The organism is Streptomyces sp. NPDC088747 (genome assembly GCF_044751025.1).
In the GTDB taxonomy this organism is placed as follows: Bacteria; Actinomycetota; Actinomycetes; order Streptomycetales; family Streptomycetaceae; genus Streptomyces.
The window spans coordinates 152706-209331 of the sequence record NZ_JBIVKZ010000014.1; the positions used below are offsets into that span (position 1 = coordinate 152706).

Consider the following 56626-nt stretch of genomic DNA (forward strand, 5'->3'; position numbering starts at 1 on the left):
CGGGGGGGGGGGGGGCGCGGGGGGGGGGGGGGGCCCGCCGGGGGGGGGGGGGGGGGGGGGGGGGGCGTGCCGGTACGTCCCGCCCGTCGCCGCCGGATCAGACGTCGGGCAAGAGGGGGCGGGTCCGGTGACGCGAACGTACGCGACGGGCATCTGGACGTACCGGCACGCCCCCTTCCGTGGTCTTGCGGCTGCGGGAGGGGGCGGGCTGGCGCGCCCTCTTCCGTGGTCTTGCGGCTGCGGGAGGGGCCCCGCCGCCTCGCTGGGGGAGGGGGCGGGGTGGCGCGTTCTCGGTCAGAGGGACTGGGCTGCCGGTTTGACCATTCCGCGGACTGTGCGGGACTTGACGAAGTCGCCCAGGGCGGTCATTTCCCATTCGCCGGAGAACTGCTTGATCAGCTTGGCCATGATGACGCCGGTCTGGGCCTCGGCGCTGGTGAGGTCGAAGCGGACCAGCTCCTCGCCGGTGGCGGCGTCCAGGAGGCGGCAGTAGGCCTTGGCCACCTCGGTGAACTTCTGGCCGGAGAAGGAGTTGACCGTGAAGACCAGGCCGGTGACCTCCTGGGGGAGACGGCCCAGGTCCACGACGATCACCTCGTCGTCGCCGCCGCCCTCACCGGTGAGGTTGTCGCCGGAGTGCTTGATCGCGCCGTTCACGATGGAGAGCTTGCCGAAGTAGCAGCTGTCGATGTGGTTGCGCTGCGGGCCGTACGCGATGACCGAGGCGTCCAGGTCGATGTCCTTGCCGCGGAACGCGGGCTCCCAGCCGAGGCCCATCTTGACCTGGGAGAGGAGCGGGCGGCCGCCCTTGACCAGGGAGACGGTCTGATTCTTCTGGAGGCTGACCCGGCCCTTGTCGAGGTTGATCTTGCCGGAGGCGGCGGGAGCGGGGGCCGCCGCCGGGGGAGCGGCCGGGGGCGGCGGGGTCGCCACCCGGGGCTGGGCGGCCGGGGTGGGCGGGGCCACGGGCTGGGGCGCGGCGGGGGCCGGTTCCTCCACCGAGACGCCGAAGTCCGTGGCGATGCCCGCCAGGCCGTTGGAGTAGCCCTGGCCGACCGCGCGGGCCTTCCACGCGCCGTTGCGGAGGTAGACCTCCACGATCACCAGGGCCGTCTCCGAGCCCAGCTGGGGCGGGGTGAACGACGCCAGTACGGAGTTGTCGTCGGCGTTGCGGATGGTGGCCGTGGGCTCGATGCCCTGGAAGGTCTGGCCCGCGGCGTCCGGGCTCGCGGTGACGACGATCTTCTCGATGCCCGGGGGGACCGCGGCCGTGTCGACCGTGATCGTGTCGGGGGTCGTGCCGCCGCCCGAGCGGTACGTCACTCCCGGGCCCGTGGGCTGGTTGAAGAAGATGAAGTCGTCGTCGGAGCGCACCTTGCCGTCGGCGGTGAGCAGCAGGCTCGACACGTCGAGCCGCACCGGGGCGGTGACGTCCACCGTCACGCGCGCGACGGGGAGAGGGATGTTCGAGCCTGGCGTCATAGCTGTCATGACTGGGGTAACGAGCGAGTGCGCTTTACCGTTCCCTTACCAAGCGGGCCGTTTGTGGCCGGGCGGAGGGGGATGTTCTCTCGCCCCCCTCCACCTCGGACGCCGTCGCGCTACGGCACCACCACGATCTTCCGTCCCACGCCCGAGGCGAACTGCTCCAGCGCCTGGGGATAGCTGGTCAGGGGCAGGCGGTCGCTGATGAAGACGTCGGGGTCCAGGACGCCTGTCGCGAAGAGCTCCGCCGCCCGTTCGAAGCTGTGCAGGACGGCCATGGAGCCGGTGATGGTGATCTCCTGGTTGTAGATGCGGTACGGGTCGATCGAGACCCGGGTCGCGTAGTCGGCCACTCCGAACTGGAGGAAGGTGCCCGCCTTGGCCACCCGGTCGAGCCCGTCCTGGATCGCGGCTGCGTTGCCGGTCGCGTCGATGACCAGGTCCCAGCCCTGGGGGCGGTCGAGCTCGTCGGCGTTCGTGGCCGAGGAGGAGACGCCGAGCTGCTGGGCCGTCGCCAGGCGCTGCGCGTTGAGGTCGACGACGTCCACGCTCGCCGCGCCCGTGCGCTTGGCCAGTTCCAGCATCATCAGGCCCATCGTTCCGGAGCCGTAGATGAGGACGTGGGCGCCGAGGCGGGAGTTCAGGACGTCGTAGCCGCGTACCGCGCAGGACAGGGGTTCGACCAGAGCCGCGTCCTGGGTGCGGACGTGCTCGGGGAGTTTCACGCAGTTGGCGACGGGGGCGACGGCGAACTGGGCGGCGCCGCCGGCCGTCGTGACGCCGATCGCGGCCCAGCGCTCGCAGAGGTTGTTGTGGCCCGTGCGGCAGTACCGGCATTCGTAGCAGTAGAGGGAGGGGTCCACGGCCACCCGGTCGCCGACCGAGATCTCGGTGACCTGGGTGCCGACGCCGACCACCTCGCCGGCGAACTCGTGCCCCGGCACGATCGGCAGCTTGGGGGCGAACTCGCCCTGGAGGATGTGCAGGTCGGTGCCGCAGAGGCCGCAGGCGGCGACCTCGACGACGACCTCGCGGGGGCCCGGCGTCGGGTCCGGGACCTCCGCCACCACGGCGCGGCCGACGGACTCGATGACTGCGGCCTTCATTTCACGGCTCCCAACGAAAGGCCCTGGACCAGCTTGTCCTGGGCGGCGAACCCCGCGGCGAGCACCGGCAGGGAGATGACGAGCGACGCGGCGCACACCTTCGCCAGGAACAGGCCCTGGCTGGTGATGAAGCCGGTCAGGAAGACGGGGGCCGTCTCGGCGACCACGCCGGTGAGGACCCGCGCGAAGAGGAGTTCGTTCCAGCTGAAGATGAAGCAGATCAGAGCCGTGGCGGCGATTCCGGGTGCGGAGATCGGGGCCACGATCCGGGTGAGGATCGTCGGCAGCTTCGCGCCGTCTATCTGGGCCGCCTCGATCACCGCGACCGGGACCTCGGCGAGGAAGGACTGCATCATCCACACCGCGATCGGCAGGTTCATGGAGGTGTAGAGGATGACCAGCAGCCAGATGTTGTCGAGCATCCCGGCGTTCTTGGCGAACAGGTAGATCGGGAGGAGACCCGCCACCACCGGGAGCATCTTGGTCGACAGGAAGAAGAACAGGACGTTCGTCCACTTCTTCACCGGGCGGATGGACAGCGCGTACGCCGCAGGGAAGGCCAGCAGCAGGACGAAGAGGGTGGAGACCAGCGACGCGGCGGTCGAGTTGATCAGCGCGGGCCAGGGGCTCGCGCCGCCGCCGGTGCCGAAGAACTCGCGGTAGCCGTCGAGGGTGAGGGCCGCTCCGAAGGACGGCGGGTTGGTCGCCGCGTCCGTCTCCGAGTGGAAGGACGTCAGGGCCATCCAGGCGATGGGGAGGAAGAAGACGATGCCCAGCAGCCAGGCGACCAGGCCGAGGCCCGCCCCCGGCTTACGGCGGGTGGGGTGTGTCTGGACGGTACGTACGGGTGTCTCTGTGGCGGCCATCAGCGGGACCCCTCCTCACGGAACAGGGACGAGACCACGCGCAGCGCGAAGGTCGCGATGATGATCGAGCCGATGACGACCAGGACGCCCGCGGCGGAGGCCAGGCCGTTCTCGTGGGCCTGGTAGAAGCTCTGGTAGACGGTGTAGGGCAGGTTCGCGGTGCCCAGGCCGCCCGAGGTGATCGTGAAGACGGCGTCGAAGTTCTGCACGATGTAGATCGAGCCGAGCAGGGCGCCGAGTTCGAGATAGCGGCGCAGGTGGGGGAGCGTGAGATAGCGGAAGACCTGCCAGCCGCTCGCGCCGTCCACCTTCGCGGCCTCGATCTGCTGGTGGTCGCGGCTCTGCAGTCCCGCGAGCAGGATCAGCATCATGAACGGGGTCCACTGCCAGACCAGGGACGCCTCGACGGCCAGCAGCGGGGTGTTGGAGATCCAGTCGGGTTCCGGGCCGCCGACGTAGTGCAGGAGGCCGTTGAAGAGGCCGTACTCCGGGTTGTAGAGCACGTGCTTCCACAGCAGGGCCGCGGCGACGGGGACCACCAGGAACGGTGCGATGAGCAGGGTGCGGACGATGCCCCTGCCGCGGAACTTGCGGTCCAGGAGCAGGGCGAGGAGCAGGCCGAGGACCAGGCTGACCACGACCACCGTCACGGTCAGCAGGATCGTCGTCCAGACCGACTTGCGCAGGTCGGCGTCGGTGAGGACGTCGGTGTAGTTGCCGAAACCGGTGAACGTGCGGGCGTCCGGGTAGAGGGAGTTCCAGTCGAAGAAGGAGATCACCAGCGTGGCCACGAAGGGCAGCTGGGTCACGACGACCATGAAGATCAGGGCCGGCAGGAGCGGGGCGCGGGTGGCCCAGGCGCGCAGCCGGTCGGAGGGTGGCCTTCGGGTGTCGGGTACCGAAGCGGTGGCCGGGGGTGCTGTTGTGGTGGCGGTCATCGTCCCTCGTACTCCTTCGAGATCTCTTCGGCGAGACTCTGGGACTTCTTCAGGGCCGACTCGACGGACTGGCGTCCGGCGATGGCCGCGCTGATCTCCTGGGAGACCCTGGTGCCGAGGTCGGTGAACTCGGGGATGCCGACGAACTGGATGCCGGGCGCGGGGCGCGGCTGGACTCCGGGGTCGGTCGGCTTGGCGCCCTCGATGGCGTCCTTCGTCATCTCCTGGAAGGCGCCGGCCTCCTTGAGGTAGTCGGCGTTCGTGTAGGTCGAGGCACGCTTGCCCGCCGGGACGTTGGACCAGCCGATCTCGTCACCGACCAGTTCCTCGTACTCCTTGCTGGACGCCCAGGAGACGAACTTCCAGGCCTTGTCCGGGTTCCGGGACGCGTCCTGGATGCCCCAGGCCCAGGTGTAGAGCCAGCCGGAGGAGTCGGTCTTCTCCACGGGGGCGGGCACATAGCCGATCTTGTCCTTGACCGGGGAGTCGGCTGCCTCCAGTGAGCCGGCGGCGGAGGTGGCGTCGTACCACATGGCCGTCTTGCCCTGGGTGAGGTTGTTGAGGCACTCGGCGAAGCCGGACTGGGCCGCGCCGGACTCGCCGTGCTCGCGGACCAGGTCGACGTAGAACTTGGTGGCCGCCTCCCACTCGGGGGAGTCGAGCCGCGCGTTCCAGTCCTTGTCGAACCAGGTGCCGCCGAAGGTGTTCACGACGGTGGTCAGGGGGGCCATGATCTCGCCCCAGCCGGGCAGGCCGCGCAGGCAGATGCCCTTCATGCCGTCCTCGGCGCCGTCGACCTGGGCGGCCAGCTCGCCCACCTGCTGCCAGGTGGGGTGCGGGGGCATCGTGAGGCCCTTCTCCGCGAACACGTCCTTGCGGTACATCAGGAAGGACGACTCGCCGTAGAACGGCTGCCCGTAGAGCTTGCCGTCGTCGGCCGTCAGGGACTGCCGCATCGGCTTGAGGATGTCCTCCTCGTCGTACGCGGAGTCGCCGCGCACGTAGGAGTCCATCTCGTGCAGCCAGCCGTTCTTGGCGTAGATCGGTATCTCGTAGTTGCTGAGGGTGGCGACGTCGTACTGGCCCGCCTGGTTGGCGAAGTCCTGGCTGATCTTGTCGCGGACGTCGTTCTCCGGCAGCACGGTGAAGTTCACCTTGATGCCGGTCTCCTTGGTGAAGTGGGCGGCGGTGAGCTTCTGCAACTCGACCATCTGCGGGTTGTTGACCATCAGTACATTGATGGAGTTCCCGCCGGAGCCCGCCCCGCCCGCTCCGGTCCAGCACCCGGAGAGCAGCGGGGTGAGCAGCGTCCCTGCGGCGGCCGCGGCGAGCAGTGCGCGCGGCCTCCGTCGGCTCGGGGTTCGCATGGATCACTCCTGGACTTAGACATACGGGGAGATAAGGGATGTGGGGAGGTGTGGGTGTGCCGTGGGGGATGAGTTGGGTTTTCGGACTCGGTGGGTTGGGTTCCTGGACTTGGGTGGGTCGGATTTTCAGACGCGGAGGACCTGGGGGCCCTGGAGTGAGTACCGGTGCGCCTCGGAGGCCGGCAGCAGGGTGCTGGTGACGATCGCCTCCAGGGAGCTGATGTCGGCGAACCGGCAGAAACTGACGGCGCCGAACTTGGTGTGCACGCCAGCGAAGACCGTGCGCCTGGAGGCCCGGATCGCCTGGGCCTTGACCTCGCTGACCGCCGGGTCGGGGGTGGTGAGGCCGTGTTCGCGGGAGATGCCGTTGGCGCCGATGAACGCCAGGTCGATGACGAAACCGGCGAGCATCTTCGTCGTCCAGTGGTCGACGGTCGCCAGGGTGCCGGGGCGGACCCGGCCGCCGAGCAGCAGGACGCTCGTGTTGTCGGCCTCGGCGAGCGCGCCCGCGGTGGCCAGGGAGGCGGTGACCACCGTCAGCTGGCGGTCCCTGGGCAGTGCCTCCGCGATGAGCTGCGGGGTGAACCCCTCGTCGACGAAGACCGTCTCGGCGTCCCCGAGGAGTTCGGCCGCCGCGGCCGCGATGCGGCGTTTCTCGGGCACCTGGCTCGTGGTACGGAAGGCGAGCGTGGTCTCGAACCCGGCGCTCTCCACGGGATAGGCGCCGCCGTGGGTGCGGCGCACCAGGCCGTGGTCCTCCAGGGTGCGCAGATCGCGCCGTACGGTCTCCTTCGCGACGCCCAGTTCGACGGCGAGCGCGGTGACGTCGACCGAACCCGCGCGGCGGGCGGCCCGGACGATCTCGCGCTGACGCTCCTCCGCCGTCATGGCTGCCATGGCCGTCACCCGCTCCCTTGCCCGGTGTACGAGACCGCTCCGGGTGTACGCGACGCCGCGCACTGCCCGTTCGGGCCCGGTCGGTTCTTGTAGGGAAGTTCTACAGCGGGTATCGGCCACTGACCAGGCTTGTTGCATGCCCGATGGTGCCCGGCTGGGCCCGTTTCGCGGTGCGGGTGCCCGCGTCGGACCTGGGGCGGAGCGGCTGGGGAGGTGGGATCGGGCAGGGGCTGTGCCCGAACACGGGAGCGGGCGGGCCCGTTCGGTGCCCGCCCGCCCTCATGTGCCGTGCCGTGATGCCGCCGCGGTCTCAGTACGGCCAGATCGGCGGGTGCGTGGTGAAGTGGCCGCCCAGGTGGGCGTGGTCCGGGTTGTCCGGGTCGAACTCGCCCTGTTCGGCGATGAGCTTCTCGGCGTACGGCTCGGAGTCGTCCCGCGGCTCGTAACCGAGGGCGCGGGCGGTCGAGAGGTCCCACCACAGGCGGGTGTTGGCGGAGGAGCCGTAGACGACGGTGTGCCCCACGTCCTCGGCGGTGAGGGCCGCGTGGAAGAGTCGGGCGCCGTCCTCGGGGCTCATCCAGACGGAGAGCATGCGCACGCTCGACGGCTCCGCGAAGCAGGAGCCGATGCGGACCGAGACGGTCTCCTGGCCGTGCTTGTCCCAGTAGAACTGCGCCAGGTCCTCGCCGAAGGACTTCGACAGGCCGTAGAAGGTGTCCGGGCGGCGCGGTGTGTCGACGGGGATGAGGGGGTCCTCGCCCTGGGGGCGCGGGGTGTAGCCCACCGCGTGGTTGGAGGAGGCGAAGACGATGCGCCGTACGCCTTCCTCACGGGCGGCCTCGTACAGGTTGTACGTTCCCTCGATGTTGGCCTTGAGGATCTTGTCGAAGGAGGCTTCCAGGGAGATGCCCGCGAGGTGGATGATCGCGTCGACGCCCCGAACCGCCTCGCGCAGCGCCGCCCGGTCGGCGAGGTCCGCGGTGATCGCGTCCGGCTCGCCCTCGACGGGCAGCAGATCGAGAAGGCGCAGCTCGTAGCCGTACTCCGGGAGCAGGCCCCGCATCAGGGTGCCGAGGCCGCCGGCGGCGCCGGTGAGCAGAACGGTTCGGGGAGCGGGCATCCTCGGGTCTCCTTGAATCGGCACCGTAGGTCATGCGCATGTGTGTACGGCATTCACATCCGTGGACACGCTAGGGATGGTCGACGGTTCTCGTCAAGTCTCGCGCGGAGGCGGGAAATCCGCCTCCGTGTTACGAGTGTGCGCGCTTGACCGGCCCCAAGGTCGCGGCTTAGCGTGGATGCGTTCAGAAATATGGACATGGATCAGAACCGTGCACCGAAAGACGGTCACTGGGAAACGTGCACCGCAAAATGTGCACCGCATAGGGAGAGTCCGTGACGTCAGCCCCCCTTGCCGCTCGGCTCAGCATCCCCAGCGGGCCGCTGTTCTTCCCCGTCACCGCGTACGGACCCGACGGCGCCGTCGATCTCGACGTCTACCGGGAGCACGTACGGCGCGGTGTCGAGGCCGGCGCCGCCGCCGTGTTCGCCTGCTGCGGCACCGGGGAGTTCCACGCGCTCACCCCCGAGGAGTTCGAGGCGTGCGTCGGCGCGGCGGTCGAGGCGGCGGACGGGCGCGTGCCGGTCGTCGCGGGCGCCGGGTACGGCACCGCGCTCGCCGTGCGGTTCGCCCGCCTCGCCGAGACGGCCGGCGCCGACGGGCTGCTCGCCATGCCGCCGTATCTCGTGGTGGCCGGGCAGGAGGGGCTGCTGCGGCACTACCGGGATTTCGCCTCCTCGACCGCGCTGCCGGTGATCGTCTACCAGCGCGACAACGCCGTGTTCACCCCGGAGACCGTGGTCGAACTGGCCCGCACCGAGGGGATCATCGGGTTCAAGGACGGGCTCGGCGACCTGGACCTGGTGCAGCGGATCGTGAGCGCGGTGCGCAGCGAGGTCCCGGGGGAGTTCCTCTACTTCAACGGGCTGCCGACGGCCGAACTGACCGGGCTCGCGTACCGCGGGGTGGGCATCACGCTGTACTCGTCCGCCGTGTTCTGCTTCGCCCCCGAGGTCGCGCTGGCCTTCCACAGGGCGCTCAACACCGGGGACGACGAGGTCGCGAACCGGCTGCTCGACGGCTTCTACCGGCCGTTCGTCGATCTCCGCGCGCTGGGGCGCGGGTACGCCGTTTCGCTCGTCAAGGCGGGGGTACGGCTGCGGGGGCTGGACGTGGGCGAGGTCCGGCCGCCGTTGCACGAGCCCGCCGAGGACCATGTGAAGCGGCTCGCGGAACTGATCGAGCGCGGCTACGCGCTGATCGAGGAGGACGTGTGACCGTGCCGCCGCGCAGCCCCGGGGAGGGCGAGTGAAGTCGTCAGCGTTCGTCTATCCCTGGGACGTCGTAGGGGACCCGGAGGCCGCCGGACGGATCGCCGCTCTCGGCGTACGGCAGGTGACGCTCGCCTCCGCCTACCACTCCACGCGCGCCCTGACCCCGCGCCACCCCCGGCACCGGATCGTCACCGCCTCGCACGCCTCGGTGCTCTATCCCGTGGGCGAGCGGTGGCAGGGGCGCACGCTGCGGCCGTACCCGGCGGGTGGCTGGGCGCCGGGCGACGCCTTCGGGGAGGCCGCCGACGCGCTCGCCGGGGCCGGGCTCGACGTGCACACCTGGGTGGTTCTCGCGCACAACTCCCGTATGGGGGAGGAGTTTCCGGACACCTCCGTGGTCAACGCCTACGGGGACCGCTATCCGTGGGCACCCTGCATCGCCCAGTCCGACACGCGTGCCTACCTGGTCGGCCTGGCCGTCGAGGCGGCGGTGCGGTCCGGGGCCGGCGGTACGGAACTGGAGTCCCTCGGCTGGTACGGGCTCGCGCACCTGCACGCCCACGACAAGACGGCGGGGGTGGGACTCGGGGAGGCCGGGCAGTACCTGATGTCGTTGTGCTTCTGCCCTTCGTGCCGGACGGGCTTCGGTCAACAGGGTCTCGATTCCGAGGAGTTGGCGGCCTCGGTCCGGCGGGCCCTGGAGCCCGTGTGGCGGGGCGAGGCTCCCGTCGGGGGCTGGGAGGCCGTGGAGAAACTGCTCGGCGGCGAGCTCGCGGCGGCCACCCGCGCCTGGCGGGACTCCGTCGCCCGTTCCCTCCAGGAGGAGGCCGTCGCCGCGGTGCGCTCGGCCGCACCCGAGGGGTTCCGGATCCTGCTGCACGCGGACCCGGTCTCCTACCACTGCGGTGCGAACGCCGGAGTGGACCCCGCGCACATCCTGTCCGTCGCGGACGGGGTGGTCGTCCCGTGCGCGGGCGGCCCGGGGCTGCTGACTCCCTTTACTGACAGGGGTGTTGCAGGAAGGGTGCTCGCGGCCAACTTCACCGTGGTGAGCGGAATGGGGGGTCGCCCGGCGGAGCTCGGCGAGGACGTGGCGCGGGCCGTCGAGCGGGGAGCCACCGAAGTGCGGCTCTACCACGCCGGGTTGGCCTCCGACGAGGACCTGTCGCTGGTGACTCAGGCACTCGCGCGGCTCGGCTGAGTCCGCAGCAGAGGCACGACCGTCGCCGGCCGTACGAGTCCGAGCACCGCCGACAGCAGCCGGTGGTCCAGGAGTTCGACCAGGCCCGCGCCTATCGCGAGGCCGACCGCGTTCGAGGCGAAGACCAGGGTGTTGGCGGTCCCCGTCACCGTGCCCAGCTGCGCGCCCGGGGTCTCGCGCTGGACCGCGGTGAGCGCCGCGGTCAGCACGCAGGGGAGGCCGGCGCCGATCGCGGCGGCCGAGGCGAGCGCCACCGTGTCGTGCGGGAGGGCGCGGGCGGCGACTGCCACGGCGCTGAGGGCGATGCCGTACCCCGCGAACTGCCGCTCGCCCAAGGGCTGTCCCGTAATCCCCGGTGGATCAGCGCGCGGCGTCAGATGCGTTGCATCGCAAGGCGGCGCATCGCAAGGCGGAGGGCCGTCCTCATGCTGGGCGTGTTCGGGCGATCCGACAATGCGGCGAGGTGCCGTAGCTGTCGTCGTGCGCCCGCCGGGGATTACGGGACAGCCCTCAGGCGGCGCAGGAGAGGGCCCGCGGCCACCCGGTCGCCGAAGCCGGAGACCACGACCGCGCTCAGATACAGCCCCGCGTTCCGGTCCCGCAGGACGCGGGTGATCGCCCATGTCCTCATGGCTCGTCATCGTGCGTCTGAGGACCTGGTCCCGGGAGCGGGCAGATGCCCTGCAGAGCACCGGCGGGTGGACGGCGCACGGTTCAGACGGTGAGGACGAGCTTGCCCCGCGGGTGGCCCTTCTCCAGGTGCCGGACCGCGTCGGCGGCCTCGGCGAGCGGGTACGTGCGGTCGATGGCGGGGGTGATCTTCCCTTCCTCCGCGAGGTTCTTGAGGGTGAGCAGGTCCTCTTGGCGGGGGAGGGAGACGAGGTTGCGGAAGTTCTGGCCGACGAAGGGCGAGCGCAGGGCGGCCCGGAGTTCGCGGCTCATCCCGCCGAGGAAGGCGCTCCCGCCCTCGCCGCCGACCATGACGAGGGTGCCGCGCGGTGCGAGGATCCGGCGCAGCAGCGGCAACGGGCGCAGGCCCGCGCAGTCGACGATGACGTCGTACCGGTGCGGGCCCGCGGTGATGTCCTCGTGCGTGTAGTCGAGGACGTGGGTGGCGCCCAGGGACCGTACGAGATCCGTGCCGGTGGGACCGCAGACGCCGGTCACCACGGCGCCGTACATCGCGGCCAGTTGGACGGCGAAGGACCCGACGCCGCCGGAGGCGCCGATCACGAGCACCTGGTCGCCGGGCGCCGGCCGGGACCTGCCGCTCAGTGCCTGGAGGGCGGTCATGCCGGAGACGGGAAGGGCGGCGGCCTGTTCGAAGGTGAGGGAAGGAGGCTTGAGGGCGAGCCTCTTGGCCTTGGCGCGCGCGAACTCGGCGAACGAGCCGTCGCAGTTGCCGAAGACCTCGTCGCCCGGCTTGAACGCGGTCACCTTCGCGCCGACCGACTCGACGCGGCCCGCGCCGTCCCAGCCCCGGACGGGATTCCTCGGCCTGCGCACCCCGAGGGCGACGCGGGCGACCAGCGGCCTGCCGGTCATGAGGTGCCAGACGCTCGGGTCGACCCCCGCGGCACGCACCTCGACCAGCACCTCGTCGTCACGGGGCGCGGGCCGGTCGATGTCGCGCAGTTCCAGCAGGTCGGCGGTCCCGTAGGCGTCCTGGACGATGGCTTTCACGGTGGTTCCCCTTCTCGCGGGCCTGTGGCATCGAGCATCCCGGCGGCTCGAACGCCTGACCAGCCTCCGTAGGGCCGTCCTGGAAGCGCGGGCGATGAGTTTTCGTACGTTCACCGGTCTACCCAGGGAGCGGATACGCGTACGAACTCTGAGGAGAAGCGGATGACCGACGGGATTCTCGACCTGGGGCCGCAGGCCCGGATCGTCGCGCGGCTCGGGGCGGGGGTGACCGACGGGCAGCTCGCGGACGCGACCCCCTGCCCGGAGCTGGCCGTGCGCAACCTGCTGGGCCACCTGATCGGGCTCGCCACCGCCTTCCGGGACGCCGCGCGCAAGGACCTGGGGCCCACCACGGACACCAGCCCGGACTCCGCCGTGCCCGACATCGGGCCCGGCTGGCGCGAGGCGCTGCCCGAGGTGATGGACGAGCTCGCCGAGGCCTGGCGTGATCCGGCCGCCTGGACCGGGGAGACCCGCGCGGGCGGCGTGTCCCTGCCGGGCGCCGTCGGGGGCGCCGTCGCCGTCGACGAACTGGTCGTACACGGCTGGGACCTGGCCCGCGCCACCGGGCAGGCGTACGAACCCGACCCCGCCGCCCTGCGGACCGCGCACGCGTTCCTGCTGGCCGCGGCCGAGGAGCCGAGCGGGGGCGAGGGCATCTTCGGGCCCGTGGTGCCGGTGCCCGACGAGGCGCCGCTCCTCGACCGGACGATCGGGCTCAGCGGGCGTGACCCCGGCTGGAAGCCGTAGCGCTCCGGCACCCGACGAGGTGGTGTGACAGGCCGTCGGTCTGTCACACCACCTTCTTTTGTGAGAAGCGTTGACGAAACACCGGGGCGCCCCTACTTTCAACGCGTCGTACTTCGTACGTCATATATGAGACGCGATATGTGAGATCCGAGAGATCCGAGAGGCGCGCATGACCTCTGTGCCCACGCCGATTCCGTCCCGCACGCAGTTCGTGCAGGAAGGCATCAAACACCGCATCCTCACCGGGCAGTTGACCCCGGGACAGGCCTTGGTCGAGACCGAACTCGCCGCACAGTTCGGGGTGTCGAAGACCCCCGTGCGCGAGGCGCTCAAGACCCTCGCCGGTACCGGGCTCGTCGTGATGAACCAGTACAAGGGCGTCACGGTGCGCATGGTGGACGCGGACATGGCGCGCGAGGTGTACGACGTACGGCTGCTGCTCGAACCGGAGGCGCTGCGCCGGGTCGTCCGCCGCAAGGCGTCGCTGGACGCGGCGCGCGACGCCCTGACCCGGGCCGACGAGGCCTCCGACACCGCCGAACGCTCCCTGGCCAACCGGGAGTTCCACCGCGAGCTGTACGTGCCCTGCGGCAATCCGCTGCTCGGCCGGATGCTCGACGAGGTGCGGGACCAGGCCGCGCTGGTCTCCGCCGTCGCCTGGGCCGCCAACCCCTCCTGGGAGCGCGAGGCCGGCGAGCACCGGGAGATCCTGCGGCTCGCCCTCGACGGCGACGCCGACGGCGCGGCCGGGGCGCTGCACGCGCACATCGCCTCGTTCGTACGCCGGGCCTTTCCGCAACCAGGCGACGAGGAAGGGGACTTGCGGCCGAGCCGGGACGGTCGAGGCATGACCGATCCCCAGGGCCCGAGCGAGGACGGACAGGCATGACAGTGACGTACGAGACCCAGCGGGCGGCGCTCGCCGAGGTCGTGGCGATTCCCGTGACCCCCTTCGCGCAGGACGGGACCATCGACCGCGACACCCACCGGGCCCTGCTGCGCCGACTGCTCGACGGAGGGATCAGGACCCTCACGCCCAACGGCAACACCGGCGAGTTCTACGCCCTCACACCTCAGGAGCGGCGGCTCGTCACGGAGTTGACCATCGAGGAGGCGGGTGACCGGGCCGTCGTCCTGGTCGGCGTCGGGCACGACGTGCCGACCGCCGTGGCCACCGCGCGGCACGCGCGTGACCTCGGGGCGCAGATGGTGATGGTCCATCAGCCCATCCACCCCTACGTGTCGGAGGGCGGCTGGGTCGACTACCACCGAGCGATCGCGGAGTCCGTGCCCGAACTGGGAGTCGTGCCCTACATCCGCAACGCGCTGCTCTCCGGCGAACGGCTCGCCGAACTCGCCGACGACTGCCCCAACGTCATCGGCGTCAAGTACGCGGTGCCGGACGCCGCGCGCTTCGCGGCCTTCGCGCGGGACGCGGGACTGGAACGGTTCGTGTGGGTCGCCGGTCTCGCCGAGCCGTACGCGCCCTCGTACTTCTCGGCGGGCGCCACCGGCTTCACCTCGGGGCTCGTGAACGTCGCCCCGTCCGTTTCGCTGAACATGATCGAAGCGCTTCGATCGGGCGACTACCCGGCCGCCATGAAGGTCTGGGAGCAGATCCGCCGCTTCGAGGAACTGCGCGCCGCCAACTCCTCCGCCAACAACGTGACCGTCGTCAAGGAGGCCCTGGCCTCGCTCGGCCTGTGCCGCCGTGACGTGCGCGCGCCGAGCAAGCCGCTGCCCGAGGGCGAGCGCGCGGAGGTCGCCGCGATCGCCGCGGGGTGGTCCATATGAAGAGCCCGGAGGAGCTCAGAAGCCACCAGTGGTACGGCACCGAGGGGCTGCGCTCCTTCAGCCACCGGGCCAGGACCCGCCAGCTCGGCTATCTGCCCGAGGAGCACCTGGGCAAGCCCGTCATCGCGATCCTCAACACCTGGTCCGACATCAACCCCTGCCATGTGCACCTGCGGGACCGTGCGCAGGCCGTCAAGCGCGGGGTGTGGCAGGCCGGCGGTTTCCCGCTGGAGTTCCCGGTCTCCACGCTCAGCGAGACCTTCCAGAAGCCGACCCCGATGCTCTACCGCAACCTCCTCGCGATGGAGACCGAGGAACTGCTGCGCTCCTACCCGGTGGACGGGGCCGTCCTGATGGGCGGCTGTGACAAGTCCACGCCCGCGCTCCTGATGGGCGCTGCCTCCGTCGACCTGCCGGCGGTCTTCGTGCCCGCCGGGCCGATGCTCCCGGGCCACTGGCGCGACGAGGTCCTCGGCTCCGGCACCGACATGTGGAAGTACTGGGACGACAAGCGCGCCGGTCTCATCGGGGACTGCGAGATGACCGAACTGGAGAGCGGGCTCGCCCGGTCGCCGGGGCACTGCATGACCATGGGGACGGCGTCCACCCTGACCGCCGCCGCGGAGGCGCTGGGGGTGACGGTGCCGGGCGCGTCCAGCGTCCCCGCCGTCGACTCCGGGCACGACCGGATGGCCGCCGCCTCGGGACTGCGGATCGTCGAACTCGTCCGCCAGGACCGGAAGTTGTCGCAGATCCTCACCGCGGACGCCTTCACGGACGCCGTGACGACGGTCCTCGGGCTCGGCGGTTCCACCAACGCCGTGATCCATCTGATCGCCATGGCCGGCCGCGCGGGCGTCACCCTCACCCTCGACGACTTCGACCGGATCGCGCGGACCGTGCCGGTACTGGCCAACGTCCGCCCCGGCGGCGGCCCTTACCTGATGGAGGACTTCCACTTCGCGGGCGGCCTCCCCGGGTTCCTGTCGCGGATCACCGATCTGCTGCACCTGGACCGGCCGACGGTCTCCCACGACAGCATGCGCGAACAGCTCTCCACCGCCCTCGTCCACAACGACGACGTCATCCGGACCAGGGAGGACCCCGTCGCCGACGAGGGCGGAGTGGCCGTACTGCGCGGCAACCTCTGCCCCGACGGCGCCGTCATCAAGCACATCGCCGCCGAGCCGCACCTGCTCAAGCACACCGGCCCCGCCGTCGTCTTCGACGACTACCGCACCATGCAGCGCACCATCAACGAACCGGAGCTGGGCATCACGGCGGACAGCGTGCTGGTGCTCCGCAACGCCGGGCCCAAGGGCGGCCCCGGCATGCCCGAGTACGGGATGCTGCCCATCCCCGACCACCTCCTCAAGCAGGGTGTCCGGGACATGGTGCGGATCTCCGACGCCCGGATGAGCGGCACGAGTTACGGCACCTGTGTGCTGCACGTGGCACCCGAGTCCTACGTCGGCGGACCGCTCGCCCTGGTGCGGACCGGCGACACGATCACCCTCGACGTCCAGGCGCGGTCGCTCCGGCTCAACGTGGACGACGAGGAGCTGGCGCGGCGCCGGGCGCGGTGGACGCCGCCGCCCGAGCGGTACGAGCGCGGCTACGGAGCGCTCTACAACGATCAGATCACCCAGGCGGACACCGGCTGCGACTTCGCGTTTCTGGCCCGGCCGGGCACGGTGCAGGACCCGTACGCAGGCTGAGGACATCCGGAACTCCACCTTCCTTGGTCGACCTGTCGAACGACGTACGTGAAGCGCTTCACCGTGAGGCCGCTTCCTCGCACAGGAACGGAGAACAGTCATGGCCCAAGCCGCAGCCGTGGCGAAACAGCCACCGGCGCCACCCGGGCGGCGCCGTGGCTCGGCGACGCCCCGCAGGCTCCCCTACCTGCTGATCGCCCCGGCGGGCCTGCTGATGCTGGGCTTCATCGCCTACCCGGTCATCAGCGTCTTCTACTACAGCCTGCAGAACTACAACCCCACCAAGTCGTGGCGCAACGGCTACGCGGGCTTCGACAACTTCGTGCACGCCTTCACCGACGACCCGCAGTTCTGGGACACGCTCACCTTCAGCGCCAAGTGGGTCGTCGTCGAGGTCGGACTGCAACTCCTCTTCGGTCTCGCCCTCGCGCTGATCGTCAACCAGACGTTCGTGGGCCGGGCCGTCGGCCGCGCGCTGGTGTTCTCGCCGTGGGCCGTCTCCGGCGTGCTGACCTCCGCGATCTGGGTGCTGCTCTACAACTCCCAGACCGGCATCACTCGTTACCTCGCGGACGCCGGCATCGGCACCTACGGCACGAGCTGGCTCTCGGACACCTCGACCGTCTTCCCGGCCGCGGTCGTCGCCGACCTGTGGCGCGGAGTCCCCTTCTTCGCGATCCTGATCCTCGCCGACCTCCAGTCCGTCTCCAAGGACCTCTACGAGGCCGCCGAGGTGGACGGCGCCAGCCGCTTCCGGCAGTTCCTGCACATCACGCTGCCGCACCTCAAGGACGCCATCGTGCTGTCCACGCTGCTGCGCGCGGTGTGGGAGTTCAACAACGTCGACCTGCTCTACACCCTGACCGGCGGCGGACCCGCGGGCGAGACGACCACCCTGCCGCTCTACATCGCCAACACCAGCGTCGACGCGCACAACTTCGGCTACGCGTCCGCCCTGACCACCGTCGCGTTCGTGATCCTGCTGTTCTGCTCGATCGTCTACCTGCGGCTGAGCAAGTTCGGAGGCGGAGACAAGTGATCACCAAGGAGGCCGTCGAGTTCGCGCCCGCCGTGACGCCCGTGACCGCCGAGCCGCAGCGTCCGCGCAAGCACCGCCGGGCCTGGGACGAGGTCCCGCGCTGGCAGATCTACCTCCCGCTCGGCATCTACCTGCTCTTCACCCTCATCCCCTTCTACTGGATCCTCCTCTTCGCCCTCCGCCCGCCCGGCTCGACCTCGCTCCTGCCGTGGCCCATGACCTTCGAGCACTTCGACAAGGTGTGGACCGAACGCGCCTTCGGGACCTACTTCCAGAACAGCATCCTGGTCGGCCTCGCCACGCTCGTGATGACCACCGTCGTCGCGCTCGCCGGCGGATACGCCCTGGCCCGCTTCGACTTCAGGATCAAGCGCGCCTTCATGCTGGCGCTGCTCTGCTCCCAGTTCGTCCCCGGCGCGCTGCTCCTGGTGCCCCTCTTCCAGATCTTCGCCGAGCTTCAGATGATCAACTCGCTGGGCAGCGTGATCATCGCCGAGACGGTCTTCCAGCTCCCGCTGTCGATGATCCTGATCAGCGGCTTCATCAGGAACGTGCCGTACTCCCTGGAGGAGGCCGCCTGGGTCGACGGCTGCAACCGCTTCAGCGCCTTCCGGGTCGTCGTACTGCCGCTGCTGCGGCCCGGGTTGATCGCCGTCGGCTCCTTCGCCTTCGTGCACTCCTGGAACCACTTCCTGTTCGCCCTGATGTTCCTCAGCAACCAGGACAAGCAGACCCTGCCCGTCGGCCTCAACACCCTGATGAGCTCCGACAGCGTCGACCTGGGCGCGCTCGCGGCGGGCGGCATCATCGCCGCCGTACCGGTCGTCATCGTCTTCGCGTTCATCCAGAAGTGGCTGATCACGGGCTTCAGCGCGGGGGCGGTGAAGGGATGAGCGCGCTCGGGGGACCGCTTCCGCTGCCGGTCGTGCTGGCCGGGGCCCGCGGTCACGGCCGACAGCACCTGGAGAACATCCGCCGGCTCCAGGACAAGGGGCTCGTGCGGCTGGCGGGGATCTGTGAGCTGACCCCGCTGACCCAGGAGGAGCTGGGCCGGGACCAACTCACCGAGCAGTCAACCGACTTCGGGGCGCTCCTGGAATCCACCGGCGCAGTGATCGCGGTGATCTGCACGCCCATCCCCACCCACACCGACCTGGCGCTGACGGCCGCCGAGAGGGGCGTACACCTGCTCCTGGAGAAGCCGCCCGCGCCGTCGTACGCCGAGTTCCGCAGGATGGCCGACGGGGTCGCCGCGGCCGGGGTCGTCTGCCAGATCGGCTTCCAGTCGCTCGGCTCGCACGCCGTGCCCGCGATCCGGGAGTTCCTCGACAAGGGCGCGCTCGGCCCGGTCCTCGGCGTCGGCGCCGCCGGGGCCTGGGCACGCGACGAGGCGTACTACCGCCGGGCGCCGTGGGCGGGCAGACGGCGGCTGAACGGCGCCGAGGTGATCGACGGGGTGCTGACGAACCCGCTCGCGCACGCCGTCGCCACCGCGCTCGCGCTGGACGGCGCCACCCGCGCCGAGGACGTCGAGCGCGTCGAGACCGAGCTGGCGCGGGCCAACGACATCGAGTCCGACGACACCTCGTGCGTGCGCGTCACCACCGGGACGGGTCCCGTCACCGTCGCCGCCACCCTCTGCGCCGAGCGCCCCGGCGAGCCGTACGTCCTGGTGCACGGCGGCAGCGGGCGGATCACCTTCTGGTACAAGCAGGACCGCGTGCTGGTGCAGCGGTCCGGGCGCGGCCCGCGGGAGATCGAGTACGGCAGGACGGATCTGCTGGAGAACCTCGTCGAGCACCTGACGGGCGGAGCCGAACTGCTGGTGCCGCCCGACTCGACGGGAGCGTTCATGAAGGTCGTCGAGGCGATCCGCCTGGCGCCCGACCCGGCCGCGCTCCCCAAGGGCGCCTGGGACCTGGTCCCCGGCGAGAACCGCCGGGTCGTCCACGGCATCGACGCCCTCGTGACCGCCGCCGCCGAGAACCTCGCCCTCTACTCCGAACTGGGCGCCCCCTGGGCGCACCCGAACGAGGTGAGCACGCGTTGAACACGTCGCACAGCAACGACTCGCTGGTCCTGCGGATAGGGGAGCGCCCGGTCGGCCGCTACGTCACCCGGCCCGAGCTGTCGCCCCGCCTCTCGCCGCGCCCGTATCTGCACCCCGTCACCACCCTGGCGGGCACGGCCGTCACCGAGCTCAGCCCCGCCGACCACCTCCATCACCTCGGCGTCGGTGTCGCCGTTCCCGACGTCGAGGGGCACAACTTCTGGGGCGGGCGCACCTACGTGAGCGGGCGCGGGCCCACCGAGCTCGACAACCACGGCGCCCAGCGGCACACGAGTTTCCAGCTGCGGGACCCCGACGGCTTCGTGGCGGAGCTGCGCTGGGTGGCGGCGGGCGGCGAGCTGCTGCGCGAACGGCGTACCGTCGCCGCCACCGAACTCACCGACACCGCCTGGGCGTTGGACTTCACCTTCTCGCTCACGAACACGACCTCCGACGCGCTGTCCTTCGGCAGCCCCGCCACCAACGGACGGCCGGGCGCGGCCTACGGCGGCTTCTTCTGGCGGGCCCGCAAGGAGGCCGACGCCCCGAACGTGTTCACCGCCGCCGCCGAGGGCGAGGACGCCGTGCACGGCAGCCGCGCCGACTGGCTGGCCCTCGCCGGCGCCACCTGGACCCTCGTCTTCGCCGGCGCCACCGAACAGACCCGCCGGGACCCGTGGTTCGTGCGCACCGCCGAATACCCGGGCGTCGGCTCCTCCCTCGCGCACGGCGAACGGCTGCCGATCGCGCCGGGGGAGACGGTCGTCCGGCGGGTCGTGACCGTGGTCGTCGACGGCCTCCTCGATCGTGGCGAGGCCGCAGCCCTCGTCCGGAAGGCGGTGAGCCCGTGATGGCGCTGGCCTCCTCGGACCTGGGCGACGGCACCTACCGCAATCCCGTCCTCGACGCCGACTGGTCCGACCCCGACCTGCTGCGGGTCGGCGACGACTTCTACCTCACCGCCTCCAGCTTCGGGCGCGCCCCGGGCCTGCCGCTGCTGCACTCCCGGGACCTGGTCAACTGGACGCTCGTCGGGCACGCCCTGCAACGCCTGGAACCCGCACGGGAGTTCAGGAAGCCGAGACACGACTGCGGAGTGTGGGCGCCGTCCCTGAGGCACCACGAGGACCGCTTCTGGATCTTCTGGGGCGATCCCGACCAGGGCATCTTCCAGGTCAACGCCCCCGAGATCAGGGGCCCTTGGACCCGGCCGCAGCTCGTGAAGCCAGGCAGGGGACTCATCGACGCCTGCCCGCTGTGGGACGCGGAGACCGGCGAGGCGTACCTCGTGCACGCCTGGGCCAGGTCCCGTTCCGGGATCAAGAACCGGCTCACCGGCCACCGGATGCGACCCGACGGCACGGGACTGCTCGACGACGGCAAGGTGATCGTCGACGCCGACCGGCTGCCCGGCTGGTTCACCCTCGAAGGGCCCAAGCTCTACCGCCACGACGGCTGGTTCTGGATCTTCGCCCCCGCCGGGGGAGTGGAGAGCGGCTGGCAGGGCGCGTTCCGCTCACGCGACTTCTTCGGGCCCTACGAGGAGCGGGTCGTCCTCGAACAGGGCGACACCGAGGTCAACGGCCCCCACCAGGGCGGCTGGGTGCGCACCCGGCAGGGCGAGGACTGGTTCGCGCACTTCCAGCAACGCGGCCCCTACGGCAGGGTCGTCCACCTCCAGCCGATGCGCTGGGGCACGGACGGCTGGCCCGTACTGGGCGACGACGGCGCCCCCGTCGCCTTGCACAGGAAGCCGGATCTGCCCGCCCAGGCGCCGTCCGCCCCCGCCGTCGACGACGACTTCCCCGGCGGCAGGTTCGGCCGTCAGTGGCAGTGGACCGCCAACCCGCAGGACGGCTGGGCCACCCAGCACTCCGGGGACGGACTGCGCCTCGCCTGCGTGCGGTCGGCCGACGCGGACGATCTGCGCAAGGTGGCGAACGTGCTCACCCAGCGGCTGCCCGGCAGCGCCGCCACCGTCGAGGTCCAACTGTCGCTCAGCGGCGAGGGCGTGGGAGCCAGGGCCGGACTCGCCGTGCTCGGGGACGCGTTCAGCTGGATCGGACTTGAGCGGCAGGAGGACGGATCGGTGCGGCTCGTGCACCGGTTCGCCGAGTCCGTGGCCACGGGGGCGTCTCCCGCGCTCTCGGCCCAGTGGGGGAGGGAGCGGGACGCGGCGCGTCCGGTCGAGGCACCCGACGGGCGGGCGCTGCTCCGGATCGAGATCGGCGCGGGGGCGCGCTGCCGCTTCTCCTACGACGTCGGCGGCGGCCGGCGGCCCTCGGGCCAGGTCTTCGCCGCCACCCCCTGGCGCTGGGTCGGCGCCCTGCTCGGCCTCTTCGCACTCGCGCCCGCAGGCGGCGGCCACGCCGGCGCGGCCACGTTCACGCGGTTCCGGATCTCCGCCCGCACCTGAAGTCACCTCACTCGTACGCCTGTTGGGAGCCGCAATGACGCACCTCCGTAGCAAGCGCTTGCCAGACCCCACAACCCCGTTGGATCCAGAAGAAGAGAGCCGATCAATGAAGATCATCACGAGAAGTGGCAGCCGAGGCGGGCGACGTGCGGCGGCGGCCGTCGCGGTGAGCGCCGTGCTCGCGCTGACCGCGACCGCCTGCGGCGACGACGGCAGCGGTGCCGGCGGCGACAAGGGCGACGAGGGCTCGGGCAAGGGCGAGATCACCTTCTGGGACAACAACACGGCCGTCCGCCGCGACATATGGATGGAGATCATCAAGGACTTCGAGAAGAAGTACCCCGACATCAAGGTCAACTACGTCGGGGTGCCCGCCGAGAGCGTCCAGTCCAAGTACGACACGTCCATCCAGGGCGGCGGACTGCCCGACGTCGGCGGTGTCGGCGCGGCCATGCTCGCCGGGATCGCGGCGCAGAACGCCCTCGACCCGCTCGACGCCCGGCTGGCGAAGAGCTCCCTCGACGGCAAGCTGAACGAGGGCATGGTCGAGTCGGTGACCGCCGCGGGCGGCCAGGAGAAGCTGTTCACGATCCCCACCTCGGCGAGCAACGGCGTCCTGTACTACCGCACCGACCTGTTCGAGGCGGCGGGCCTGGACGCGCCGACCACCTGGAGCAAGTTCTACGAGGCCGCGGAGAAGCTGACCGACCGGGACAAGAACGAGTTCGGCTACACCATCCGAGGCGGCGCGGGCTCCATCGCGCAGGCCCTGGACGCGATGTACGGCCAGACCGGGATCACCGAGTTCTGGAGCGGCGACAAGACCACGGTCAACGACCCCGAGAACGTGGCCGCGTTGGAGAAGTACGCCGCGCTCTACAAGAAGAACACCCCCGAGGCGGACGTCAACAACGACTTCACCAAGATGGTCGCCCAGTGGGACAGCGGCACGATCGGCATGCTGAACCACAACCTGGGCTCCTACCAGGACCATGTGAAGGCGCTGGGCACGGAGAAGTTCCGGGGGCTCGCCAACCCGACCACGGACGACGGCACGCGCGTCCAGGTCTCCAACCCCGTCGACGGACTCGCCCTGTTCAAGTCCAGCAAGAACAAGACGGCGGCCTGGAAATTCATCGAGTTCGCCGCCTCGCACGAGTCCAACAGCAAGTGGAACGAGTCGGCGGGCGCCATCCCGGCCAACACCGAGGCCGCGCAGGACCCGTGGATCAGCGAGGCCGAGCCGACCAAGCTAGCGGCCGAGGCGCTGAGCAGTGGCAGCACGAAGATCGTGCAGCTGCCGTACTACCTGCCGGACTGGAACACCATCTCCAAGGCCGACAACGAGCCGAACTTCCAGAAGGTGCTGCTCGGGAAGATGTCGGCGAAGGAGTTCCTGGACACGGTGGCCGAGCAGCTCAACACGGCGCAGGCCGAGTGGAAGCAGCAGCAGGGCTGAACTTCGTAAGGCCGTGGGTCGGTCCGTGGTCCGAACGGTTGTCTTCCGGCCGCGGACCGGCTGTGGCTGGTCGCGCAGTTCCCCGCGCCCCTTGAATCGCACCCCCTGTTGAAAGGCACAGCGTCGTGTCCCTCAGCCGCAGACAAATCACCACCGCAGCCCTTGCCGCCGTTCCCCTCACCGTCGCCCCGGAATCCCCCGCGTCGGCACGCCCGAACCGCCGCACCCTCTACATCGCCGGTGACTCCACCGCCGCCCAGAAGTACGCCGACGCCGCCCCCGAGACGGGCTGGGGCATGGCGCTCCCCTTCTTTCTCCGTGAGGGTCTCGCGGTCGCCAACCACGCGGTGAACGGCCGTAGTTCGAAGAGTTTCGTCGACGAGGGCCGCCTCGACGCGATCCTCGGGGTCATCGAGCCCGGCGACCTCCTCCTCGTCCAGTTCGGGCACAACGACGAGAAGAGCGCCGACCCCGTCCGGTACACCGAGCCGTGGACGACGTATCAGGACCACCTCCGTCTGTACCTGGACGGCGCGCGGGCCCGTGGCGCGCGTCCGGTGCTGGCCACCTCCGTGGAGCGCAGGAAGTTCGACGCGGACGGCAACGCCGTGCCGACCCACGGCGACTATCCGGCGTCGATGCGCGCGCTCGCCGCGGCGGAGCGGGTCGCGCTGCTCGACATCCAGGCCCTGTCGATCGCCCTGTGGCAGCGGCTCGGCGTCGAGGAGACGAAGAGGTACTTCAACTGGACCGCGACCGAGCAGGACAACACGCATTTCAATCCGCCCGGCGCGATTGCCGTGGCCCGGCTGGTCGCGGCCGGGCTGCTGCGCCACAGGGTGCTCGCGTCCCGCGACGTACGCCGCCTCGGGGAGGAGTTCCCCGAGGCGTGGATCACCTGGCCCGCCGTCTGAATCCCCAGTCGAACTGTTGGAAAGAGAGCCGCACAATGAACACCTATGTGTGTCATGCACGCGTCACTGCCTCGCTCGTGGGCTGCACCGCCCTGGTGCTGGCCCTCACCGGGACCACCGCGGCCCAGGCCCACACCCGCGACCCCGGCCGACAGACCCTCGCCGCCGGTGACGGATGGGCCTCGGAGGGCGCCGGCACCACCGGAGGTTCGGCCGCCACGGCCGACCGCGTGTACACCGTCGCCACCTGGGCGGAGTTCAGGGCCGCGCTGGCCGTGGCCGGTACGGCGCCGAGGATCATCAAGGTCAGGGGCACCGTCGACCCGGTCGCCGAGGGCTGCGCGGCCTTCCAGGCGCCGGGATACGACTTCGCCGCCTACCTGGAGAAGTACTCCCCGGAGAGCTGGGGCCTGGACACCGACCTCTCCGGAGAGCCCGCCGACAGCCCCGAGGGACTGCGCGCCGCCTCCGCCGCCAACCAGGACAAGGTCATCAAGGCGAACGTCCCCGCCAACACCACCATCATCGGCGTCGGCGAGAACGCCGGGATCAGGGGCGGCAGCCTCCAGATCAAGGGCGTCGACAACGTCATCGTCCGCAACTTGACCATCGAGGCCCCGCTCGACTGCTTCCCGCAGTGGGACCCGACCGACACCGCGACCGGCGCCTGGAACTCGGAGTACGACGCCGTCGCCGTCCACGGCTCCACCCACGTGTGGATCGACCACAACACCCTGACCGACGGCCGCTACCCCGACAGCACGCTGCCGACGTACTTCGGCGAGGTCTACCAGCAGCACGACGGTCTCCTCGACGTCGTGCGGGGCGCCAACTACGTGACGGCGTCGTGGAATTCCTTCCAGGACCACGACAAGACCCTGTTGATCGGCAACAGCGACAGCGCCGCCGCGGACGACGCGGGCAAGCTCAAGGTCACGCTGCACCACAACCTCTTCGACGGCATCGTGGAGCGTGCGCCGCGCGTCCGCTTCGGGCAGGTCGACGTCTACAACAACCACTTCGTGGTCGGCGAGGGCCAGTCCTACTCGTACTCCTTCGGCGTCGGCATCTCCTCGCAGCTGTACGCCGAGAAGAACGCCTTCTCGCTGCCGGACGGCATCAGCCCCGCCAAGACCCTGAAGAAATGGAGCGAGGCCCCGCTCACCGCTCAGAAGAACTACGTCAACGGCGCGCCCGTCGACCTGATCGCCGTGCACAACGCGGAGATCCCGGCCGAGACGCTCCAGTCCGGCGCGGGCTGGACACCCACCCTGCGCACCAAGGTCGACTCGCCGCGAGCCGTTCCCGGCATCGTCGACCACCGTGCGGGCGCCGGAGAGATCTGCTGACCGTGGCCGAACCCGGAACAGACAGAAGGTCGTTCATCGTCGCGAGCACCGGAGCCGCGCTGGCTCTCGGGCTCACGGCCACCACCGCCCGCGCCAAGGACCGCGCCCCCTTCGGGCGTTACGGTTCGCCGTCCGCACGCCTCGACGGGCAGACCCTGTACGTCCACCCCGGCGGCCTCGGCGACCACACCACCGTCCAGGCCGCCGTGACCGCCTCGACCGGAAGCGGCCGTACGCTCGTCATCGCGCCCGGCACCTACCGCGAGACCGTCGCCGTCGGCGCCGACCGCACGGAGATGACCTGGATCGGCGCCTGCGAGGACCCTCGCGCGGTCGTCATCGTGTACGACAACGCCAACGGCACCCCCAAGCCCGGCGGCGGCACCTACGGCACGACCGGCTCCGCGACCACGACCGTCCAGGCCGACGGCTTCACCGCCCGCCGGATCACCTTCGCCAACGACTGGCTGCGCGCCGACCACCCGGAGATCACCGGTACGCAGGCCGTCGCCATCAAGGTGCAGGGCGACCGCTCGGCCTTCCGGCACTGCCGGTTCCTCGGCCATCAGGACACGCTGTACGCCGACTCCATGGCGCTCGGCACGATCGCCCGCCAGTACTTCGCGCACTGCTATGTCGAGGGCGACGTGGACTTCGTCTTCGGCCGCGCCACCGCCGTGTACGAGGACTGTCATTTCCACACCCTGAACCGCACGGACCTGGCCGGCGCCCCGTACGGCTTCGTCTTCGCGCCGTCCACCGCCGTCACCAACCCGCGCGGCTACCTGGTCACCCGGAGCCGTGTCACCAGCGGGGCCCCGGACGGCTACTACAAGCTGGCCCGCCCCTGGGTGCCCAGCTCCGACACCACCGCCCGGCCCATGCTGACCGTCCGGGACTCCCGTCTCGGCGCCGGCCTCGACCCGGTGGCGCCCTACACCAACATGTCGGACACCTACCCGTGGCAGAGCCAGCGGTTCGCGGAGTACCGCAACACCGGCCCCGGCGCGGAGATCACCGTTCCGGAGAACCGTCCCCAACTCACCCGCGCACAGGCCGAGTCGCACACCCGGGCCACGTACCTCGGCGACTGGCGGCCGTGAACCCTCCCGGGTGAACCCCCGAATCGACGAAAGGACCCGCACTCCATGTCTCGTCGTACCGCTCTCTCCCTCGCCGCCGCCCTGGCGCTCGGCGCAGGCCTGGCCGCCCTCCCCAGCCAGGCCCAGGCCGCGACCGTCGTCGTGGACACCACCGCCGAGCTGACCAGCGCGATCTCCGGCGCGTCGGCCGGTACGGTCATCCAGGTGCGTGCCGGCACCTACTACCCCACGGCCACCCTCCAGTCGACGGCCAACGGCACCTCGCCGAACCCGGTCACGCTCCAGGCGTACGGTTCGGAGACGGTGAAGATCGACGGATCCTCGCTGCCCTCCGGTGCCTGGATCCTCAAGCTGACGGCGGACTACTGGAACGTCTCGAACATCACGTTCCAGAACTCGCCGGACAGCGCCGTCGTCTGCCAGTCCTGCACCGGCACGGTGTGGAGCAACATCAAGACCATCGACGGCGGCGACTCAGGGTTCACGCTCACCGGCGACGGCACCGTCGACAACACGGTCAGGAACATCGACTCCTACGGCCACTACGACGCCGCCACGCACGGCGAGAACGCGGACGGGGTGGCCGTGAAGTTCGGCTCCGGCAGCGGGAACCTGATCACCGGCGCCCGTCTCTACAACAACTCCGACGACGGCCTCGACTTCTGGTCCTTCTCGTCGCCCGTCACCGTCGAACACACCTGGGCCTTCGGCAACGGCAGGAACCGCTGGTCCGACTCGGCCTTCGCGGGCGACGGCAACGGCTACAAGCTGGGCGGCGACGGCGAGTCCGTCGCGCACGTCGTCAACAACTCCGCCGCCTGGGACAACGCGGGCAGCGGCTTCACCGAGAACTCCAACACCGGTGCGATCGTCATCAACCGCACCACCGCCTACGCCAACGCCAAGTACGGCTACTACTTCGCCACCGGCGCCGCCAGGCTCGGCAAGAACCTCGCCGTGGGCAACGGCGGCGCGGCCGTCTCCAAGGGTTCCTCGGTCGTCTCGGCCGGCAACAACTGGGACTCCGGCGTCTCCACCCCGGCCTTCGTCTCCACGAACGCGGCGACCACGTACAACGCCCGCCAGTCGGGCGGCGCGCTCCCCGCGACCACCTTCCTGACGACGGGCTCCACCACCATCGGGTCGACGATGAACTGAGCGCGAGCGCCGGACGCGAGGCTAAAGGTTGCCTATGGATCAGGTATCCATCAGGCAACGAGCCTCGCGTTCGGGCGGGTTACGCGCGTAGAAACCTGTCATGCATAAGCCACTGCGTATAGCGGCCGTCGCCGCCACCTGTGCCGTCGCCGGTGCCGCCCTGTACGGGACGGGTGCCGCCACCGCCGACCAGTCGACGGCGAACAGCACCAGGGAGCCCCACAACATCGGACTCCTGGTGGGGGAGATCGACACCTACTACGGCACCACGCTCGACAGCGACGGCGTCTACCAGGCGTCCGGGAGCAGCCCGTACGCCAAGGACCTGGCGCACATCGAGTCCGACGCGAAGAAGTACATCAGGAAGGCCGCGGAGAAGGCCGGGCACAAGCACAGCAGGCCCGCGGTCGTCTTCGACATCGACGACACGCTGCTGCTCTCCCTCGACTACGAGAAGAAGTCCAACTACACGTACAACTCGGCGACCTGGGCCGACTACGTGGCCAGGGCCGACCGCCCGGCCGTCTTCGGCACCCCCGAACTCGTCGCGTACGCCGAGTCCAAGGGCGTCGAGGTCTTCTACAACTCGGGTCTGAAGGAGTCGCAGCGCGCCTCCGCGGTCGCGAACCTGAAGAAGGTCGGCGTCGACGTCAACCTCGATGCCGGGCACATGTTCCTCAAGGACGCGGCCAACCCGCCGTCGTACCTGAGCGCCTGCGCCACCGCCGCGGCCTGGAACTGCACGACCGTGCAGTACAAGTCCGGCACGCGCAAGCACATCGAGTCCCTCGGGTACGACGTCGTCGCCAACTTCGGCGACCAGTACTCCGACCTCCAGGGCGGCTACGCCGACCGGACGTACAAGTTCCCGAACCCGACGTACTACGTCGGCTAGTTCGGCAACCCTTTGCCGGCCGGCGGCGACCAGAGGGCAGAAGCGGGCCGGGGCGGCCCCTCCGGCCCGCTTCGCACGCGCCGTTCCCGAGGAAGGGAACCCCGGGGCACCGAAGGGGTGAGCCCCCGCCGATCGTCATCGGCGGGGGCTCTTCTGACTGGCCGAGGGGGGCTCAGGCCAGCAGCTCATGGTGGTCACCGATAGAGACGCCGGAAACGAACATCCGGTTGTGTCACCGGCCCCAACCAGGCGGGAAACGCCGTGAGTTGGGACACGATCGATCCCTACGAACCGGCCTCGGTGCTGTCGTCGGCGCCGGCGTCGGTGCCGTCACCGACGCCGTCGCGGGACGCGAAGTCGCCCGTCACGTCCGACCGCCGGTCCTGGGTCCCCGCCTTCGCCGTGTAGCGGTCGTCCTTCGCGTCGCGGCCGCCCCGGTCGTGGTCGTACTGGCCCGCGAACACCCACTCGCCGGGCCAGACCGTGCGGCCCGGCCTGAGCACCCAGGTGTAGACGAGGAAGCCGTCCTTCTCCGCGACCGTCGTGGTGAAGTCGTCCTCGGGCGCCGAGCGCCACGCGCCCGCGCCGGTCACCCCGCCGGTCTGCGCGATCCTCAACTCGACCGTGAGCGAGGTGAGTCGCACGGTGTTCCGCAGGGTCACGTTGCTCTGCGCCCAGAACTCGTTGCTGTGCGGATCGACCGAGCCGTCGGACCACAGCGGCCCGTCCTCGGCGCCGGAGTCGGGTGAGAGCCCGGTGGGGGGTGAGGTATCCGCCGACGGCGTGCCCGGCGGGGACGAACTCGGCGTCTTGGGCGACCGCGACGAGTCCGGCGCGCCGCCGCTGGGGGTGGGAGCGGGCGGCAGCGGCGCCCGGCTCGTCGCCCGCGCCGAGACCTCCGGCGTCGGCGGGACCGCGACCGTCCCCTGCGGCGGGGCCTCGTCCCGCACCGCCGAGGCGACCGCGTAGCCGCCCACCGCGAGGACACCGGCGACCGCGGCCGTGGCGCCCGCCACCTTCACCCAGCCGAACACCGGCGGACGCGTCGCCCGCCGCGCGGACCGGGTCTCCTCGCCCGCCATCCCGCGCTCGACCCGGGCCAGGACGCGCGCGCGGTCGGGCTCGTGCGCCTCGGCCGCCGCACGCAGCCGGGCGGGCAGCTCGTCGTGCACGTCCCGCGCCCCCCTCATCGGTCCATTCCCCCGGCCCCGCCCGTCGGCAGCACTTCGGCGTGCACCCGCATCGGGGCCTCGTCGCTGCCCAGGAGCCGCTTCAACTCGGCCATGCCCTTCGACGTCTGGCTCTTCACCGTACCGACCGAGATGCCGAGGGCGAGCGCGGTGTCCTTCTCCGAGAGGTCGAAGGCGTGCCGCAGGACGACACAGGCCCGCTTGCGGAACGGCAGCCCGCGCAGGGCGCCCTGGACATCCACCATGCCGGGCACGTCGGGGTTCTCGGTCCTGTCCTCGCGCTGCGCCCAGAACAGGGTGATCCGCCGGCGCTCGCGCACCGCGCCGCGGATCCGGGTGCGGGCCAGGTTGGCGACCACCCCGCGCGCGTACGCCGCCGGATGGTCCGCCGCGCGCACCCGGTCCCAGCGGTGCCACAACGCGAGCAGCGCGTCGGCCGCGAGATCGTCGGCGGCGTCCGCCTCGCCGGTCAACAGGTAGGCCAGGCGCGACAGTTCGGCGTAGTGGCGCTCGAAGAAGGCGTGGAACTCCGCGGCGGCGGTGTCGTCGACGACAGTGCCCACGGGGACCTCTCCTCGCTCCGGCTCTCCGCGCCGTTGGAGACGCGTGCGTATACGGCCCCCAAGTGGCACCCGTACGCGAACGGTGTGCCCGTGGGACGAGACGCGTGAGCGTACCAGCCAGTCGTACAGGGCTTCGAACGGCGTATGGCGGGCCGAACTCGATTCCGTAACACGGGGAAAACCTGAACGCGGTTCAACACGGGAACAATCCAGCCATCATCCGCACACCCCAGCACGCAGGTAACGAGGAGTATCGCCATGTCCGATCAGCAGAAGGTGGCCGAGCGGCCCAGTGCCGCGCCGCCCCCGTCGAACGGCGTCGACCAGTTCTTCAAGATCACCGCCAGGGGCTCCACCTTCGGCCGTGAGATACGCGGCGGCTTCGCGACCTTCTTCACGATGGCCTACATCCTTGTACTGAATCCCATCATCCTGGGGAGCGCCAAGGACAAGTTCGGCCACCAGCTCGACGCCGTCCAACTGACCACCGCCACCGCCCTGGTGGCCGCGGTCATGACGATCATCATGGGCGTCGGCGGCAACCTCCCGCTCGCGCTCGCCGCGGGCCTCGGCCTCAACGCGGTCGTCGCCTTCCAGATCGCCCCGCTGATGAGCTGGGACGACGCGATGGGCCTGATCGTCCTCGAAGGCCTGCTGATCTGCGTACTGGTGGTGACCGGACTGCGGGAAGCCGTCATGCACGCGATACCCCAGCCGATGAAACAGGCGATCAGTGTCGGCATCGGCCTGTTCATCGCCTTCATCGGCTTCGTCGACGCCGGGTTCGCCACCCGTATCCCGGACATCGCCCAGACCACCGTGCCGGTGCAGCTCGGCGGCACGGGCACGCTCACCGGCTGGCCCGTCCTCGTCTTCTGTCTCGGCGTGCTGCTGACCATCGGACTGCTGGCGCGCAAGGTCAAGGGCGCGATCCTGATCAGCATCGTCACCATGACGGTCGTCGCGATCGTCATCGACTCCGTGGCGGACATCAAGAGCTGGGGCCTGACCACCCCGAAGGTCCCCGACGACATCGTGGCCTCACCGGACTTCGGACTGCTCGGCCACTTCAGCCTGTTCGGCGCCTTCGGGGAGACCGGCGCGATCACCGTCGTCCTGCTGGTCTTCACGCTGATCCTGTCCGACTTCTTCGACACCATGGGCACCGTCGTCGGCGTCAGCGCCGAGGCGGGGCTCCTCGACGAGGAGGGCAAGGTGCCCAACCTCGGGCGCGTGCTGCTCATCGACGGCGCCGCCGCGGTGGCGGGCGGCGCGGCCTCGGCGTCCTCCTCGACCTCGTACATCGAGTCGGCGGCGGGGGTCGGCGAGGGTTCCCGAACCGGCTTCTCGAACCTGGTCACGGGCGGCCTCTTCGCGCTCGCGCTCTTCCTGACCCCGCTGCTCACCATCGTGCCGCTGCAGGCCGCGGCGCCCGCGCTCGTCGCGGTCGGGTTCCTGATGATGACCCAGGTCAAGCACATCGACTGGGACAGGTACGAGATCGCGATCCCCGCGTTCCTGACCATCGCCGTGATGCCGTTCACCTACTCGATCACCAACGGCATCGGGGCGGGCTTCCTCGCCTACGTGCTGATCAAGGCGGTCCTCGGCAAGGCGAAGGAAGTCCACTGGCTGCTGTGGGGCGCGTCCGCGCTGTTCCTGGTGTACTTCGCGATCGACCCGATCGAGCAGCTGCTCAACGTGAAGTAGCGCGCGAGGCGACGGCGCGAGGCGACGCGAAGGGCCGCCCTCCAGGGAGGTGAGGGCGGCCCATCGCGTACAGGTGGCGGCGGCTCAGTCCTTCAGCGCCGCCTGCATCATGGACTTCGCCACCGGCGCCGCCAGGCCGTTGCCGCTGACCTCGGAGCGGGCCGCGTCGGACTGCTCGACCAGGACCGCGACGGCCACCGACTTGTCGCTGGAGTCGGACTTCGCGTACGACGTGAACCAGGCGTACGGCGTCTTGCTGTTGTTCTCGCCGTGCTGGGCCGTACCCGTCTTGCCGCCGACCGTCGCGCCGGAGATCCGCGCGTTCGTGCCCGTGCCCTCCTCGACGACCGTCTGCATCGCGGACCGGAGCTGCTCGGCGGTGGAGGAGCTGACGATCTCCTTCGTCTCCGTGCTGTCGTCGTAGTCCGTCAGGACACCGCCCCCGGAGTCGCTGGTCCGCGCCACCATGTGCGGGGAGACCAGCTTGCCGTCGTTGGCGATGGCGGCCGACACCATGGCCATCTGGAGCGGCGTCGCCGTCACGTCGAACTGGCCGATGCCGGTCAGCGCGGTCGACGACTTGTCCATGTCGGAGGGGTAGACGCTGGTGTACGCCCGTACCGGCACGTCCTGCGTCCTGTCGTTGAAGCCGAACTTCTCCGCCTGCGCCCGCAGCTTGTCCTGGCCCAGGTCGACGGCCATCTTCGCGAAGACGTTGTTGCAGGAGTACTGGAGCGCCACCCGGATCGAGGCGTTCTCGCAGGGCGCGGAGGCGCTCTCGTTCGCCAGGTCGGTGGTCGTGTCCGGCAGCCGGTACGGGTTCGGGCTGGCCGTCTTCGCGTCGACGTCCGCGTACAGCCCGTCCTCCAGGGCCGCCGCCGCGACGACCAGCTTGAACGTCGAGCCCGGCGGCAGCGGCTGGCGCAGCGCCCGGTTGGTCATCGGCTTGTCCGCGTCCTTGGTCAGCTCCGTCCAGGCGTCCGAGTCGCCGGCGGCGAGCCGCGAGGGATCGTACGTCGGGGTGGAGACGACCGCGAGGATCTTGCCGGTCGCCGGATCGATCGCGACGGCCGCGCCCTTCTTGTCGCCGAGCGCCTCGTACGCGGCCTTCTGCACGTCCGGGTCGATCGTCGTGACCACGTCACCCGGGTCGGCGCGCTTGTCGGTGATGGTGTCCAGCGGGGTCTTGAGCTGGGTGTCCGTGCCGTCGAGCAGGTCCTGGTAGATACCCTCCAGCTGCGTCGCTCCGTAGACCTGCGAGCTGTAGCCGGTGACCGCCGCGTACAGACTGCCGTCGGTGTACGTGCGCTTGTACTTGAGGTCGCTGCCCTTCGTCCGCGCGGAACCGGTGATCGCGTCTCCGGCCACGATGATGTTCCCGAGCGGGTTCGCGTACTGCTCTATCGCGTTCCGCCGGTTGTCCTTGTCGTCCGCGAGCGCCTGGCCTTCGTAGAACTGCACCCACGTCGCCCTGGCCAGCAGGGCGAGCACGAGCAGCAGCGTGAAGACGGCGGAGCGCCTGATCGTCTTGTTCATCCCGCTCAGAAGGACGAGCGGGCGGGAGGGAATCGTTCCCTTCCGCCCGCATTTCTCATACACCGTTCATGAAGCCCGCCGCCCCGGAGCGGGCCTTCGGGTCACAGCCTGCGCGTCGCCAGCGTCAGCCGGTCCCGGGCGTCGAACAGGGCGTCCTTGACCATCTGCTCGTGCGCCGGCGTCAGCCGCGCCACGGGCACCGAGCAGCTGATCGCGTCACGGGCGGGCGTGCGGTACGGGATGGCGACGCCGAAGCAGCGCAGGCCCAGCGTGTTCTCCTCGCGGTCCACCGCGAAGCCCTGCTCCCGGACCTGGCGCAGCTCCTCGATGAGCTTCTCCCGGTCGGTGATCGTGTGCTCGGTGAGCGCCGGGAGCGTCTCGGGGAGCAGCTTGCGGACCTGCTCGTCGGTGTGGGTGGCGAGCAGCGCCTTGCCCAGCGAGGTCGAGTGCGCGGGGAGCCGGCGGCCGACCCGGGTGAAGGGGCGCAGGTAGTGCTGCGACTGGCGGGTGGCGAGGTAGACGACGTTCGTGCCGTCCAGGCGGGCCAGGTGGATGGTCTCCGTCGTGTCGTCGGAGAGCCGGTCCAGGGTCGGGCGGGCCGCGGCGACCACCTCGTCGCCGTCGATGTACGAGGTGCCGACGAGCAAGGCTCGTACGCCGATGCCGTACCGCGTGCCCGTCGCGTCCGTCTCGACCCAGCCGAGCTCGACAAGCGTGCGGAGCAGCATGTAGAGACTGGACTTCGGGTAGCCGACGGCCTCCTGCACGGAGGCGAGGGAGTGCATACCGGGCCGGCCGGCGAAGTACTCCAGCAATTCCACGGTCCGCACCGCGGACTTGACCTGCGCCCCGCCGCCTGTCTCGACTGCCGACATCGCCCTTGACCCCTTCGTTCGACGGGAAATAGTCTCCAACAGCATATTCACCATCAGAGACAGCGTTCAGCATATCGAACACCCCTGGTGAGTGACACAGAACTGCGGCATCACATCTTGGAGGGACCCGCGGTGGCAGCAGCACCAGTCTGGAGTGTCGACCCCCGAACCGGGAAGCAGCGGGAGCAGGTCGCGGTGGAGGCCACGGCCCAGGAGGTGGACGAGGCCGTCCGCGCCGCGCACGCCGCGCGCCCGGCCCTCGCCGACCGCACCGTGCGCGCGGCCTTCCTGCGCACCGCCGCCGACCTGCTCGAAGGTTCCAAGGAGCAGCTCGTCGAGGCCGCCGACGCGGAGAGCGCGCTCGGCCCCGTCCGGCTCACCGGCGAACTCGCCCGCACCTGCTACCAGTTGCGGGCCTTCGCCACCGTCGTCGACGAGGGCGCCTTCCTCGACGTGGTGATCAACCACCCCGACGACACGGCGACCCCGCCCATCCCGGACCTGCGCCGCTACAAGGTGCCGCTGGGTGTCGTCGCCGTCTACTCCGCCTCGAACTTCCCGTTCGCCTTCTCCGTCGCCGGCGGCGACACCGCGAGCGCGCTGGCGGCCGGCTGCCCGGTCGTGGTCAAGGCGCACCCCGACCACCCGGGGCTCTCCGAGCTGGTCGCGTCCGTGCTGCGCCGGGCCGGCGCCCGGCACGACATCCCGGCGGGCGTCGTGGGCCTGGTCCACGGCTTCGAGGCGGGCGTCGAGCTGGTCAGGCACCCGCTGGTGTCGGCGGCCGGGTTCACCGGCTCGATCCGCGGCGGCCGTGCCCTCTTCGACGCGGCGGCGGCGCGACCCGTGCCGATCCCCTTCCACGGCGAGCTGGGCTCCCTCAACCCCGTCGTCGTCACCGAGGCCGCGGCGGCCGAGCGCGCCGAGGCGATCGGCGCCGGGCTCGCGGGCTCCATGACGCTGGGCGTCGGCCAGTTCTGTGTGAAGCCCGGCCTGGTCCTCGCCCCGGCGAGCGCGGCGGGCGACCGGTTCGTGAAGTCGCTCACGGACGCCGTCAGCGACACCGACGCGGGCGTCCTGCTCGACCACCGCATGCGCGACAACTTCATCGCCGGGGTCGCCGAGCGCGCGGGCCTCCCCGACGTGGAGGCCCCGGTGACCCCGGGCGCGGGCAGCGAGCACACGGTGAGCCCCGGCTTCCTGACCGTCCCGGCGCGGCGGCTGGCCAGTGCGGGCGAGCACGACCTGCTCCTGGAGGAGTGCTTCGGCCCGCTCACCGTGGTCGCCCGCTACGAGGACGACGCCGAGGCCACCGCGATCCTCTCCCGGCTCCCCGGCAACCTCACCGCGACCGTGCAGCTCTCCACCGAGGAGGCGGCCGGCGAAGGACGCGGCGCCGAGATCCTCGCCGAGCTGACCCCGCTCGCGGGCCGCGTCCTGGTCAACGGCTGGCCGACCGGTGTCGCCGTCGCCGCCGCCCAGCACCACGGCGGCCCCTACCCGGCGACGACGTCCACCTCGACGTCCGTCGGCGGCACGGCCATCGAGCGCTGGCTGCGACCGGTGGCGTACCAGAACGCGCCGGAGGCACTGCTGCCGCCGGAGCTGCGGGACGACAACCCGCTGGGGCTGCCGCGCCGCTACGACGGCGTGCTGGAGCGCTGAGCGGGAGCCGCCCGGGACATGCCAGGGGCGACCTGAGAGACTCGGCGGATGGACGTCGAACTCCCCGAACTCCCCTTCCGGCTCCGCACCTACGGGCCTGACGGCCACTGGTCGTACGAGGACGGGGTGCTCACCGGCTGGGCCGGCGCCCGGCAGGACCGCTTCGTGCCGCCCACCGGTGAGGCCCTGGACGCCGCCTCCGACGCGCCCCGGCTGCTGGGCGCGCCGGAGGGCGACTTCCAGCTGATCGCCAGGGTCACGGTCGGCTTCGCGGGCTCCTTCGACGCGGGTGTCCTCTACGTCCACGTGGGGGAGCGGGCCTGGGCGAAGCTCTGCCTGGAGTACTCCCCGGACGTCCCCACCGTCTGCACGGTGGTGACCCGGGGGCACTCCGACGACGCCAACTCCTTCACCGTCGACGGCAGTTCCGTCTGGCTCCGGGTCAGCCGCACCGGCCGCGCCTTCGCCTTCCACGCCTCCCGCGACGGCGTCCGCTGGACCTTCATCCGCCTCTTCACCCTCGGCGACGAGAAGGAGACCTCGGCCGCCCTCGTCGGCTTCATGACCCAGTCCCCGATGGGAGAGGGCTGCGTGGTGACGTACGACGGCATCGAGTACCGGCCCGACTGGCCGCGGGACTTGAGAGACGGAAGCTGATCTCGGGCGAGAAAACCTCGGCGGAACCACACCCCGCCCCGCCCCGTCTTCCCTCCCGTGATCAGAACCCACCGCCCCACCGGCCCCCTGCTGATCAGGACCGCCCTGCCCAGCGAGGCCCCGGCGATCTCCGAGCTGCACGCCCGCGCCCGAGCCACGTACTACCCGGCCGGCCTCCCGCAGGACGGCTTCGACTGGCCGGACCTCTGGCGCGGCGCCATCGAACGCCCGGACGCCCACGTCCTGTGCGCAGTCCGCGACACCCGCCTCGTCGGCATCGCCTCCTTCCGCACCGCCGAAGCCGCCCCAGCCGACACCGTCACCCTGTTCCAGTTCCACGTCGACCCCGGCCACTGGCGGACCGGCGTCGGCACGGACCTGCACGAGGCCTGCGTCGAACAGTGGCGGGCCGACGGCAAACGGACCGCCGACCTCGACGTCCACATCGACAACGAGCGCGCGCGGGCCTTCTACGCCCGCCAGGGCTGGGCCATGGACCGCGAGCCCGTGGCGGACGAGCACCACGTGACCCTGCGGTTCGCCGTGGAGGCCGTCACCGGGGAATGACCGGGGCCGCTTGAACGTTCACGTATCGAGCGGAGGACGTCTCCGTGTCCCTGCGACCTGGAGAGAGCCGAGACATGCGCGTCGAGATCTGGAGCGACATCGCCTGCCCCTGGTGCTACGTGGGCAAGGCCCGCTTCGAGAAGGCGCTCGACGCCTTCCCGCACCGTGACGGGGTCGAGGTGGTGCACCGTTCCTTCGAGCTCGACCCGAACCGCGCCAAGGGCGACATCCAGCCCGTGCTGACCATGCTCACCAAGAAGTACGGCATGAGCGAGGAGCAGGCCCGCGCCGGCGAGGAGAACCTGCGCACGCAGGCCGCCGCCGAGGGCCTGGAGTACCGCACCCGGGACCGCGACCACGGCAACACCTTCGACATGCACCGCCTCCTTCACTTCGCCAAGGCGCAGGGCAGGCAGGACGAGCTGATCGGCGCCCTCTACCGGGCGAACTTCGCCGAGGAGCGGTCCGTCTTCGGGGACGACGAGCGGCTCGTGGAACTGGCCGTCGCCGCCGGGCTCGACAAGGACGCGGCCCGCGAGGTGCTCGCCGACCCGGCCGCCTACGCCGACGAGGTCCGCGCCGACGAGCGCGAGGCCGCCGAGCTGGGTGCGAACGGCGTCCCCTTCTTCGTCCTGGACCGCAAGTACGGCGTCTCCGGCGCCCAGCCCGCCGAGGTCTTCGCCAAGGCACTCACCCAGGCCTGGGGCGAACGCCCGCCGCTGAAGCTGGTCCAGCCGGACCCCACCGGCGCCGAGGTCTGCGGACCGGACGGGTGCGCCGTACCGCAGAGCTGAGAAAGCGCAGCTCAGCGGGCATCCATAAGCGGACCTTGGCGGATCTGCGTAGAAATCGGCAATGGACGGGGAGTTCCCGGGGCCGCAGAGTGGTCACATGGAGACCTTCGAGACTCTCGTTCGTGCCGAGTTCGCCCCGAAGAACACCTACCTGAACACCGCGAGCACCGGGCTGCTCCCGGCCCGCGCGGTCGACGCCATGCGGGCCGGCGTCGAGTCCGTGGCGGCCGGGCAGCCACAGGACATGTTCGCGGACGTGGAGGCGGCCAGAGCCGCCTTCGCGCGACTGGCCGGCGTGCCGGACCGCCGGGTGGCGGCCGGTGCCTCGGTCGCCGTCTACACCGGCCTGATCGCCGCCTCGCTGCCCGCGGGCGCCGAAGTCCTCACCGCCGAGGCCGACTTCACCTCCGTCGTGAACCCGTTCCACATGCGCGGCGACCTCAAGGTGCGCACGGTGCCGCTGGCGCGGCTGGCCGAGTCGGTACGCCCCGGCACGGCGCTCGTCGCGGTCAGCGCCGCGCAGTCCGCCGACGGCCGGATCGCCGACCTGCCGGCCATCCGCACGGCCGCCCGCGAGCACGGCGCCCGTACGTACGTGGACGCCTCCCAGGCCGCGGGCTGGCTGCCGATCGACGCGGACGCCTACGACTACGTCTCCTCCGTCGCCTTCAAGTGGCTCGTGTGCCCGCGCGGGGTGGCCTTCCTGGTCGTTCCGGAGGACCTCGGCGGGCTCGTCCCGGTCTTCGCGGGCTGGGTCGCGGGGGAGCACCCCTGGGACAGCTGCTACGGCCCCGTCGAGGAACTCGCCCACTCCGCGCGCCGGTTCGACGAGAGCCCCAGCCTCTTCTCCTACGCGGGCGCCCGGCACTCCCTGGAGCTGATCGAGCAACTGGGCGTCGACACCGTACGCGCCCATGACCTCGCCCTCGCCGACCGTTTCCGCACCGGCCTGCAAGGACTGGGCCACGAACCCGTCCCCGCCCCCGGTTCGGCGATCGTCTCGGTGCCCGGACTCGGCGACAGGCAGCCCGCGTTGAGCCGCGCCGGCGTGGAGGTCTCCGACCGGGCCGGGAACCTGCGCGCCGCCTTCCACCTTTACAACACACCCGCCGACGTCGACCGGCTGCTGGACGTCCTTTCCGGCTGAGCCCGTCGTGCCGACTGGCGCGGGGTGCGCCAGGACGCTAGGAAGGGCACCACGAGGTGGTGGTGCAGGTGGAACCGACGCTCGTGGACGCCGAGTTGCAGCGGCGGCTGGTGTACGGGGACGAGTCCGCGCTCGGCGAGGTGTACGCCGCGTACGGCGGACTCGTGCGACGGGTGGCCGTCCGGGTCACCCGCAGCCCGGCAGCGGCCGAGGACGTCGCACAAGAGGTCTTCGCACAACTGTGGAGCAGGCCGTACGCCTTCGACGCGCGCCGCGGCTCGCTGCGCAGCTGGCTGTCCATGCTCGCCCACCGGCGGGCCGTGGACTGGGTGCGCGGCGAGGCCAGGCACCGCAAGGACGCCCGTGCCGACGACACCGCGCTGCACGCCATCCCCGACGCCGCGCCCGGCCCCGACGAGACGGTCGTCGACCGCGAGCGCGCGCTGCTCCTGCACAGCGCCCTCGCCCAACTCCCCGGACCCCAGCGCGAGGTGATCCACCTCGCCTACTTCGCAGGCCGCACCTATCGCCAGGCCGCGCTGGAACTCGGCATTCCGGAGGGCACCGCCAAGACCCGGCTCCGCTCGGCCCTGCGCAAACTCGCGGAGTCGCTGGCCGATCCGCCGGACCCGGCACTGGAGAAGGGCGCGTGATGGCGGCGCGGGTGGACCCGGCCGGACCCGGCGTGCGTATGGTGGCAGCGGGTCGAGGCCCGGCCGCAAGGCCGGCCGGGACCCGGAAGGGCGGCATGTGATGAGCACCGAGCACGAGGACGTACGGGACCTGCTGGCGGCCTGGGCGTTCGGCGCACTGCCGCCCGCCGAGCGCGAGATCGTCCCCGCGCACCTCGCCGACTGCGAGTCCTGCGCGGCGGAGGCGGCACGGCTGCGGGAGGCGGTACGGCTCCTGGACGGGCCTGCCGCAGAGGCCGACGGCGCCGGACAGCCCGGAAGCATGCTCGCGCTCGCCCTGCGCACCCGCCCCGCGGCGCCCTCGGTGGCCCCGCACGCCGCCCCCTACGCCGCAGTGGTCTCCGGACTCGGTGCGCTGCTACGGGAGTTGGACGGGCAGGGGCCCTGGGGCACGCCGGTCGTCCACGACTGGGACGTGCACAGCACGGTCGCCCATCTGATCGCCGCCGACGAACCACTCGCCGTACGGCTCGGCCTGCCCGCGTACCTGCCCACGCCGGGACCCGCCACGGACGGGGCTCCGTGGGAGGACGCCTGGGCGGCGCGGACCGCCGAGGTGATCGCCCATGAGCTGCGGCGCACGCCCGCCGAGACCGTCGCCGCGTGGAGCGACCGGGCGGCGGCGCTGTTGGCCACCCCCGAGGCGAGGGATCCTGAACCGGCCTCCGTCGCCACGACGTTGATGGGCGCGCGGCTGCCCCTCGCGGACCATTTCCTGGTGCGGGCCTTCGAGGCGTGGATCCACACCGGCGACATCGGGCGGGCGCTCGGCATCACCGTGCCCCCGCCGCCCGATCCGCACCTGTGGCGGCTCGTCCGCCTCGCCGTCCGGGTCCTCGGCAGGGCACTGGGACCCACCGCGCCCCCGGTGCTGTTCACGGTGTCCGGGACGGGCGGCGACGCCCAGTGGGTGCTGGGCTCCGAGGACGAGCCCGTACGGGCCGAACTCGTCCTGGACCCCGTCGACCTGTGCCTGCTGGTGGGCGGCCGTTACGCCCCCGGGGACGTACCGCGGGGCGCGGCGGGCGACACCGCCGCCGTCGACAACGTTCTGACGAGGGCGGCGGCGCTGGCGTGGCTATAGCTGTAGCGGCGGCGCGGGTCACCGCACCGGTGTGAAGTCCCGTGCCCCGATGAACTCGGGTCGCTGTACCGGTGCCGCGAAGGGCTCGACCGCCGCGTTCTCCACGCTGTTGAAGACGATGAAGACGTTGCTGCGCGGGAACGGGGTGATGTTGTCGCCCGAGCCGTGCATGCAGTTGCAGTCGAACCAGGTCGCCGAACCCGCCTTGCCCGTGAAGAGCTTGATGCCGTGCCGGGTGGCGAACTTGGTGAGTGCCTCGTCGGAGGGCGTCCCGGCGTCCTGCATCTGGAGGGACTTCTTGTAGTTGTCCGTCGGCGTCTCGCCCGAGCAGCCGAGGAACGTCTTGTGCGACCCCGGCATGATCATGAGGCCGCCGTTGGTGTCGAGGTTCTCGGTCAGCGCGATCGACACGGACACGGTCCGCATGTTCGGCAGACCGTCCTCGGCGTGCCAGGTCTCGAAGTCCGAGTGCCAGTAGAAGCCGCTCGCCCCGAAGCCGGGCTTGACGTTGATCCGCGACTGGTGGACGTACACGTCGGAGCCGAGGATCTGCCGGGCCCGGCCCACGACCCGCTCGTCGCGCACCAGTTGGGCGAAGACCTCGCTGATCCGGTGCACCTCGAACACGGACCGGATCTCCTGCGACTTCGGCTCGACGATGGAGCGTTCGTCGGCGCGGATCGCCGGATCGGTGACAAGGCGCTGCAACTCACGCTGGTAGACGCCGAGTTCGTCCGGGCGGATGAGCTCCTCGACCGGCAGGAAGCCGTCACGCTCGTACGACTGGAGTTCGGACACCGTGATCGGCCCCGGTGTGCCGGGGGCGCCCCAGACGACCGGGTCCTGGCGGGGAGCGGACACCTCGGTGGCGCCGCGGCTCGGGTACAGGTCGGTGATCGTGCTCATGGTGTTCGTGGTGCTCATGGCTCAGACCTCCTCGGGTTCGGTGAGCAGCGGGTATACGCCGTTCTCGTCGTGGTCCTCCCGTCCGGTGACGGGAGGGTTGAAGACGCAGACGCACCGGAAGTCGGTCTTGGGACGCATGGTGTGGCGCTCATGGCCGTTCAGGAGGTACATCGTCCCCGGCTCGATCCAGTGCGTCTCGCCGGTCTCGTCGTTGGTCAGTTCGGCCTCGCCCTCGACGCAGAGCACGGCCTCAATGTGGTTCGCGTACCACATGGACGTCTCGGTACCCGCGTACAGCGTCGTCTCGTGCAGGGAGAAGCCGACCTTCTCCTTGGCGAGCACGATGCGCTTGCTCTCCCAGGTACCCGTCGCCGCCTTCACATGCCGGTCGGTGCCTTCGATGTCCTTGAACGAACGGACTATCACGGTGACTTACTGCCTTTCTGGTGGGGGAGTGGCTGCTGCGGTACGGGTCAGGCGACCGTCTCGCGGACGGCGCGGGCGAGGGTGCGCAGCCCCTCGTCCAGCTCTTCCGGCGTGATCGTCAGGGCCGGAAGCAGTTTCACGACCTCGCTCTCGGGGCCCGACGTCTCGATGAGCAGCCCGAGTTCGAAGGCGCGCCGCGCGATGCGGCCGGCGCGCTCCTTGTCCTTGAACTCCAGGCCCCAGACGAGTCCCCGGCCGCGGTACTCCTTGATGTCGGCGAGGTTCTCCTCGGTGATGGAGATCAGTGCCTGCTCGACCTGCTCGCCACGGGTGCGGGTCTGCTTCTCCATCGCGGCCCCGTCGGTCCAGTACGTCTCCAGCGCGGCGGAGGCGGTGACGAACGCGGGGTTGTTGCCGCGGAAGGTGCCGTTGTGCTCCCCCGGCTCCCAGATGTCCAGCTCGGGCTTGAACAGGCACAGGGACATGGGCAGTCCGTACCCGGAGATCGACTTGGAGACGGTGACGATGTCGGGCACGATCCCCGCCTCCTCGAAGGAGAAGAACGCCCCGGTGCGGCCGCAGCCCATCTGGATGTCGTCGACGATCAGCAGCATGTCCTGCCGCTCGCACAGATCGGCCAGCGCCCGCAGCCACTCAGGACGCGCGGCGTTGATGCCGCCCTCGCCCTGCACGGTCTCCACGATCACGGCGGCGGGCTTGTTGAGGCCGGATCCCTGGTCCTCCAGGAGCCGCTCGAACCACAGGAAGTCCGGGATCTGGCCCTCGAAGTAGTTGTCGAACGGCATCGGGGTGCCGTGCACCAGCGGGATCCCCGCGCCGGCCCGCTTGAAGGCGTTGCCGGTCACGGCGAGCGAACCGAGCGACATCCCGTGGAAGGCGTTGGTGAAGGACACGATGGCCTCGCGGCCCTTCACCTTGCGGGCCAGCTTCAGCGCGGACTCGACGGCGTTGGTGCCCGTCGGGCCCGGGAACATGACCTTGTACGGCAGGTCGCGCGGACGCAGGATCACCTTCTGGAAGGACTCGAGGAAGGCGCGTTTGGCGGTCGTCGACATGTCGAGGCCGTGGGTGACGCCGTCCCGTTCCAGATAGTCGATCAACGCCCGTTTGAGCACGGGGTTGTTGTGCCCGTAGTTGAGCGAACCGGCGCCCGCGAAGAAGTCGAGGTACTCGTGGCCGTCCTCGTCGTACATGCGGCTGCCCCGCGCACGGTCGAAGACGGTGGGCCAGCTGCGGCAGTAACTGCGCACCTCCGACTCCAGGGTCTCGAAAACGCTCAGGTCGGGCTGGGTGATGGTCACAGTGGATCTCCTCCTGGGAGACGAAGTCGTGGGGGGTTCAGAAGTCCTGGGGGCGGAGAGCCGTGGGTTCGGAACGCCTGGTGACGGAGAGCCGTGGGGTTCACGACGCCAGGGGCCGGAGAGCGGCCGGTTCAGAACGCCAGGGGTCCGATGCGGTACAGCACCTCGGGGTCGTGCCCACCGTCCGGGAACCGCTCCGCGGGGAACAGCACCTCACGCTCGACGCCCGCGCCGTGGCGACGCGCGAAGGAGGTGAACAGCCGCTCGGAGGCGGTGTTGCCCGGCGTGATGGTGGTCTCGACGCCTGTCGTCCCCCGCTCCGCGGCCACCCGTGCGGTCAGACCGTCCAGCAGCGCGGCGGCCAGCCCGCGTCCGCGGTACGCGCTGTCGACGGCCACCTGCCAGACGAGCAGCGTGCCGGGGTGCTCGGGCCGCACGTATCCGGTGACGAAACCGACGGGCGTGCCTTCCGCGTCCCGCGCCACCGCTGACGTACCGGCGAAGTCACGGCACCACAGCAGGTAGCTGTACGAGGAGTTGAGGTCGAGGGTCCGGGAGTCCCTGGCGATACGCCAGAGGGCGGCCCCGTCGGCCGCCTCGGGGCGGTCGATCCGAAGACCTTCCGGCATTTCCAGGAATCCCGCTTGCGGTTCTGCGTGTGCGGCGGTCATGCGGATTGAATTTACCGAGGGAAATTCGAAATTGCATCGCCGCGTGGGGTTACGCGAGCCGCGTCCATGTGTTATCCCACGGGTGCGCACGTCCGCGTGAATCGGCGCCCTTTGGTGCACTTTTGCCCGGATAATGGGGGAGGAAATGGACTCTTTGTGGAGTGCGTCACAGCCACGTAACCACCACGAGATGTGCCCGAATCACGAGGTTGGTGTTCGCGAAATCTTAGCGTTTACGCCCGAGGAAAGCGGGAAGAAGTCAATGGGAAGCTGTGCTGAATTAATGGCAGCATAAGCGAACTCGATAAGTGACTCAAGTCGCTTCTTGCGGCCTGTCCGGTATTTCCTGTCCGGTATTCGGGGACAGGAAATACCGGTGTCGCTTGAGCGTGATGTCGGAGCCTGCCGGAGCCCGGCTCACGCCCAGGCGCCGGCCACCGCCCGCCGTGCCGCCTCCAGGTCGACGCTCCGCCCCGCCTCGGCCAGCGCGGCACCGAGCGCCGCGAGGCTGGAGTGGACGACGCCCCGGGTAGCGTCCGGGCCGTAGTGGTTCACCCGGATCATCTCCGTCGCGAGCGCGCCCCCGCCCGCGACCAGCGGCAGCACCGGATCCGCGGCCAGGGCCTTGGCGACGAGCCCGGACGCGTCGACGCCGTGCGGAGTCCGCAGCGTCGTGGCCACGGGCGCCGCGTCGGCTGCCTCGTACACATACGGCTCAAGCCCTCCGCCCAGGGCCAGCGCCCCCGCCCGGGTGGCCGCGGCGGCAGAGGCGTGCCGTGCCATCACCGCGTCCAGTCCCTCGCCCTCGATCCGCTCGACACAGGCCTCCAGGGCCAGCATCTCCAGCTGCGCGGGCGCGTGCAGCAGCGCCTTGCGGCCGCCGTCGATCCACCGCTGCTTCCAGTCGAGGAGCGAGAGGTAGGACCGGCGCGGCGCCAGCGGGTTCGCCGCCATCCGTGCCCACGCCCGCTCGCTCACCGACACGGCCGACACGCCGGCGGGCCCGCCCATCGCCTTCTGCGCCCCGATCACGCACAGGTCGACACCCCAGGCGTCCGGCAGCACCGGCTCGGCGCCGATCGAGGCGACGGCGTCCAGATAGAAGAGGGCGCCGTGCTCCCGTACGACCTCGCCGATCTCCGCGACGGGGTTCGTGTTGCCCGTCGCCGCCTCCGCGTGCACCAGCGACACGAAGTCGATCGAGGGATGCTCGGCGAACGCGCGGCGCACCTGCTCGGCGGTGACCGCCGTGTGGAACGGCACCGACAGGTCGATCACCGTCGCCCCGCAGTCCCGCAGCCAGTCCCCGAAGGTCTGCCCGTACGGCCCGGTGATCACGTTGAGCGCGGTCGTGCCGGGCCCGGCCGTCCCGCGGATGGCCCCCTCCAGCGGCAGCAGCGCCTCGCCCTGCATGATCACGACGTCCTGCTCGGTGGAGAGCAGCCGCGCCACCCGGTCCTCGATCGCCGCGAAGTGCGCCGCGCCGAGCGGTGCCAGGTCAAGGAAGGGATGGGTCACGACGGTGCTCTCTTCGCTCACGGTGTCTAACGGGGCCCACGAGGGGCAATGAATCGGATGGGTCAGAGCGTAACCGCCACCGTCGCTCGGCCCCGGACCGGCGACTTCCGAGGCCGGACGGCTCGGTGACCATCGGATTGGTTTGAGTGAGTCAAACCTTTCCTTATAATCAGACCCTTCAGACCCTTCAGGCACACAGTCCCCCCACAGGAGGCCCCCCGTGAACCCCGTCCTCGGACGCCGATCCCGCATTCTTGCCGCCACCACCGCGACGGCCGGGCTGCTGCTCGTGGCCGGCTGCTCCTCGGACGACGGGGGCTCGACCACCGTCAAGGGCGTCAAGCTCGTCAAGGGCGGACAGCTCACCACCTGCACCCACCTGCCGTACCCGCCCTTCCAGTCGGAGATCGACGGCAAGGTGCAGGGCTTCGACGTCTCGCTCATCGACCTGGTCGCCAAGGACCTCGGCGTGAAGCAGGAGTTCATCGACACCCCCTTCGAGAACTTCAAGACCGGCGCGTTCCTCAACTCCGGCGAGTGCGACCTAGCCGCGGCCGGCATGACGATCACCGAGGAGCGCAAGAAGAACGTCGACTTCTCGGACCCCTACTTCGAGGCGACGCAGGCCGTCCTGGTCGACAAGAAGAGCGGCATCACCTCCTTCGCGGACCTCAAGGGCAAGAAGGTCGGCACCCAGGCCCAGACGACCGGCGAGGACTACGCCAAGGGCCAGGGCATCGACCCCGTCTCCTTCGAGTCCTCCGACGCGGTCCTCAACGGCCTGCGCACCGGCCAGGTCCAGGCCGTCGTCATCGACTACCCGGTCGTCCAGGGCTGGCTGAAGGACAAGGCCAACGCGGACGCCTTCGAGGTCGCCGACAACATCAACACCGGTGAGGAGTACGGCTTCACGGTGAAGAAGGGCAACACCGAGCTCCTCGCCGCCGTCAACAAGGCGATCACCGCCGCGAAGGCCGACGGCACGTACAGGACGCTGTACGAGAAGTGGATCGGCCCCTACGAGGAGTCCGCGGCCTCCGCCTCGCCGTCGGCCTCGGCGTCCTCCTCACCGTCCGGCTCGGGCGCCTCCACGCCGTCCGACTCCGCCACCCCGACAGACGCCGCTTCGGCGTCCGTCTCCGCGTCCGCCTCATGAGTGGTGCCGACACCCGACTCCAGCCCCGCCGAAGCGGCCTGACCCGGCGTCAGAAGCGCGCGCTGTCACGCGGTGTGCAGTACGTCGTGTTCGTCGCGGCCGTGATCGCCTTCGCGTTCACGGCCGACTGGGGACGGCTGAAGAACCAGTTCGCCCAGTGGGACCTGGTCACGCAGATGTTCCCGGACGTCATCACGCTGGCGCTCAAGAACACCGTCCTCTACACGATGTCCGGCTTCGTCTTCGGCCTCGTGCTCGGCATGGTCGTCGCCCTGATGCGGCTGTCCTCGGTCGGCCCCTACCGCTGGGTCGCCGGCATCTACATCGAGATCTTCCGGGGCCTGCCCGCCCTGCTGATCTTCGTCTTCGTGGGCGTCGCCGTGCCGCTCGCCTTCCCGGGCACCGAGATCCCCGGCGGCACCTACGGCAAGGTGGCGCTGGCCCTCGGCCTGGTCTCGGCCGCGTACATGGCCGAGACGATCCGCGCGGGCATCCAGGCGGTGCCCAAGGGGCAGATGGAGGCGGCCCGTTCACTGGGCTTCTCGCACGGCCGGGCCATGGTCTCCATCGTCATCCCGCAGGCGTTCCGCATCGTGATCCCGCCGCTCACCAACGAACTCGTCCTCCTCTTCAAGGACTCCTCGCTGGTGCTGTTCCTCGGCGTCACGCTGGAGGAGCGCGAACTCACCAAGTTCGGGCGCGACCTGGCGAGCCAGACCGCCAACTCCACGCCGATCCTGGTCGCGGGCCTGTGCTACCTGCTGGTCACGATCCCGCTCGGCTTCGTCGTACGCCGCCTTGAGGCGAAGGCCGGGGAGGCCACCAAGTGAGCAGCACACCGGAGATCCAGGTCAAGGACCTGCACAAGTCCTTCGGCGACAACGAGGTACTGCGCGGCATCGACCTGGAGGTCGGCACCGGCGAGGTCGTGTGTGTCATCGGCCCGTCCGGCTCCGGCAAGTCCACGCTGCTGCGCTGCGTGAACCTGCTGGAGGAGCCGTCCAAGGGCGAGGTCTTCGTCGGCGGTACGGAGGTCACGCACCCCGACGTCGACATCGACGCCGTGCGCCGCCGTATCGGCATGGTCTTCCAGCAGTTCAACCTCTTCCCGCACCTGTCGGTCACCGACAACCTCACGCTGCCGCAGCGCCGCGTGCTGGGGCGGGACAAGGCCGAGGCCGCCCGGATCGCCGCGGAGAACCTGCGCCGGGTGGGTCTGTCCGAGAAGGCCGACGCGTACCCCTCCTCCCTCTCGGGCGGCCAGCAGCAGCGCGTCGCGATCGCCCGCGCGCTGGCCATGGGCCCCGAGGTGATGCTCTTCGACGAGCCGACCTCCGCGCTGGACCCCGAACTCGTCGGCGACGTCCTCGCGGTCATGCGGATGCTCGCCGACGAGGGCATGACGATGATGGTCGTCACTCATGAGATGAGCTTCGCGCGCGAGGTCGCCGACCGCGTCGTCTTCATGGACGGCGGAGTGATCGTCGAGGAGGGCGCCCCCGCCCAGGTCATCGGCGCCCCGAGCCACGAGCGCACCCGCCACTTCCTGTCCCGCCTGCTGGACCCCGCGATGGCGGACGTGCGGGAGACGGACACGCCCGCCGACCTCTCGGACCGGCCGGGCAAGGAGGAGACGGGCCCCAACTAAGGTGCGGTCCATGAGCGATCCCGAGGTGCTGAGCGATCCCACCGTGCTGCACGTGAAGGGCCGGGTGCTGGCGGGCCCCGACGACATCCGCGACGAGCTGTGGGTCGTCGGTGGCCGGATCTCCTACGAGCGTCCCGCCGGCGCCCGTGACGTCCGCACCGTCGAGGGCTGGGCGCTGCCCGGCCTCGTCGACGCGCACTGCCACGTCGGCCTCGGCACCCACGGCCCGGTCCCCGAGGACGTCGCCGAGAAGCAGGCGCTGACCGACCGCGAGGCGGGCACCCTGCTGCTCCGGGACGCCGGTTCGCCCTCCGACACCCGCTGGACCGACGACCGCGAGGACCTCCCGAAGATCATCCGGGCCGGCCGCCACATCGCGCGCACCCGCCGCTACATCCGCAACTTTGCCCACGAGATCGAGCCGGAGGACCTCGTCGCGTACGTCGCCCAGGAGGCCCGGCGCGGCGACGGCTGGGTCAAGCTGGTGGGCGACTGGATCGACCGCGGCACCGGCGACCTGAGCGCCTGCTGGCCCCGGGACGCCGTGGAGGCCGCGATCGCCGAGGCCCACCGCCTCGGCGCCCGTGTCACCGCGCACTGCTTCGCCGAGGACTCCCTGCGGGACCTCGTCGAGGCGGGCATCGACTGCGTCGAGCACGCGACGGGCCTGACCGAGGACACCATCCCGCTGTTCGCCGAGCACGGGGTCGCGATCGTGCCGACCCTGGTCAACATCGCGACCTTCCCGCGCCTCGCCGACGGCGGCGAGGCGAAGTTCCCCCAATGGTCCGCGCACATGCGGCGGTTGTACGAACGCCGCTACGACACCGTGCGCGCCGCCTACGACGCCGGGATCCCCGTCTACGTCGGCACCGACGCGGGTGGCTCCCTGGCGCACGGCCTTGTCGCGGGGGAGGTGGCGGAGCTCGTCCGGGCCGGCATTCCGCCCGTGGAGGCGCTGTCCGCCACCACCTGGGGCGCGCGGCGCTGGCTGGGCCGCCCCGGCCTCGACGAGGGGGCACCCGCGGACCTCGTGGTGTACGAGGGGGACCCGCGGGCGGACGTACGGGTGCTCGCCGATCCGCGCCGGGTGGTGCTGAACGGGCGGATCGTCTCCTGAGGACCGGTATTGACAGGGCGTGACGTGACGGCTCGCCGACTCGTTGTCCCCCTCTCGCGCGCCCGCCGCCCGCCGGCGCGCCGGTCCTGGCGGGGCTGTCCGGGTGACGTCGTGGAACACCCGTGCCTGGTGATTCGAATGCGCTGACGAAACTGCCACGTTGGAGTGAAGTCACCCAGGATCGCTCACGGTTCACTCTCCGTGCGTAATTCTGACGGGGTCCCAAGCATGTCTCTTACGAGGGGTCCCCCACCTTGAACAGCTACAACTTCCGCATGCCCGCACGCCGTTGTGCCGCCGTCGCCGCGGTCACCGTCCTCGCCGCCGGTCCCGCGGCGCTGGCCGGAGCGGTGTCCGCGCACGCGACAGACGACACGGCCGAGGAGGGCCGCGCGAGCGCCGTCGTCCTGCGCACCGGGCTCGACGTGTCCCTGCTCAACAAGACGGTGAACGTCCCGCTCGCCGTCGCGCTCAACGAGGTTCAGGCGCCCCGGTCCGCCGAGAGGACCGCGCTCACCGCCCGGCTGGACGGCGTCGACGGCGGAAAGCCGTTCAGTGTGCTCGGGGCGGAGGTCGCCACCGCGAAGGCGACGGTGTCCCCGACGAAGGCCGAGGGGTCCACCGAGCTCGCGCACGCGAAGGTCCATGTCCCCGGGCTTCCGCTGCTCTCCCTCATCGAGGTCGAGTCGGTCACGTCGAAGGCGACCTGCGAGGCGGGCAGAAAGCCGGTGGCGAGCTCGAACGTACTGGGCGCCGTCACGGTGCTCGGCAAGAAGGTGACCCTGTCCGCCGGCGGCCCGACCGTGGTGAACGTGCCCGCCGTCGGAGAGGTCCGCCTCGACCTCTCCAAGACGGAGACCACCTCCCGCACGGCCGCCGCGACCGCTCTCGAACTCAAGGTCTCCATCAACCCGTTGAAGCTGAACGTGGCCGAGGTGGCGGGCACGCTGACCCTGGCCGGCGCGACCTGCGAGGCACCGCAGGCCCCCGCCGCCCCCGCGAACCCCGAGGCACCGGTGGCGGACGTCGAGCCGCAGGGCGCGCCCGCGGAGGCCGGGCTCGCCGAGACCGGGGGCGGGTCGACGACGCCGTACGTCGTGGGCTCGGCGGTCGTACTCCTCGCCGCGGGCGGCGGAGCGATGCTCCTGGGCCGACGCAACCGAGGCTGAAATCCTTTCAGCCCGTCCGGCGTCTGAGGACGAGCGCGAAGCGCGACAGCGGGGGTCTGGGGGCGCAGCCCCCAGGAACGGGACGGGAAGGGGCGGAGGGGGCGAAAACCCTCACCCCCCGGCCCCCGTCACCGCCCGGTCCAGCGCCTGGAGGAACCGGTTGACCGTCACCCGGTCCCGGACGGCGATCCGTATCCACTCCTCGTCGAGCCCGGGAAACGTGTCCCCCCGCCGCACCGCGAACCCCAGCCCCCGCAACAGCCGCCGCACAGCGGCCCCCCGCTCCACCCGAACCAGCACGAACGGCCCCTCCGCCGGCTCGACCACCCGCAACCCGTCCGACTCGAACTCCCTGAGCCCGGCCACCAGATGGGCCCGGTCCGCCGCGACCCGGTGAGCCGCGTGGGCGGCCTCGGCGAGAGCCCCCGGCGTCATGCACGCGGACGCCGCGGCGAGCGCGGGCGTGGACACCGGCCACAGCGGCTGGGCGCGTTCCAGCTCGCCGATCGTGCCGGGGGACGCGAGGACGTAGCCGATCCGCAGCCCGGCCAGCCCCCAGGTCTTGGTGAGGCTGCGCAGCACGACGAGACCGGGCACGTCCGTCCGCCCGGCGAGCGCCTCGCGCTCGTCGGGCACGGCGTCCATGAACGCCTCGTCGACGACCAACGTCCGCCCCGGCCTTGCGAGTTCGCCGAGAACGCCGGCCGGATGCAGCACGGACGTCGGGTTGGTCGGATTCCCGACCACGACGAGGTCGGCGTCCTCGGGAACGGCCTCCGGATCGAGCCGGAAACCGTCCGCCTCGCGGAGCAGGACCCGGCCCACCGAGTGCCCGGCGTCCCGCAGCGCCGCCTCCGGCTCGGTGAACTGCGGGTGCACGACCACGGGCCGGCGCACCTTCAGGGCACGGGCCAGCAGCACGAAGGCCTCGGCGGCACCGGCCGTGAGCAGCACCCGCTCGACGGGCAGCCCGTGCCGCGCCGCCACCGCGGCCCGCGCCTCCCGCCCGTCGGGATAGGCGGCGAGCCCCGTCAGCGACGCGGCGATCCGCTCGCGCAGCCAGGGCGGAGGCGTGTCGGCGCGGACGTTCACGGCGAGGTCGGTGAGCTCCGCGCCGGCGTCGCGCACCTCGGCGTCCCCGTGGTGGCGCAGATCGTGTCCGTCGCCGCCGGGCGCGCCCTCAGTGTGCGTGGGAGTGGGCATGGCCGTCATGGTGGTGTCCGTGGTGTCCGTGGGGGTGGTCACCGTCGTCGTCCGGATGGAAGTGCGGCTGCTGGGGCAGGCCGACCTTGTCCTCGAAGCCGGGCAGGGCGATGCGGTAGACGCAGGAGTCGCAGTTCATCCGCAGGTCCCCCCGTACGGCCTCGTGGTAGCGCTCCATGACCAGGTCGAGCAACTCCGGCTCGGGGCCGATGACATCGGCGGAGCGCACCTCGACCTCGGGGTGCGCGGCGGACCAGCCCTCGGTCTGCCGGCGCACCCGGTCCGGGAGGATGCCGGTGAAGAGGAAGTAGGGCAGGACGACGATCCGGCGCGCCCCCAGCTTCACACAACGGTCCAGCCCGGACGGCACGTCGGGCGCGGCCAGCGACACGAACGCCGTCTCGACCCCCGCGTAGCCCCGGCCCTCCCAGAGCAGCCGCGCCGCCTTCAGCACCTCGGCGTTGGCGTCCGGATCGGTGGAGCCGCGGCCCACCAGCAGCACGGTCACGTCGGCCCGGTCCTGAGGGGTGCGAACGGTGGAGCCGAGAGCCTCGTCGAGCCGCCGCTCAAGGACGGCGAGGAGCGAGGGATGCGGGCCCAGCGGACGCCCGTAGGTGTACGAGATCCCGGGGTGCCGCTCCTTCTCGCGGGACAGCGCCGCCGGGATGTCGCCCTTGGCGTGCCCGGCGGAGACCAGCATCAGCGGTACGGCGGCGAAACGGCGTACCCCCTGCTCGACCAGCTCGGTCACGGCGTCGCCCAGCGGCGGCGGGGACAGCTCGATGAAGCCGCCCGCGACGGGCAGTCCCGGGTGCCGGAGCCCCAACTCCCGGACGAAGTCACGGAAGGCCTCGGCTCCGGCCTCGTCCCGGGTACCGTGTCCGGCGATCAGCAGGGCGGGGGGCGGGGTGGTCACGATTTCTCCTCAGAAACGGAAACAGGCTGGTACAGAAGGGCGTTGAGCGCCGCCGCGGCGACCGCGGAGCCGCCCTTCTCGGACACGTTGCTGACCGCGGGCAGCCCGCTCTCGCGCAACGCGGCCTTGGACTCGGCCGCGCCGACGAAACCGACGGGCAGACCGATGACGAGCACCGGATCGGCGTCCAGGGTCAGCAGTTCCTCCAGGGCGGTCGGCGCGCAGCCGATCACCCAGAGGGCGCCGGGCCCGACCTCCTCGTACGCGAGCCGGACCGCGTGCGCCGAACGGGTCAGCCCCGGACCGGACCTGGCGTCCCGGAGACGGCAGACCGTGTCGCGGCGGGTGATGCCCGCGGCGACCATCTCGACGTCGACGACGACGGGCGCCCCGGCGTGCAGCGCGGCGTGCGCTCGCTCCAGGGCGAGTTCGTCGGTGACGAGGTCGTTCGCGTACTCCAGGTCGGCCGCGGAGTGGATGACCCGCTCCACCACCGCCCGTGTCAGCGGCGGGAAGTGCGAGGTGTCCAGGCGAGATCTCAGCCGCCGGAAGGACTCCCGCTCGATCGGGTGCACCACCCGGGACCCGGGCAACACCTGGCTCACTTCGCTCACTTGGGCTCCTCCTGCCAGCGGTAGCCGCGCGGCGTCACCATACGGCCGGCGATCTCACGGGTCGCCGTGTTGCCCACGGTCACCACGGTCATCATGTCCACCGTCGCCGGGTCGAGTCCCGAGAGGGTGGTGAGACGGCTGGACTCGTCGGGGCGGGAGGCGTTGCGTACGACACCCACCGGCGTCGTCGGCTCCCGGTGTCCGGCGAGGATCGTCAGCGCCTTCGGGAGCTGCCAGTCGCGGCCCCGGCTGCGCGGGTTGTAGAACGTCACGACGAGGTCGGCCTCGGCCGCCGCCCGGACCCGCCGCTCGATGACCTCCCACGGCGTGTGCAGGTCGGAGAGGCTGATCGACACGTGGTCGTGCCCGAGCGGCGCGCCCAGGATCGCGCCGGCGGCGAGCGCGGCGGTCACGCCCGGCACCCCGACCACGTCGATGTCGTCGGACGCCTCGGCCAGCGCGGGCGACGCCATCGCGTACACGCCCGCGTCCCCGCTGCCGATCAGCGCGACGGCCCGCCCCCGCCGGGCCTCCGCGACCGCGGTGCGCGCCCGTTCCTCCTCGGCGCCGAGCCCCGATTCCAGGACCCGGGTGCCGGGCCGCAGCAGATCGCGGATCTGGTCGACGTACTGGTCGAGCCCGACGAGTACGGACGCCCGCCGCAACTCCGCCTTCGCGCGTGGCGTCAGCAGATCGCGCGCGCCGGGGCCGAGGCCGACCACCGCGAGCCGGCCGCGCGCGACCCGGCGTACCACCGCGCAGGTCGCCATCGCCGGCTGCCCGTCGGCGCGCACCGACTTCCGCTTGGGGACGAGGAGTTCACCGCCGCGGACCAGCGCCGCGGCCTCGGCGACGGAGGGGGTGCCGACGGCGGCGAGCGGTGCGCCGGACGGGTTCGGCACGTCGATCCGCGCCAACTCCTCGGCGCTGTACGTCACCACGGGCACCCCGAGCCGCTCGGCGGCCTCGACGATGCCGGGTTCGGCCGCCTTCGCGTCGACGGTGGCGAGCTCGGCGACGGACTTCACGGACAGCCCGGCGTCCCGGAGGGCGTCCTCGACGAGTCCGAGGACCTCCTCGACGGGGGCGCCCCTGGAGGCGCCGACACCGACGACCAGGGAGGGCGGACGCAGCACCACGTTGCGGTCGGCGGGCGGGACGAGGCGGTCGGTGATCCGGATCGCGTGCACGCCCTCCCGCGCGACCGGCAGCGGCGGCAACGGCCACGCCAACTCGGCGTGCAGGGCGACGGGTTCACCGTCGAGCAGCGCCCGGGTGACCCCGGCGACATCGCCCTCCACGGGGAAGCCGAGCGTGTCGAGCCCCGGGATCCCCACCGCGTCGGTCGCCGTGGTCACCACCGGTTCGGCGCCGAGCAACTCACCCACCTCCCGGGCGAGTTCATTGGCGCCCCCGGCGTGGCCCCCGACCAGCGACACGGCGAACCGTCCCGCCTCGTCGACGCACACGACCCCCGGGTCGGACGCCTTGTCGGCCAGCAGCGGCGCGATCAGCCGCACCACCGCCCCGGTGGCGAGGAAACACACCACCTGGTCGCACTCGGCGAACGCCCGCCGCAAGGCGTCCCCCACGGACCCTCCCGACTCCCCGGCCTCCCCCGAGCGGGGGGACCCCTCGTACACCCGCGCACGCGTGGGCCAGGCCGCGGCGAGCCGGTCACGGGCAGCCGCGCCCGCCGCCGTGGCGGAAATCAGGCCGATCACTGGGGGACTCCTTCGGTACGCGCCGGGGGCCGGACGCCCCACAGCAGAAAGACGGGATTGGTGGCCGAGAGCCGGTCGACGCCACCGGGCAGCGGTGCGAGGCGGGACGACTGGAGCAGCACGCCCTCGCAGGTGAACCCGGCACCGGTCAGAGCGTCCCGCGCCGCGGGCACCCGGTCGAGCGCGGCCATGGCGACGACGACGGCCCGCCCGGCCCGCCGCGCGCAGGCCGTGACGATGGCGGGCAGTTCGCGCCCTCCGCCGCCGATGAAGACCGCGTCCGGATCGTCCAGGTCGGACAGCACGGTCGGCGCGGCGCCGTGCACCACCCGTACGTCCACGCCGTGCGCCTCGGCGTTGGCGCGGACGCGCTCGCAGCCGTCCAGCGTCTTCTCGACGGCGATCACGGCGGCGCCGAACCGCGCGCACTCCACGGCGACGGACCCGGAGCCCGCCCCGATGTCCCAGACCAGCTCGCCGAGCCGCGGTCCGAGCCGGGCCAGCGCCAGCGCCCTCACCTCGAACTTGCTGATCATCGAGTCGCGATGGGCGAACTCCCGCTCGTCCAGGGCCCACTGGGCGGGCCCGGCGGACGGTCCGGCGACGGTCCGGGCGGGAGCGACGGCGTGTGACTCGTCCAGGCACAGGACGACGTTCACCGCCGTACCCCAGTCACGGGCCGCGGCCTCGGCGGGAGTGACCCGCTCCACGCGCTCCTGTCCGTCCTCGCCCAGGGCGCTCGCGACGACGAGGACACGCTCGCGGGCGCGGTAGGCCAGCGCGGCGCCCAGCTCGGCGGGGCCCGCGCCCGGCCCGGTCAGCACCGCCACCTTCGGCTGGGACAGACAGACGTTGACGGCCGTACGCAGCTCGCGGCCGTGGGCGCTGACCACCACCGCGTCGTCCCAGGGCAGCCCGATCCGCGCGAAGGCGGTGGCGACCGAGGAGACGCCGGGCCTGACGTCCAGCCGCTCGGTGCCGAAACGTTTGGCCAGGGCCCGCACGATCCCGAAGAACCCGGGATCACCGGAGGCGAGCACGACGACCCGGCCCCCCTTGTCCACACACCGCTCGATCACGTCGAGCGCGGGCGCCAACGCACCGAGCACGACCTGCTCCGCCCCCTCCGCCGAACACACCCGAGCCAGATGCCGCCGAGCCCCAACAACAAGCTCGGCCCCCGCGACGGCAACCACCGCCTCGGACGACAACGCCGCGCCCGTCCCCGTCCCAA

54 protein-coding genes (1 of these 54 running past the window's edge) are annotated in these 56626 nt (G+C 71.1%); 30 read left to right on the forward strand and 24 right to left on the reverse strand.

The window, feature by feature from the left end; translation table 11 throughout:
- Positions 1–294: 294 nt before the first annotated feature.
- The 7 genes from ACIP79_RS29355 to ACIP79_RS29385 form a co-directional block, all read right to left on the reverse strand.
- Entirely contained in the window at positions 295–1482 is a 1188-nt protein-coding gene (locus tag ACIP79_RS29355; RefSeq protein WP_401227933.1) for a TerD family protein, read from the reverse strand.
- 119 nt (positions 1483–1601) lie between these two features.
- On the reverse strand, positions 1602–2591 hold the full coding sequence (locus ACIP79_RS29360) for a zinc-dependent alcohol dehydrogenase family protein (protein WP_387183704.1): 990 nt from the start codon (positions 2589–2591) through the stop codon (positions 1602–1604).
- Complete coding sequence (locus ACIP79_RS29365) at positions 2588–3457, reverse strand: carbohydrate ABC transporter permease (RefSeq protein ID WP_401227935.1); 870 nt, start codon at positions 3455–3457, stop codon at positions 2588–2590. The genes ACIP79_RS29360 and ACIP79_RS29365 overlap by 4 nt, the downstream gene beginning before the upstream one ends.
- Positions 3457–4395 carry a carbohydrate ABC transporter permease gene (locus ACIP79_RS29370; protein ID WP_383687918.1) on the reverse strand — a complete coding sequence of 313 codons (939 nt, stop codon included), beginning with the start codon at positions 4393–4395 and terminating at the stop codon, positions 3457–3459. Before ACIP79_RS29370 ends, ACIP79_RS29365 begins: the two co-directional genes overlap by 1 nt.
- Positions 4392–5762 (reverse strand): ABC transporter substrate-binding protein, encoded by a 1371-nt coding sequence (locus ACIP79_RS29375; protein ID WP_383687917.1) that lies wholly within the window; start codon positions 5760–5762, stop codon positions 4392–4394. The genes ACIP79_RS29370 and ACIP79_RS29375 overlap by 4 nt, the downstream gene beginning before the upstream one ends.
- A gap of 126 nt (positions 5763–5888) precedes the next feature.
- On the reverse strand, positions 5889–6659 hold the full coding sequence (locus tag ACIP79_RS29380) for a DeoR/GlpR family DNA-binding transcription regulator (RefSeq protein WP_401227938.1): 771 nt from the start codon (positions 6657–6659) through the stop codon (positions 5889–5891).
- A gap of 310 nt (positions 6660–6969) precedes the next feature.
- Entirely contained in the window at positions 6970–7779 is an 810-nt protein-coding gene (locus ACIP79_RS29385) for an NAD-dependent epimerase/dehydratase family protein (protein ID WP_401227940.1), read from the reverse strand.
- A gap of 275 nt (positions 7780–8054) precedes the next feature.
- Here ACIP79_RS29385 and ACIP79_RS29390 point away from each other — a divergent pair, with 275 nt between their 5' ends.
- Together ACIP79_RS29390 and ACIP79_RS29395 are read left to right on the forward strand one after the other, a co-directional pair.
- Positions 8055–8996 (forward strand): 5-dehydro-4-deoxyglucarate dehydratase, encoded by a 942-nt coding sequence (locus ACIP79_RS29390; protein WP_401227942.1) that lies wholly within the window; start codon positions 8055–8057, stop codon positions 8994–8996.
- 31 nt (positions 8997–9027) lie between these two features.
- Positions 9028–10194: a hypothetical protein gene (locus ACIP79_RS29395; RefSeq protein ID WP_401227944.1), complete on the forward strand. Its 1167-nt coding sequence runs from the start codon at positions 9028–9030 to the stop codon at positions 10192–10194.
- Here ACIP79_RS29395 and ACIP79_RS29400 read toward each other — a convergent pair.
- From ACIP79_RS29400 to ACIP79_RS29410, 3 genes are all read right to left on the reverse strand, one after another.
- On the reverse strand, positions 10170–10529 hold the full coding sequence (locus ACIP79_RS29400) for a hypothetical protein (RefSeq protein WP_401227946.1): 360 nt from the start codon (positions 10527–10529) through the stop codon (positions 10170–10172). The genes ACIP79_RS29395 and ACIP79_RS29400 overlap by 25 nt on opposite strands.
- Before the next feature lie 161 nt (positions 10530–10690).
- Positions 10691–10825, reverse strand: coding sequence for a hypothetical protein (locus ACIP79_RS29405; protein WP_401227948.1), 135 nt, complete (start codon positions 10823–10825; stop codon positions 10691–10693).
- A gap of 83 nt (positions 10826–10908) precedes the next feature.
- Positions 10909–11877, reverse strand: a complete 969-nt coding sequence (locus tag ACIP79_RS29410) for an NAD(P)-dependent alcohol dehydrogenase (protein ID WP_401227950.1) — start codon at positions 11875–11877, stop codon at positions 10909–10911.
- Between the two features lie 162 nt (positions 11878–12039).
- Between ACIP79_RS29410 and ACIP79_RS29415 the strand changes: the two genes are divergently transcribed.
- From ACIP79_RS29415 to ACIP79_RS29485, 15 genes are all read left to right on the forward strand, one after another.
- Positions 12040–12627 carry a TIGR03086 family metal-binding protein gene (locus ACIP79_RS29415; RefSeq protein WP_401227952.1) on the forward strand — a complete coding sequence of 196 codons (588 nt, stop codon included), beginning with the start codon at positions 12040–12042 and terminating at the stop codon, positions 12625–12627.
- A 169-nt stretch (positions 12628–12796) separates the two neighbouring features.
- On the forward strand, positions 12797–13516 hold the full coding sequence (locus ACIP79_RS29420; protein ID WP_401227954.1) for a GntR family transcriptional regulator: 720 nt from the start codon (positions 12797–12799) through the stop codon (positions 13514–13516).
- On the forward strand, positions 13513–14421 hold the full coding sequence (locus ACIP79_RS29425) for a dihydrodipicolinate synthase family protein (protein WP_401227956.1): 909 nt from the start codon (positions 13513–13515) through the stop codon (positions 14419–14421). Before ACIP79_RS29420 ends, ACIP79_RS29425 begins: the two co-directional genes overlap by 4 nt.
- Positions 14409–16139 carry an L-arabinonate dehydratase gene (araD, locus tag ACIP79_RS29430; RefSeq protein WP_401227958.1) on the forward strand — a complete coding sequence of 577 codons (1731 nt, stop codon included), beginning with the start codon at positions 14409–14411 and terminating at the stop codon, positions 16137–16139. The genes ACIP79_RS29425 and araD overlap by 13 nt, the downstream gene beginning before the upstream one ends.
- A gap of 100 nt (positions 16140–16239) precedes the next feature.
- Entirely contained in the window at positions 16240–17178 is a 939-nt protein-coding gene (locus tag ACIP79_RS29435; RefSeq protein WP_401227960.1) for a carbohydrate ABC transporter permease, read from the forward strand.
- Positions 17175–18071, forward strand: a complete 897-nt coding sequence (locus ACIP79_RS29440) for a carbohydrate ABC transporter permease (protein ID WP_401227962.1) — start codon at positions 17175–17177, stop codon at positions 18069–18071. Before ACIP79_RS29435 ends, ACIP79_RS29440 begins: the two co-directional genes overlap by 4 nt.
- Positions 18068–19228, forward strand: a complete 1161-nt coding sequence (locus ACIP79_RS29445; protein WP_401227964.1) for a Gfo/Idh/MocA family protein — start codon at positions 18068–18070, stop codon at positions 19226–19228. The genes ACIP79_RS29440 and ACIP79_RS29445 overlap by 4 nt, the downstream gene beginning before the upstream one ends.
- Positions 19225–20079, forward strand: a complete 855-nt coding sequence (locus ACIP79_RS29450) for a PmoA family protein (protein ID WP_401227966.1) — start codon at positions 19225–19227, stop codon at positions 20077–20079. Before ACIP79_RS29445 ends, ACIP79_RS29450 begins: the two co-directional genes overlap by 4 nt.
- Complete coding sequence (locus ACIP79_RS29455) at positions 20079–21644, forward strand: family 43 glycosylhydrolase (protein ID WP_401227968.1); 1566 nt, start codon at positions 20079–20081, stop codon at positions 21642–21644. The genes ACIP79_RS29450 and ACIP79_RS29455 overlap by 1 nt, the downstream gene beginning before the upstream one ends.
- 106 nt (positions 21645–21750) lie before the next feature.
- On the forward strand, positions 21751–23103 hold the full coding sequence (locus ACIP79_RS29460; protein ID WP_401227970.1) for an ABC transporter substrate-binding protein: 1353 nt from the start codon (positions 21751–21753) through the stop codon (positions 23101–23103).
- Positions 23104–23228: 125 nt separating this feature from the next.
- Positions 23229–24017 carry a rhamnogalacturonan acetylesterase gene (locus ACIP79_RS29465; protein ID WP_401227972.1) on the forward strand — a complete coding sequence of 263 codons (789 nt, stop codon included), beginning with the start codon at positions 23229–23231 and terminating at the stop codon, positions 24015–24017.
- Between the two features lie 35 nt (positions 24018–24052).
- Complete coding sequence (locus ACIP79_RS29470; protein WP_401227974.1) at positions 24053–25366, forward strand: polysaccharide lyase family 1 protein; 1314 nt, start codon at positions 24053–24055, stop codon at positions 25364–25366.
- 2 nt (positions 25367–25368) lie between these two features.
- Entirely contained in the window at positions 25369–26469 is a 1101-nt protein-coding gene (locus tag ACIP79_RS29475; RefSeq protein WP_401227976.1) for a pectinesterase family protein, read from the forward strand.
- A 45-nt stretch (positions 26470–26514) separates the two neighbouring features.
- A complete protein-coding gene (locus ACIP79_RS29480; RefSeq protein ID WP_401227978.1) occupies positions 26515–27627 on the forward strand; it encodes a chondroitinase-B domain-containing protein in 1113 nt (370 codons plus the stop codon).
- A 100-nt stretch (positions 27628–27727) separates the two neighbouring features.
- Positions 27728–28522, forward strand: a complete 795-nt coding sequence (locus ACIP79_RS29485) for an HAD family acid phosphatase (protein WP_401227980.1) — start codon at positions 27728–27730, stop codon at positions 28520–28522.
- 284 nt (positions 28523–28806) lie between these two features.
- On the opposite strand, the gene ACIP79_RS29490 is transcribed toward ACIP79_RS29485, so the two are convergent.
- On the reverse strand, positions 28807–29712 hold the full coding sequence (locus ACIP79_RS29490; protein WP_401227982.1) for a hypothetical protein: 906 nt from the start codon (positions 29710–29712) through the stop codon (positions 28807–28809).
- Positions 29709–30275, reverse strand: a complete 567-nt coding sequence (locus ACIP79_RS29495; RefSeq protein WP_401227984.1) for a SigE family RNA polymerase sigma factor — start codon at positions 30273–30275, stop codon at positions 29709–29711. The genes ACIP79_RS29490 and ACIP79_RS29495 overlap by 4 nt, the downstream gene beginning before the upstream one ends.
- Before the next feature lie 258 nt (positions 30276–30533).
- On the opposite strand from ACIP79_RS29495, the gene ACIP79_RS29500 reads away from it, so the two are divergent.
- On the forward strand, positions 30534–31985 hold the full coding sequence (locus ACIP79_RS29500; RefSeq protein ID WP_401227988.1) for an NCS2 family permease: 1452 nt from the start codon (positions 30534–30536) through the stop codon (positions 31983–31985).
- Between the two features lie 84 nt (positions 31986–32069).
- Here ACIP79_RS29500 and ACIP79_RS29505 read toward each other — a convergent pair whose 3' ends face one another.
- Together ACIP79_RS29505 and ACIP79_RS29510 are read right to left on the reverse strand one after the other, a co-directional pair.
- Positions 32070–33521 (reverse strand): peptidoglycan D,D-transpeptidase FtsI family protein, encoded by a 1452-nt coding sequence (locus ACIP79_RS29505; protein WP_401227990.1) that lies wholly within the window; start codon positions 33519–33521, stop codon positions 32070–32072.
- A 101-nt stretch (positions 33522–33622) separates the two neighbouring features.
- Positions 33623–34396, reverse strand: a complete 774-nt coding sequence (locus ACIP79_RS29510; RefSeq protein ID WP_383690609.1) for an IclR family transcriptional regulator — start codon at positions 34394–34396, stop codon at positions 33623–33625.
- A 132-nt stretch (positions 34397–34528) separates the two neighbouring features.
- Here ACIP79_RS29510 and ACIP79_RS29515 point away from each other — a divergent pair, with 132 nt between their 5' ends.
- The 7 genes from ACIP79_RS29515 (at position 34529) to ACIP79_RS29545 (ending at position 40999) form a co-directional block, all read left to right on the forward strand.
- The gene (locus tag ACIP79_RS29515) at positions 34529–36058 is read left to right on the forward strand and encodes an aldehyde dehydrogenase (NADP(+)) (RefSeq protein WP_401227992.1); all 1530 of its coding nucleotides are present in this window, start codon (positions 34529–34531) and stop codon (positions 36056–36058) included.
- A 48-nt stretch (positions 36059–36106) separates the two neighbouring features.
- The gene (locus ACIP79_RS29520; RefSeq protein WP_401227994.1) at positions 36107–36715 is read left to right on the forward strand and encodes a DUF1349 domain-containing protein; all 609 of its coding nucleotides are present in this window, start codon (positions 36107–36109) and stop codon (positions 36713–36715) included.
- Between the two features lie 60 nt (positions 36716–36775).
- Entirely contained in the window at positions 36776–37282 is a 507-nt protein-coding gene (locus tag ACIP79_RS29525) for a GNAT family N-acetyltransferase (RefSeq protein WP_401228140.1), read from the forward strand.
- Positions 37283–37356: 74 nt separating this feature from the next.
- A complete protein-coding gene (locus ACIP79_RS29530) occupies positions 37357–38076 on the forward strand; it encodes a DsbA family oxidoreductase (RefSeq protein ID WP_401227996.1) in 720 nt (239 codons plus the stop codon).
- 97 nt (positions 38077–38173) lie between these two features.
- Positions 38174–39223 (forward strand): aminotransferase class V-fold PLP-dependent enzyme, encoded by a 1050-nt coding sequence (locus tag ACIP79_RS29535; protein WP_383684775.1) that lies wholly within the window; start codon positions 38174–38176, stop codon positions 39221–39223.
- A 56-nt stretch (positions 39224–39279) separates the two neighbouring features.
- Positions 39280–39876: an RNA polymerase sigma factor gene (locus ACIP79_RS29540; RefSeq protein WP_401227998.1), complete on the forward strand. Its 597-nt coding sequence runs from the start codon at positions 39280–39282 to the stop codon at positions 39874–39876.
- Positions 39877–39976: 100 nt separating this feature from the next.
- Positions 39977–40999, forward strand: a complete 1023-nt coding sequence (locus ACIP79_RS29545) for a maleylpyruvate isomerase family mycothiol-dependent enzyme (protein ID WP_401228000.1) — start codon at positions 39977–39979, stop codon at positions 40997–40999.
- An 18-nt stretch (positions 41000–41017) separates the two neighbouring features.
- Here ACIP79_RS29545 and thpD read toward each other — a convergent pair whose 3' ends face one another.
- The 5 genes from thpD to ACIP79_RS29570 form a co-directional block, all read right to left on the reverse strand.
- Complete coding sequence (gene thpD / locus ACIP79_RS29550; protein ID WP_401228141.1) at positions 41018–41905, reverse strand: ectoine hydroxylase; 888 nt, start codon at positions 41903–41905, stop codon at positions 41018–41020.
- A gap of 21 nt (positions 41906–41926) precedes the next feature.
- On the reverse strand, positions 41927–42331 hold the full coding sequence (locus ACIP79_RS29555) for an ectoine synthase (protein WP_401228002.1): 405 nt from the start codon (positions 42329–42331) through the stop codon (positions 41927–41929).
- A gap of 47 nt (positions 42332–42378) precedes the next feature.
- The gene (gene ectB, locus ACIP79_RS29560; protein WP_401228004.1) at positions 42379–43653 is read right to left on the reverse strand and encodes a diaminobutyrate--2-oxoglutarate transaminase; all 1275 of its coding nucleotides are present in this window, start codon (positions 43651–43653) and stop codon (positions 42379–42381) included.
- 131 nt (positions 43654–43784) lie between these two features.
- Entirely contained in the window at positions 43785–44324 is a 540-nt protein-coding gene (ectA, locus tag ACIP79_RS29565; protein WP_401228005.1) for a diaminobutyrate acetyltransferase, read from the reverse strand.
- Positions 44325–44741: 417 nt separating this feature from the next.
- Complete coding sequence (locus ACIP79_RS29570; RefSeq protein ID WP_401228143.1) at positions 44742–45842, reverse strand: pyridoxal-phosphate-dependent aminotransferase family protein; 1101 nt, start codon at positions 45840–45842, stop codon at positions 44742–44744.
- A gap of 220 nt (positions 45843–46062) precedes the next feature.
- Between ACIP79_RS29570 and ACIP79_RS29575 the strand changes: the two genes are divergently transcribed.
- The 5 genes from ACIP79_RS29575 to ACIP79_RS29595 all read left to right on the forward strand — a co-directional run bounded on the left by ACIP79_RS29575 (position 46063) and on the right by ACIP79_RS29595 (position 50935).
- Entirely contained in the window at positions 46063–46998 is a 936-nt protein-coding gene (locus tag ACIP79_RS29575) for a basic amino acid ABC transporter substrate-binding protein (protein WP_401228007.1), read from the forward strand.
- Complete coding sequence (locus ACIP79_RS29580; protein ID WP_383684789.1) at positions 46995–47828, forward strand: amino acid ABC transporter permease; 834 nt, start codon at positions 46995–46997, stop codon at positions 47826–47828. The genes ACIP79_RS29575 and ACIP79_RS29580 overlap by 4 nt, the downstream gene beginning before the upstream one ends.
- Complete coding sequence (locus ACIP79_RS29585; RefSeq protein ID WP_401228009.1) at positions 47825–48646, forward strand: amino acid ABC transporter ATP-binding protein; 822 nt, start codon at positions 47825–47827, stop codon at positions 48644–48646. The genes ACIP79_RS29580 and ACIP79_RS29585 overlap by 4 nt, the downstream gene beginning before the upstream one ends.
- Positions 48647–48674: 28 nt before the next feature.
- Complete coding sequence (locus ACIP79_RS29590) at positions 48675–49766, forward strand: amidohydrolase family protein (RefSeq protein WP_401228145.1); 1092 nt, start codon at positions 48675–48677, stop codon at positions 49764–49766.
- Positions 49767–50020: 254 nt separating this feature from the next.
- Positions 50021–50935: an SCO1860 family LAETG-anchored protein gene (locus tag ACIP79_RS29595; protein WP_401228010.1), complete on the forward strand. Its 915-nt coding sequence runs from the start codon at positions 50021–50023 to the stop codon at positions 50933–50935.
- Positions 50936–51046: 111 nt separating this feature from the next.
- Here the strand turns inward: ACIP79_RS29595 and cobC are convergent, their stop codons facing one another.
- The 5 genes in view from cobC to cbiE are tightly spaced (at most 5 nt apart) and all read right to left on the reverse strand, a layout consistent with a single transcriptional unit that may run on beyond the window.
- Positions 51047–52138, reverse strand: a complete 1092-nt coding sequence (cobC, locus tag ACIP79_RS29600) for an Rv2231c family pyridoxal phosphate-dependent protein CobC (RefSeq protein WP_401228012.1) — start codon at positions 52136–52138, stop codon at positions 51047–51049.
- Positions 52116–53054 (reverse strand): sirohydrochlorin chelatase, encoded by a 939-nt coding sequence (locus ACIP79_RS29605; protein ID WP_401228013.1) that lies wholly within the window; start codon positions 53052–53054, stop codon positions 52116–52118. The genes cobC and ACIP79_RS29605 overlap by 23 nt, the downstream gene beginning before the upstream one ends.
- Positions 53051–53659 (reverse strand): precorrin-8X methylmutase, encoded by a 609-nt coding sequence (locus ACIP79_RS29610; RefSeq protein WP_401228146.1) that lies wholly within the window; start codon positions 53657–53659, stop codon positions 53051–53053. Before ACIP79_RS29610 ends, ACIP79_RS29605 begins: the two co-directional genes overlap by 4 nt.
- Before the next feature lie 5 nt (positions 53660–53664).
- Entirely contained in the window at positions 53665–55392 is a 1728-nt protein-coding gene (cobJ, locus tag ACIP79_RS29615) for a precorrin-3B C(17)-methyltransferase (RefSeq protein ID WP_401228015.1), read from the reverse strand.
- Positions 55389–56626 carry the 3' portion of a precorrin-6y C5,15-methyltransferase (decarboxylating) subunit CbiE gene (cbiE, locus tag ACIP79_RS29620; protein ID WP_401228148.1) on the reverse strand. Its footprint extends 10 nt past the window's final position, so 1238 of the gene's 1248 nt are visible here — the last part of the coding sequence; its start codon lies off the right edge, out of view; the stop codon is at positions 55389–55391. The genes cobJ and cbiE overlap by 4 nt, the downstream gene beginning before the upstream one ends.

Coding starts and splice junctions, on each gene's coding strand:
- ACIP79_RS29530 (WP_401227996.1), top strand. CDS start 37,357: ATGCGCGTCGAGATCTGGAGCGACATCGCCTGCCCCTGGTGCTACGTG.
- ACIP79_RS29535 (WP_383684775.1), top strand. CDS start 38,174: ATGGAGACCTTCGAGACTCTCGTTCGTGCCGAGTTCGCCCCGAAGAAC.
- ACIP79_RS29505 (WP_401227990.1), bottom strand. CDS start 33,521: ATGAACAAGACGATCAGGCGCTCCGCCGTCTTCACGCTGCTGCTCGTG.
- ACIP79_RS29360 (WP_387183704.1), bottom strand. CDS start 2,591: ATGAAGGCCGCAGTCATCGAGTCCGTCGGCCGCGCCGTGGTGGCGGAG.
- ectA (WP_401228005.1), bottom strand. CDS start 44,324: ATGACCGCCGCACACGCAGAACCGCAAGCGGGATTCCTGGAAATGCCG.
- ACIP79_RS29545 (WP_401228000.1), top strand. CDS start 39,977: ATGAGCACCGAGCACGAGGACGTACGGGACCTGCTGGCGGCCTGGGCG.
- ACIP79_RS29380 (WP_401227938.1), bottom strand. CDS start 6,659: ATGGCAGCCATGACGGCGGAGGAGCGTCAGCGCGAGATCGTCCGGGCC.
- ACIP79_RS29375 (WP_383687917.1), bottom strand. CDS start 5,762: ATGCGAACCCCGAGCCGACGGAGGCCGCGCGCACTGCTCGCCGCGGCC.
- ACIP79_RS29470 (WP_401227974.1), top strand. CDS start 24,053: ATGAACACCTATGTGTGTCATGCACGCGTCACTGCCTCGCTCGTGGGC.
- ACIP79_RS29580 (WP_383684789.1), top strand. CDS start 46,995: ATGAGTGGTGCCGACACCCGACTCCAGCCCCGCCGAAGCGGCCTGACC.
- ACIP79_RS29385 (WP_401227940.1), bottom strand. CDS start 7,779: ATGCCCGCTCCCCGAACCGTTCTGCTCACCGGCGCCGCCGGCGGCCTC.
- ACIP79_RS29425 (WP_401227956.1), top strand. CDS start 13,513: ATGACAGTGACGTACGAGACCCAGCGGGCGGCGCTCGCCGAGGTCGTG.
- ACIP79_RS29370 (WP_383687918.1), bottom strand. CDS start 4,395: ATGACCGCCACCACAACAGCACCCCCGGCCACCGCTTCGGTACCCGAC.
- ACIP79_RS29480 (WP_401227978.1), top strand. CDS start 26,515: ATGTCTCGTCGTACCGCTCTCTCCCTCGCCGCCGCCCTGGCGCTCGGC.
- ACIP79_RS29490 (WP_401227982.1), bottom strand. CDS start 29,712: ATGAGGGGGGCGCGGGACGTGCACGACGAGCTGCCCGCCCGGCTGCGT.
- ACIP79_RS29420 (WP_401227954.1), top strand. CDS start 12,797: ATGACCTCTGTGCCCACGCCGATTCCGTCCCGCACGCAGTTCGTGCAG.
- ACIP79_RS29460 (WP_401227970.1), top strand. CDS start 21,751: ATGAAGATCATCACGAGAAGTGGCAGCCGAGGCGGGCGACGTGCGGCG.
- ACIP79_RS29355 (WP_401227933.1), bottom strand. CDS start 1,482: ATGACGCCAGGCTCGAACATCCCTCTCCCCGTCGCGCGCGTGACGGTG.
- ACIP79_RS29415 (WP_401227952.1), top strand. CDS start 12,040: ATGACCGACGGGATTCTCGACCTGGGGCCGCAGGCCCGGATCGTCGCG.
- ACIP79_RS29435 (WP_401227960.1), top strand. CDS start 16,240: ATGGCCCAAGCCGCAGCCGTGGCGAAACAGCCACCGGCGCCACCCGGG.
- ACIP79_RS29520 (WP_401227994.1), top strand. CDS start 36,107: ATGGACGTCGAACTCCCCGAACTCCCCTTCCGGCTCCGCACCTACGGG.
- cobC (WP_401228012.1), bottom strand. CDS start 52,138: ATGCCCACTCCCACGCACACTGAGGGCGCGCCCGGCGGCGACGGACAC.
- ACIP79_RS29485 (WP_401227980.1), top strand. CDS start 27,728: ATGCATAAGCCACTGCGTATAGCGGCCGTCGCCGCCACCTGTGCCGTC.
- ACIP79_RS29365 (WP_401227935.1), bottom strand. CDS start 3,457: ATGGCCGCCACAGAGACACCCGTACGTACCGTCCAGACACACCCCACC.
- ACIP79_RS29455 (WP_401227968.1), top strand. CDS start 20,079: ATGGCGCTGGCCTCCTCGGACCTGGGCGACGGCACCTACCGCAATCCC.
- thpD (WP_401228141.1), bottom strand. CDS start 41,905: ATGAGCACGATCACCGACCTGTACCCGAGCCGCGGCGCCACCGAGGTG.
- ACIP79_RS29500 (WP_401227988.1), top strand. CDS start 30,534: ATGTCCGATCAGCAGAAGGTGGCCGAGCGGCCCAGTGCCGCGCCGCCC.
- ACIP79_RS29445 (WP_401227964.1), top strand. CDS start 18,068: ATGAGCGCGCTCGGGGGACCGCTTCCGCTGCCGGTCGTGCTGGCCGGG.
- ACIP79_RS29405 (WP_401227948.1), bottom strand. CDS start 10,825: ATGAGGACATGGGCGATCACCCGCGTCCTGCGGGACCGGAACGCGGGG.
- ACIP79_RS29510 (WP_383690609.1), bottom strand. CDS start 34,396: ATGTCGGCAGTCGAGACAGGCGGCGGGGCGCAGGTCAAGTCCGCGGTG.